Annotated in this window: 29 protein-coding genes and 2 pseudogenes; 18 read left to right on the top strand and 13 right to left on the bottom strand. The window is 71.3% G+C overall.

The genetic code is table 11. The annotated features are described in order from the left end of the window. The 4 genes and pseudogenes from GUY60_RS02720 to GUY60_RS02735 all read right to left on the bottom strand — a co-directional run. Nucleotides 1–1,630: eCIS core domain-containing protein (locus tag GUY60_RS02720; RefSeq protein ID WP_161693341.1), on the bottom strand; the 1,630-nt coding region annotated here is incomplete at its 3' end. Next, nucleotides 1,627–1,911: a hypothetical protein gene (locus tag GUY60_RS02725; RefSeq protein ID WP_161693343.1), complete on the bottom strand. Its 285-nt coding sequence runs from the start codon at nucleotides 1,909–1,911 to the stop codon at nucleotides 1,627–1,629. The genes GUY60_RS02720 and GUY60_RS02725, both read right to left, overlap by 4 nt. Then, nucleotides 1,902–2,127 (bottom strand): annotated as a pseudogene (locus GUY60_RS38720) (ATP-binding protein); the annotation flags it as partial. The gene GUY60_RS02725 and the pseudogene GUY60_RS38720, both read right to left, overlap by 10 nt. Nucleotides 2,128–2,192: 65 nt before the next feature. After that, nucleotides 2,193–2,832 (bottom strand): annotated as a pseudogene (locus tag GUY60_RS02735) (phage tail protein); the annotation flags it as partial. Nucleotides 2,833–3,633: 801 nt separating this feature from the next. Between GUY60_RS02735 and GUY60_RS02740 the strand changes: the two are divergent. Together GUY60_RS02740 and GUY60_RS02745 are read left to right on the top strand one after the other, a co-directional pair. Beyond that, nucleotides 3,634–4,341: a hypothetical protein gene (locus GUY60_RS02740; protein WP_161693345.1), complete on the top strand. Its 708-nt coding sequence runs from the start codon at nucleotides 3,634–3,636 to the stop codon at nucleotides 4,339–4,341. A 15-nt stretch (nucleotides 4,342–4,356) separates the two neighbouring features. Further along, nucleotides 4,357–5,781: an outer membrane protein assembly factor BamB family protein gene (locus GUY60_RS02745; protein ID WP_161693347.1), complete on the top strand. Its 1,425-nt coding sequence runs from the start codon at nucleotides 4,357–4,359 to the stop codon at nucleotides 5,779–5,781. A gap of 30 nt (nucleotides 5,782–5,811) precedes the next feature. On the opposite strand, the gene GUY60_RS02750 is transcribed toward GUY60_RS02745, so the two are convergent. Beyond that, complete coding sequence (locus GUY60_RS02750; RefSeq protein WP_161693349.1) at nucleotides 5,812–8,205, bottom strand: SpoIIE family protein phosphatase; 2,394 nt, start codon at nucleotides 8,203–8,205, stop codon at nucleotides 5,812–5,814. Between the two features lie 197 nt (nucleotides 8,206–8,402). Here GUY60_RS02750 and GUY60_RS02755 point away from each other — a divergent pair, with 197 nt between their 5' ends. Further along, complete coding sequence (locus GUY60_RS02755) at nucleotides 8,403–8,630, top strand: hypothetical protein (protein WP_161693351.1); 228 nt, start codon at nucleotides 8,403–8,405, stop codon at nucleotides 8,628–8,630. A gap of 187 nt (nucleotides 8,631–8,817) precedes the next feature. Here the strand turns inward: GUY60_RS02755 and GUY60_RS02760 are convergent, their stop codons facing one another. Further along, the gene (locus GUY60_RS02760) at nucleotides 8,818–9,006 is read right to left on the bottom strand and encodes a DUF6381 family protein (RefSeq protein WP_161693353.1); all 189 of its coding nucleotides are present in this window, start codon (nucleotides 9,004–9,006) and stop codon (nucleotides 8,818–8,820) included. A 657-nt stretch (nucleotides 9,007–9,663) separates the two neighbouring features. Further along, nucleotides 9,664–9,870 (bottom strand): EF-hand domain-containing protein, encoded by a 207-nt coding sequence (locus GUY60_RS02765; protein ID WP_161693379.1) that lies wholly within the window; start codon nucleotides 9,868–9,870, stop codon nucleotides 9,664–9,666. Between the two features lie 452 nt (nucleotides 9,871–10,322). Here GUY60_RS02765 and GUY60_RS38725 point away from each other — a divergent pair, with 452 nt between their 5' ends. Together GUY60_RS38725 and GUY60_RS02775 are read left to right on the top strand one after the other, a co-directional pair. Next, nucleotides 10,323–10,643, top strand: a complete 321-nt coding sequence (locus tag GUY60_RS38725; RefSeq protein ID WP_246234189.1) for a hypothetical protein — start codon at nucleotides 10,323–10,325, stop codon at nucleotides 10,641–10,643. Between the two features lie 250 nt (nucleotides 10,644–10,893). After that, complete coding sequence (locus GUY60_RS02775; protein ID WP_161693355.1) at nucleotides 10,894–11,520, top strand: hypothetical protein; 627 nt, start codon at nucleotides 10,894–10,896, stop codon at nucleotides 11,518–11,520. A 112-nt stretch (nucleotides 11,521–11,632) separates the two neighbouring features. On the opposite strand, the gene GUY60_RS02780 is transcribed toward GUY60_RS02775, so the two are convergent. Further along, entirely contained in the window at nucleotides 11,633–12,889 is a 1,257-nt protein-coding gene (locus GUY60_RS02780; protein WP_161693357.1) for a PucR family transcriptional regulator, read from the bottom strand. Nucleotides 12,890–13,044: 155 nt separating this feature from the next. Here GUY60_RS02780 and GUY60_RS02785 point away from each other — a divergent pair, with 155 nt between their 5' ends. The 3 genes from GUY60_RS02785 to GUY60_RS02795 are packed head-to-tail and all read left to right on the top strand — an operon-like array spanning nucleotide 13,045 to nucleotide 17,844. Next, on the top strand, nucleotides 13,045–14,565 hold the full coding sequence (locus GUY60_RS02785; RefSeq protein WP_161693359.1) for a class I adenylate-forming enzyme family protein: 1,521 nt from the start codon (nucleotides 13,045–13,047) through the stop codon (nucleotides 14,563–14,565). A 40-nt stretch (nucleotides 14,566–14,605) separates the two neighbouring features. After that, nucleotides 14,606–16,423, top strand: a complete 1,818-nt coding sequence (locus tag GUY60_RS02790) for a DUF3556 domain-containing protein (protein ID WP_161693361.1) — start codon at nucleotides 14,606–14,608, stop codon at nucleotides 16,421–16,423. Next, entirely contained in the window at nucleotides 16,420–17,844 is a 1,425-nt protein-coding gene (locus GUY60_RS02795; protein WP_161693363.1) for a phytoene desaturase family protein, read from the top strand. The genes GUY60_RS02790 and GUY60_RS02795 overlap by 4 nt, the downstream gene beginning before the upstream one ends. Nucleotides 17,845–17,927: 83 nt before the next feature. Here the strand turns inward: GUY60_RS02795 and GUY60_RS02800 are convergent, their stop codons facing one another. Beyond that, nucleotides 17,928–18,542 carry a TetR/AcrR family transcriptional regulator gene (locus tag GUY60_RS02800; RefSeq protein WP_161693366.1) on the bottom strand — a complete coding sequence of 205 codons (615 nt, stop codon included), beginning with the start codon at nucleotides 18,540–18,542 and terminating at the stop codon, nucleotides 17,928–17,930. A 124-nt stretch (nucleotides 18,543–18,666) separates the two neighbouring features. On the opposite strand from GUY60_RS02800, the gene GUY60_RS02805 reads away from it, so the two are divergent. Both GUY60_RS02805 and GUY60_RS02810 read left to right on the top strand, forming a co-directional pair. Further along, nucleotides 18,667–18,903, top strand: a complete 237-nt coding sequence (locus tag GUY60_RS02805; protein ID WP_161693367.1) for a hypothetical protein — start codon at nucleotides 18,667–18,669, stop codon at nucleotides 18,901–18,903. Continuing rightward, the gene (locus GUY60_RS02810) at nucleotides 18,900–21,257 is read left to right on the top strand and encodes a glycoside hydrolase family 3 C-terminal domain-containing protein (RefSeq protein WP_161693368.1); all 2,358 of its coding nucleotides are present in this window, start codon (nucleotides 18,900–18,902) and stop codon (nucleotides 21,255–21,257) included. The genes GUY60_RS02805 and GUY60_RS02810 overlap by 4 nt, the downstream gene beginning before the upstream one ends. 33 nt (nucleotides 21,258–21,290) lie before the next feature. Here GUY60_RS02810 and GUY60_RS02815 read toward each other — a convergent pair whose 3' ends face one another. After that, nucleotides 21,291–22,217: a formylglycine-generating enzyme family protein gene (locus tag GUY60_RS02815; protein ID WP_376771145.1), complete on the bottom strand. Its 927-nt coding sequence runs from the start codon at nucleotides 22,215–22,217 to the stop codon at nucleotides 21,291–21,293. 98 nt (nucleotides 22,218–22,315) lie between these two features. Here GUY60_RS02815 and GUY60_RS02820 point away from each other — a divergent pair, with 98 nt between their 5' ends. The 4 genes from GUY60_RS02820 (at nucleotide 22,316) to GUY60_RS02835 (ending at nucleotide 27,348) form a co-directional block, all read left to right on the top strand. Then, the gene (locus tag GUY60_RS02820) at nucleotides 22,316–22,885 is read left to right on the top strand and encodes a PadR family transcriptional regulator (RefSeq protein ID WP_161693369.1); all 570 of its coding nucleotides are present in this window, start codon (nucleotides 22,316–22,318) and stop codon (nucleotides 22,883–22,885) included. Between the two features lie 8 nt (nucleotides 22,886–22,893). Further along, nucleotides 22,894–24,645, top strand: coding sequence for a sulfatase (locus GUY60_RS02825; RefSeq protein ID WP_312866159.1), 1,752 nt, complete (start codon nucleotides 22,894–22,896; stop codon nucleotides 24,643–24,645). Nucleotides 24,646–24,758: 113 nt separating this feature from the next. Next, entirely contained in the window at nucleotides 24,759–26,102 is a 1,344-nt protein-coding gene (locus GUY60_RS02830) for an MFS transporter (protein ID WP_161693371.1), read from the top strand. A gap of 43 nt (nucleotides 26,103–26,145) precedes the next feature. Next, nucleotides 26,146–27,348: a glycoside hydrolase family 1 protein gene (locus GUY60_RS02835; protein ID WP_161693372.1), complete on the top strand. Its 1,203-nt coding sequence runs from the start codon at nucleotides 26,146–26,148 to the stop codon at nucleotides 27,346–27,348. Between the two features lie 91 nt (nucleotides 27,349–27,439). On the opposite strand, the gene GUY60_RS02840 is transcribed toward GUY60_RS02835, so the two are convergent. After that, nucleotides 27,440–27,994 carry a hypothetical protein gene (locus GUY60_RS02840; RefSeq protein WP_161693373.1) on the bottom strand — a complete coding sequence of 185 codons (555 nt, stop codon included), beginning with the start codon at nucleotides 27,992–27,994 and terminating at the stop codon, nucleotides 27,440–27,442. Nucleotides 27,995–28,081: 87 nt separating this feature from the next. On the opposite strand from GUY60_RS02840, the gene GUY60_RS02845 reads away from it, so the two are divergent. Next, on the top strand, nucleotides 28,082–28,627 hold the full coding sequence (locus tag GUY60_RS02845) for a PadR family transcriptional regulator (protein WP_161693374.1): 546 nt from the start codon (nucleotides 28,082–28,084) through the stop codon (nucleotides 28,625–28,627). Nucleotides 28,628–28,700: 73 nt separating this feature from the next. Here the strand turns inward: GUY60_RS02845 and GUY60_RS02850 are convergent, their stop codons facing one another. Next, the gene (locus GUY60_RS02850) at nucleotides 28,701–29,450 is read right to left on the bottom strand and encodes a 4'-phosphopantetheinyl transferase family protein (RefSeq protein WP_161693385.1); all 750 of its coding nucleotides are present in this window, start codon (nucleotides 29,448–29,450) and stop codon (nucleotides 28,701–28,703) included. 19 nt (nucleotides 29,451–29,469) lie between these two features. Continuing rightward, the gene (locus GUY60_RS02855; protein ID WP_312866160.1) at nucleotides 29,470–30,240 is read right to left on the bottom strand and encodes a thioesterase II family protein; all 771 of its coding nucleotides are present in this window, start codon (nucleotides 30,238–30,240) and stop codon (nucleotides 29,470–29,472) included. Nucleotides 30,241–30,565: 325 nt separating this feature from the next. Here GUY60_RS02855 and GUY60_RS02860 point away from each other — a divergent pair, with 325 nt between their 5' ends. The 3 genes from GUY60_RS02860 to GUY60_RS02870 form a co-directional block, all read left to right on the top strand. Then, the gene (locus GUY60_RS02860) at nucleotides 30,566–38,398 is read left to right on the top strand and encodes a type I polyketide synthase (RefSeq protein ID WP_161693376.1); all 7,833 of its coding nucleotides are present in this window, start codon (nucleotides 30,566–30,568) and stop codon (nucleotides 38,396–38,398) included. Between the two features lie 72 nt (nucleotides 38,399–38,470). Then, on the top strand, nucleotides 38,471–50,506 hold the full coding sequence (locus tag GUY60_RS02865) for a type I polyketide synthase (RefSeq protein WP_161693377.1): 12,036 nt from the start codon (nucleotides 38,471–38,473) through the stop codon (nucleotides 50,504–50,506). Between the two features lie 26 nt (nucleotides 50,507–50,532). Beyond that, nucleotides 50,533–50,792 (top strand): beta-ketoacyl synthase N-terminal-like domain-containing protein (locus tag GUY60_RS02870; RefSeq protein ID WP_223178647.1); only part of this gene is annotated, 260 nt, incomplete at its 3' end.

Here is a 50,792-nt window from a genome sequence, read left to right on the forward strand (position 1 = left end):
CCTCGGGGCGGAGCTTCTCGTCCCAGGCGCTTTTCTCGCCGCCGCCGACCTCGACCTCGGAGTCGCCGCCCTTGTCAGGGGTCTTCTCCGGCTCCTCCTCGCCGAGAAGGTCCTGGCTGCGGGCGCCGTCGAGGGAGCTGGAGCGGCCGGGGAACTCCTCGTCCCTCTTCGCCCCTTCGAGGGCGCCCTCCTTCTCGCCCTTGCCCTCCTGCTCCTTCTGCTGCTCCTTGGACTCGGCGGTCTCGGCGTTCTTCTCGCGCTGCTTCTCGGCGTCCTTCTGCTCGCCTTCGGCCTCCCGGCCCGCGGCCTCCTTCTGGGCGGCGTCCTCCCTGCCCTTCTCGTCGGCCTTCTTCCCCTCCGCGCGGTCGCCGCCGTCCTTCTTCTCCAGCTGATCCTTCTGCTGACGTTCCTTCTCGCCCTGCTCCTGCTGGGCCTGGCCGTCCTTGCCCTCCGCCGCACCCTTCTCGCCCTTGCCCCCGCCGTCCGCCTGCTGCTCGTCCTTCTTCTCCGACTGCGCGGCCGGGCCCTCGGGCTGCTCGCCGTCGCCCCTGGGGCGGGACGCGTCGCCGCCCGTCTGCGGTCCGGGCTCCTTGGACCCGTCCGGCCTGCCCGACTCTTTCCCGGATTTCTTCCCGGAGTTGCCGCCCTGCGGGCTGCCGGAGGTGTCGTTCTGCGGGGTGCTGCCCTCGGCGCTGCCCGACGAGGTCGAGGCCTGCTCCTTCTCCGGGCCGGCCGCCGTCGCGGGACGGGCCTTGTCCTGCTCCTCCTCGGTCGCCTTGCGCTGCTCGGTCTCCCGCTCCCGGTTCAGCTCCTCGGCCGCGTCCGGTGCGAGGTCGGGGGCGAGGAGGGGTGATCCCGGGCCGAGGTCGTCGTCGCGCTCGGCGGCGTCGAAGAGGTCGAGCAGCCGCTCGTGCTCCGAGCTGAGCAGCCGGTCTTCGAGGCGGTCAAGGACGGCGTCCTCGAGCTCCTCGGGGAGGCGCATGAGCTGGATGCGGGTGCGCTTCGACCGGTCCTCGGGGTCGGCGCGCAGCGTGCGGAGGATCGTGTTGGCGAGCCGGTCGATCAGGGAGGCCGGGTCCGCCCGCTCCAGTCGGGTGCGGTCGGCGTCGACGGTGGCGTAGCGCATCCAGGCCGGGGTCTGCGGCTCCGGGCCGACCTCCTCGACCTGCTCGCCGCGTGTGAGGGCCTGGGCCGCGGACTCGGCCTCCTGCTCCGCCGCCTCGTGGGGCAGGGAGACGGCGCCGAGTTCGCGCCCGGCCGCCAACGGGCCGTGCCCGTACGGGTTCTGAATGGTGTGCAGCAGCTCGTGAGCCAGCAGCGCCTGCCCCTCGGATGTTCCCGGCTGGTACGCGCCCTCGCGGAAGAAGATCTCCTGGCCGACGGCGACCGCGTCCGCGCCGAGCATGTCCGTCAGGGCGTTCGCGTCGCGGTCGGTGTGCAGGCGGATGTTGCCGAGGTCGTGCCCGAGCTGCTCCTCCAGGTCACGGCGGACGCTCAGGTCGAGGGGCTGGCCCGCGCCGCTGACGATGTTCTTCGGCTCGGGGACCTGTTCGCGGCGGGCTTTGCGCTGCTTGCGGCGTTTGGAGCGGTCGTCGTGTGCGGACTGCGCCTGGGCCGGCTCGATCGTCATAACCGCTCGCCCCCGTCCCCCGTCAGCCCCGCGTGCACCGCCCGCGCCAGGGACTCGCCCAGCCGGACCGGGTTGTTCGTACGGGGGAGGGGTGGCGGCCTGGACAGGGTGTCCGACGCGCACGCCTCCGAGGACAGCCCGCGCTCCTGGACGACGCGCGTCAACTCCGCCCGGAACGGCGCCATGACGCGGCCCGCGTCCAGGTGCGGCCCGAAGCCGTCCAGGACGAGTGCGCCGATGTCGACGCGGACATCGACCCGTGGCTGCTCGTTCAGACCCATCCGCGGACCTCCGAGGGCGTCAAGGAGCGTTCCAGCTGCTGGTACTCGGTGCGCGCAGCCGCGAGCATGTGCCGCAGCTGCACGCGGTCGCCCTCCTCGGCGGCGAGGAAGGCGCCCGACGGGGCGATGTTTGCGGATCGAGCCGCGCGCGACGGTCAGTTGGGCCGGCAGCCCGGCGTCCAGGTCCTTCGTGGGCGCCTGTGGCGGCAGCACGCGGTACGAGTCGACGGCGGACACGCTGACCGTCATCTCCGCGGCGCGGCGGCTGTGCCGGGAGCGGCGCCGGACTTGCGCTGCTCGCTGCCGATGAGGTCGCGCGGTCCGCCCGCCTCGCCGTCCTCGCCGCCCTGAAGCTGGTGGGCGGGCGGGTCGACGGACGCCTCGAGTCCCAGGTCGTTGGCGCACTCGCCGACGAACCTCACCAGATCCGCCGGATCGGTGGACCACCTGGAGGCGCCGGCCGAAGGCCACGACCTCGCTCCTGGCGAAGGCGTGGCTGCCGGGAGCGTCGGGCAGGGCGCGCAGCTTCCGCTCCAGCAGCAGCGCCGGCTCGGTGACGTCGCAGGGGACCTCGCCGTCCTGCTCGGGGGCGAACAGCGTGAAGTCCCGTTCGACGTCGCCGGTCTTGACGGTGAGGTCGACGGCCGGCTCCGGCAGCTCGGCCCCGAAGGGCTTGGAGACGGTGCCCGCCGGGTCGGGCCGGCCCGCACCCACCACCTCGGCACGGATCGGTGAGGAGCCCGCGTCGATCACGGTCGGGGCGTAGCGGCCGTGGGACAGGCCGGACCCGAGGCCGCTGAAGACCTCCTGGCGGGTGTGGCCAACGAACGCGGTCACCGACGCCGTCACGGCGGAGATGGTGCGCGTACTGCTGGGAAGCTCCTCGACGTAGACGCCTGGATACGTCGGGTTCGCCGGCATTCCCCCTCCAATCCCTCTCGACCCCGGTGTTCACCGGAGCCAGGGGCACCAAGAGGGCGAGGAGGTGCGGTGCCGGAAGAGAATCAGCGCGCCGTGACCCGCGCGTGTGTCCCCCGCGCGCACACCTCCGTGAGGGTGCGCAGACATGAACCCCCGTTCGCACCCGGCGCGGGTCGGCCCGCCGGGGCAAGCATCGAGCAGGTCGCCTGTGACTCCTGATGCCGTTCTGCTGTGCGAGTACCTTGCGCTCAACGCAGTCTGTTTTGAAGCGAGTTGAGCAGTCAAGCGCCTGGGCTGCGGCTGGCGTGGAGTTTTCGTGACCACCGGCTTCTGTCGCCGGGAACCGGCCAGATGGCCGAACGGCCGATCCCGAGGGGCGATTTCCCAGCGTCCAGGCGCTCGACCGCCCAGCGGACGTCGCTCAGCGAAACTTCTGGTGCGGCGAACTCGGGGGCGGGATCGGGCCAGTCCGTGGCCAGAGCTTGCCTGCACGCCAGGGGCCCCAGCACGCTTGGGGGCTCAACTTCCTTGTCAGGACTGCGTGTTCGCCGGGAGACCGCTGTGCCCCCTCCTCCGATTCCCCCCGATGCTGATGGAGACGACGAAGGAGACGCCGGGAACGAGCCGCCGGCGCCGGTCGATTCAGACGACACCGACGAACCCGCCGTAACGCCAACCGCCCCCGACCCGGCCGGCGCCCCCGAAGATCCCGAGCAGCCCGAGGACCAGCAGCAGCCCGAGGATCAGCAGCAGCCCGAGGAAGGTGCGGAAGAAGCACAGCGGCGCACCCTCCGCGATCTCATGCGCGGCAAAACCGCCAAGGCCGCGCTCGCGGGCGCCCTTGCCGCGATCATCGCGGCGCCCGCCGTGCCCCTCGCGGAGAAGCTGTTCGGCGGCCCTGACGTGGACGTGTCCGTGGTCAGGGCCCAGGCCGGCGAGGTCGATGTCGTACACACCGAGACCGACGCGAGCGGCACCCGGAAAGACACGAAGCTGCCCACCGCGGGCGTCGAAGTCACCCTCAAGAACGGCGGTGAGGACCCCGCGGTGATCGTCGAGGCACGCCTCTCCGTTCTCACCGTGGACCGGGTCCGCGCCTGCAAGCCCGTCGGCGGAGACATCCAGTCGACCGGTACCTACGGGGTCAGCCTGCCCGGGAGCGCCGCCTCCGGAGACTCCTACCAAGGGCAGGTGCAGTTCGAGGTCGCCCCGCATGACGCCGACGCTCTCACCGTCACAGTCGGTGCCAAGGAACCGCTCGTCCACGGTGCCCCGCTCTCGCTCTACCGCGTCCACCTGCAAGTCCGCGAGGCCGGCTCCTCGGACTTCATCGACGTACCAGGCGAGTACTCGCTCGGCGTCATGCCCAGTGCGGCCGACGGCCTGAAGTACGACACGTGCATGAAACGCAGAGCTCACAAGGCCGTACGTGCGTTCCTCGACGGACACGGCAGCGACACGATCACCCCCACCCTGCGAGGAATCCTCCATGCCGCCAACTCCTCGTGAAGGAACGAGCCCACGATGACCCCGAACCGCCCCACCCGGCGCACCGTGCTCATCGCCGGCGGTGCCACCGCAGCGGCAGCCGCTGCCGCAGCAGGCGCGGGGTTGCTCCAGGGCTGCAGCCCCTCACACCGATCGGACGACCGCCCGCCGGACGAATCCGCCTGGCCCATCACGATCCCGGGCACGAAGGCCCCCGGTCGGCCCGTCCGCGCGGGAGACGGGATCTACAGTGCGAGCACCGGCGCCGTCCTGCGCGCCTTCGACGTGACCACCGGCGCCCGCCGATGGTCCACCACACTTCGCCGCATCGACAGTCCCGGCCTCGGGGACCCCAACGCGCCGGACGGCAAGGACGTGCGCGTGACCGACCCCACCGTGGTGGGGAACCTCGTGGTCACCACTGTCACGTGGGCGGACACCGGCATCCTCGTGGCCGTCGACATCAAGACCGGCCGCGAGGTCTGGCGCTGGAAGCCCAGCGAGCCGCGGCACGCGCCCCAGCTTCAACCCCGATACGACAACGGGCTCCTCCTCACCACCTCAGGCCCCGTTCCGCCGGAGCCGGCGGACACCGGCCAGGACACCGGCCAGGACACCCTCCGGGCATTCGACCCCGCGACCGGCAAGGAGGTGTGGAACTACAGCCGGCCGCGCTACCGGGGCTTCTCCTGGGAAGCCCACCGGGACGCCTTCGTGGTCACCGACTCGGCCACGGACCTTGTTGTCGGTCTGCACGCGAGGACGGGGGACGTCCTGTGGACTCGACGGAGCACCGGCAGCCCTGTGGGCGTGTACGGCAAGGCGATGCTGATGGTGAACGCGGCCGAACCGGGCGGCGCCGCAGCCCCCAGCTCCGAAAAGACGCAGGTCACGTCCATCACAGCCGCGACGGGCGAGGTCATCTGGAGCAAGCGAGTCCCCGGCGCTACCCGAGTACGGGGCGGACGCCTCTTCGCCCAGACCGACGAAGCGCTCTCCGCCCTGGAGGCCGCCACCGGCAGAACACTCTGGTCACGAAAGATGCGCCGCCTGCCGGGAACCAGCGACGACGGTGACCTGATCACCAAGGACCTCTGGTGCCTGCGCGACTCAAGCTCCGACCGCGAGCAGGACCCGGACAGCTACACACCCGACTCCACGACCCGCGTCATCGCCCTCGACGTCAGAACCGGCCACCAGGCCTGGGCCGTGACAGTCCCTCGGGGAAGCGCCCACCCCCGTGCGATCACGAAGGAAACCGTGTATGTCGCCGCACCTCAACAGGAAGGCCACGGCACCGACGAGGCGCTCTACTCCGTGGACGTACGCGATGGTTCCATCCGGTGGAAGAGGCGAGTCCCCCAGGCATCCGCCCCGGAGCCCGAAGGGACGCGCGTCCTCATCACCGCGTACGCCCACGCAGACGTCCTCGACCGTGACACCGGTGTCCCCGTACGGTGACCCGCCCTTCGCCCGGTGACAGGCTTCCGTTCACGTCTCGGGAAGGGCCTGCTCGGTCCAGATGGTCTTGCCGGAGCGGGTGTAGCGCGTTCCCCACCTCTGGACGAGTTGCGCGACGATGAACAGGCCGCGCCCGCCTTCGTCCTCCTCGCCGCTGTGGCGCAGGTGCGGTGAGGTGTGACCCCTGTCCGCGACCTCGCACAGGAGGGTGCGGTCACGGATGAGGCGCACTTGGATCGGCCCTTCCGCGTACCTGACCGCGTTGGTCACCAGTTCGCTGACGACGAGTTCGGTCGCGAAGGACAGATCTTCGAGGCCCCAGCGGTGCAGCTGTCGAGTGGCCAGGTCCCGGGCGCGGCCCGCGGCGACTCGCTCTGCCGGCAGTTCCCATTCAGTGACCTGCGAAGGGTCGAGTTCGCGGGTACGGACGAGCAGCAGGGCGGTGTCGTCGGCCGCTGAGCCGCCCGGCAGCAGTTCCGCCACGGCCCGGTCGCACAGTGCTTCGAGCGACGCGTTCCGGTCGCTGAGAACCTGTCCCAGGATTTCGAGCCCTTGATCGATGTCGCGGTCGCGGGCCTCGACCAGGCCGTCGGTGAAGAGAGCGAGGAGGCTGCCCACCGGCAGCTCGATCTCCATCGACTCGAACGGCAGGCCTCCGATCCCCAGGGGCGGTCCCGCCGGCAGGAGCGGGAAGGACAGCCGGCCGTCCGGCTCGACGACCGCCGGCGGCAGGTGCCCGGCCCTGGCCATGACGCAGTGCCTCGAGACCGGGTCGTAGACCGCGTACAGACAGGTCGCGCCGGTGGTCACATCGGCGTAGGCGCCGTCGGACATGCCCGGCTCGCCCCACTGTTCCTCCACCGGCTGCGCCACCAGATCATCGAGCCGGGACAACAGCTCGACGGGCTCCAAGTCCATCTGGGCGAGCGCGCGTACCGTCGTACGCAGCCGTCCCATGGTGGCGGCCGCCTGCAGCCCGTGGCCGACCACGTCCCCGACCACGAGCCCGACCCGGGTTCCGGACAGCGGGATGACGTCGAACCAGTCGCCGCCGACGCCTGTCATGTCGTCCGACGGCAGGTAGCGGTAGGCCAGTTCGACCGCTGACTGCTCCGGCACGTGCTGCGGCAGCAACTGGCGCTGGAGGGCCAGGGATGCGGTGCGCTCGCGGGTGAAGCGGCGGGCGTTGTCGATGGACACAGCCGTACGGGCGGCCAGTTCGTCGGCCAGTGCCACTTCGCCGCTGTCGAAGGTGGCTGAACCGGTGCCGCGCATGAACGTGACGAGGCCGAGCGTGCTGTTCCCGGCCCGCAGCGGCACGACCAGAACCGTGTCGTCGAGCACGCGACCGCCGGAGGAGAGGCTGCGATATTGCGGCGAACCAGGCGGGTACTCCACGGGTGAGTCGTTCACCGGGGCAGGGGACGGAGGCTGCTGACCCGGCGTCTCCTGGTCGGCTTCCCCGGCCGACCGGCAGGCGACCCGCACCAGGGACATCGCCGCCGAGCTGCCGCCGGTCGGCACCTCGCCTTCCAGAACCGCTCTCGCGAGGTCGACCGTGACGGTTTCGGCGAACTCCGGCACCGCCACCTCGGTGATCTTCTCGGCGGTGACCCGCACATCGAGGGTGGTTCCGATTCCGCGTCCTGCCTCGACGAGCAGGGCAAGCCGCTGTTGCGCCTTGTAGCGATCGGAGATGTCGAAGGCGTCCTCGCACACTCCGATTACGTGTCCGTCGGCGTCCTGGAGGCGGTAGTAGGCGCAGGACCAGACGTGGTCCGTTTCCGGGTCGCTGGGCGGCCGCCCCTGGAAGTGCAGGTCCAGAAATGGTTCTCCGGTATCCAGTACGTGATGCATGACCGCGTCGAGAGTGGGCGGATGCCCGGTGGTCACGAATTTCCCAGCGGAGTACAGCTCATCGGCCCGACGGCCGCGGAACTCGGCGAACGGCTGCCCGATCTCGCGTTCGAACATCACGTTGCACCAGGTCAAGCGCAGTTCGCTGTCGTAGATGGCCAGGCCGACGGGTGACTGGGTGGCCAGTCCGTGCAAGAGCGCGAGACGGGATTCCCACTGCCGGAGATCCTGCAGCTCCGTCGCGACGAGGACGCGCGCGGCCGCGCCGGCGCCCGGCAGGGGGCATGTCGCGGTGGCGACGATCAGCTCACGCCCGTCCCGGTGCCGGGCGACGCGGATCGCGTTTCCCTGGAACGGGGGAGCGGGAACGGAGGGCGTCGGGCCGGGTGACAGGAGTGTGGCCAGGGGTCGTCCGACGATCTCCTGCGGCCGGTAGGCGAGGAGCCGCTCCGCCGCTGGGCTCCAGCCGATGACCGTGTCCTGGGCGTCGACGACCACCGTGGCGGCCTTGCCGACGTCGAGCGGACCACGAAAGTCAGCGCTTTGCTCCGCGTTCGATGCTGTCATGGCGCCACATCAGCCCCGTTCGTCCCCTACAGAATCAGCCGTCCCCGGAACAGGCACAACCGTGGTACGCCCACTCCGTGGAACGTCCCCGCCGGCGCTGCCTGGGCCGGACACGCCCTGCCGGCCGAGGCGGGCACCCCAACCACCCGCGCACAGAACGGGTCGAGGAGGGTCGCGGCATCGGGGAGTCCGGCGCGGTGGAGGAATTTGAGCAGGTCTGCGTCGTGGCAGGCAGTGGCTTCAGCAGAGGATGCCGAGTTGCGGAAGTCAGGGAGTGCTGCCCGCCGCCGACAGAGCACCTGGGTGAGGAATACGTTCGTGCGAAGGCGCTGTCGCTCAAGGCGTTCAAGGCGTTCAAGGCCGCGGACGAGGCGCTGGCCGCTGAGGCGCCGCGCAACGCGACTCGAGCCCGGTATCTGGAGTAGGTGAAGCACGTTCCGGTGGGCGATGTGCCCGACCTGGTGCGGTGGCGGAATCACGCTCTGCTTGCTGAGAGGAAGGGCGTCCTGGCCCCCGTTCTGGAGCGGGCGGCACTGTATCCGGCTGCGTATCCGGCGGCCTCGCGAGGGTCTCGCACGGCGCCCTGCAAGGGCTGTCGTAGGGCGAAGGCGCCTACTCCTCGGGGTAGATGTCTCCGGCTCGCATGGCGCTCTCTTGTTCGGACCGGGACTGCAGCTTGCGAGACTTCTCCTGGAGGCGCTGCCGTTCTTGTGGGTCGGAGGTGCGCTCCGCGGCTTCTTCAAGTTCGCGCGCCTTTTCGCGCATGTGCTGAAGCCGTTCCCGTGTCTCCTCGGATCCCATGATCGGTCCTCGCTTCGTGAAGGGGCACTACGTCCCAGCGAAACAAGGTTCGGTGGCCTCGGCACCTCGACGCACGCAGCCCGGTCCTTGAACCTCGCTCCGCTCGATGTCGCCCACGCTGTCCTGTCGCATCCGTCCTGAGCAGTCTCATCGGAGTTGAGTGATGGCTGCGTCGCAGGTCAGGCATGTGTGTCAGGCAGCGCCGAGAGCAAACGGTGGATGCGTGTCTGCGATCCATTCGCGACCTTTTGGCCCGGAGTAACTTCCCACCGCTACGGGCAGATCCACTGCGGTCGGCATCGGGCCGTCCATGAAGAGGCACCCAGAGATGACCGACAAGAACCCGCAGGGCGACGCACGAGAAGGGGAACGACTTCCCCTGGACCAGCCGGCGACACTCACCGCTACGACTACCGACGGCGTGATCGCCTTGGCCTGCGGTAGCGGGAACGTTCGTGCCGTACTGATGCAGAGAGGACTCCTCCCCGGCCGCGTTGAACGGGGCAAGAAGCGGCCCGCGGCGGAATCGGGCCGTCTCGACGTTCCACACCGGGGTCCCACCATCGGGAACGACGCCACCATGCCCGGGGCCCGCTAGGCATACGCGCCTGTGCCCCCGGAACGGCGGATCCGGGGGCACAGGCGGTGGCGCGGTGTTCAGAGCCCCATGGAAGCCCGGAACTCCTCGAACGAGACCTTCCGGTCACCGTCGGTGTCGATGGTGTCGATGAGGTCCTGCGCGGCCTCCGCGGTGACACCCGTGTCGCCGAGCTCCGCGACGACCTGCCGGTACTCTTCGGCAGTCAACTGCCCGTCCCCGTCGACGTCGTACCGGTCGAAGACCTTCCGCGCCGCGGCTGCCATGTCGACCACTCGATCCCCATTTCCTTGCTGTTTCAAGACCGCCCCACTCTAGGGCCTCCAAGTACCCGCTCCCGCAGCGCCCACCGCTCCCGCCCGCAAGGCGGATTCAGGGCAGGACTACGGAGACTTCGAGTTGGTCGTGGATGGCCTCTGAACTCGTTGATTTGGTTCAACTCGCTGATGCAGGCGAGCCCGTTGGGCGCACCGATCTCCCCGCTCCGCTTCCTGGCCGGCTCCCTCTCGCGCCGGGCATCACCCCCCCCGCCTTGACCGGATGAGGGGCCGTCCCATGACCGAGCAATCGCTTCTGCACGGCCGCCTACGTACTGTCCTTCGTGGACCGCCACACCCTGTCCCGGTGATCGAGCCCATCAAACGGGATTCCTGCGCGGTCGAGCCCGCATCGAGGTAGCGAGCCAGAAAGGCTGACTGTGTCCGACCTGACTCAACTCATGTCGCAGGTCTCCACGGGTGGGGTGAACGGCGGTGCCGTGGAGATCCCGGTCGAGGTCCGGCGCTTCATCGAGAGGCTGACTTTCGCAGATCCTGAGGACGTCTGGCAGTCGCTTCAGGAATCCCTGGCTGAAGACTGGATGGCACTCCCCGTCTGGGCACGGAACCTGGCTTTCCGTCTGCTCTGCCTGCAGCGGCCTGACGCTGCCGAAATCCTTGGGCAAGCCGGTTCGGACCTCCTCAGCTTCGGTCCGGATTGGGACGACTTCGCCGAGGAACTGCTGGCTCGATCTCAGGAACTCAAGAAGAAGGAGGTCTGAGAATTTCGAGGGCTACGGGGCCGGTTGTCGTTCCTCGGGTGATGAGGGCGTCGATTGCAGGTCGGAAGTGCGGCCGTACCAACCCGGCTGGTGCGGTGCGGTGCGTGGGGCCGCACCCCCTGACGGGCCAGCCCGCAGGGCACTCTCCGCGAACGAAGGAGATCCTGGCTCTATGAGGGAGTCAGGTGACGAAGTCCGGAGGCATCGACGCCTTTCCGCAGCGCACTTGTGGGCCGCGACCTTCACCGGTTTGGCAGCGCTGGTCCTGTCCGTGCTGAACTTGGTGATCCTTCAGAAGGACGCGCGTCTCGATGTCGCGCTGCCTGCCATTCTGCGGATCGGTGGCGACCCCGACTACACCCTCGTGTGGCTACAGCCCACCCTGTCGACGACGCAGAACTCTGACCGCGTGAAAATGGCCAGCACGCTGAAACTCACATTGCACAGACAATCGGCGGGCGGCGCGGAAGAGTCTCCGCAATTCATCTGGGATGAGTCCGGCAAATGGGAGTACGACCCCCCAACCGGTGGGCTCGCCTACGTTCCGGCCGCTGACCCGGCGCCCATGGTGGTGCACCGTGACACCCCCAAGAGCCCCGTGGCGCGTTTCATCGCGAAGAGGTGGAGCTTCAGCCCTGGGAGATACGAGGGGAGGCTTGAGGTTCATCGACCGGAAGGCGGAAAACCACTCATGGCCAACTTCTGCCTCTATTTGTCAGACGGTGACGTGCAGACGCTCCAGGACCCCGCCAACCGCACGCGCCTCTACATGTTCCGTAATGACGACCCCACCACCCGCAGTCAACACGGAGATTGCTATGTCGGCTTCTCCCACTCAGCCCCCGCCCGGGAAAAATCGGAAGGGGTTACGCCCTGAGGTGTGCGAGATGGAGCCGGTGGCCCGGAAGCGGATCCGGCCGTCCGTCGCCCGCTCGAACTGATCACCCGCCGCGCCGCCACGTGAGCTCCCAGACCTGCCTGCGCCTCGTCTAGTCCAGCACCGCACCGCCGAGCCAATGCGCCGCAAGCAGCGCGGCCCGGACGTCGAAGTCGTCGTCGAGACTGTGGGAGCCGTTCGGCAGCAGAGCCGTTGCCTGCTGTACCCGGTACTGGATCGAGTTGCGGTGAAGGTTCATCGCCTGTGCCGTGGCCGAGTGGCTGCGGTGATGGGTGAGGAAGGTCCGCAGCGTCTCGCGTAGGAGGCTGCCGCGTGCACTGGTTGCCGCCAGGTCGCCCAGGCCGGCCCGTACGAAATCGCGTACGGCGGCGACGTCCCTGGTCATGAGCGCGACGGGAGCCACCTGGGCGTAGTGCACCCACAGCGGGCGGCGTGCATCGGCGTCCCCTCGCTGCGCGCTGCCGAGATGCATGGCGAGGATCTCTCTGACCTGGGCGGCCTGGCGTGCCGAGGAGCGGAAGCCCGCGAGGCCGGCGCCCGGTTCTCCCATGGCGGCGTGCAGCAAGCACCCCGCAGGCGGGGCCAGTTGAGCCGGCCGGCCGCCTGTCGAGTCCGGCAGGGCGAGCCAGAGGCGGGCCTCGTGTTCGTCGGTCGGTACCACAAGGGAGGCTCGGGCCCGCAGGGCCGCGACGGCTCGGGTGCGGATGTCGTCCACGGCGGTGACCAGGTCGAAGGAGGTCATACGGTCGGCCGGCCACAGCGTGTACGCGACATGGAGCCCGTCCAGGGGGTAGCGCAGCGCCTGCTCGGCGGCGGCGCGGTCGACCGGGCCCTCGCCGAGGAGCGCGCTCACCCATTGCTGGCGGACCCCGCTCTGGCTGGCCACCCACTGCTCCCGCTCCCGTTCGTAGGTGCGTCCGACCTGCTCGCAGATCTGGTCGATGAACTGGCCCGAGAGACGCACCAGTTCGAGGATGAGCGGAGTCCGTTCGTCGGCCGGCAGGTCGTCGAGGAGGGGGAACGCGTGGTCGAGGAACCGGGCATGGCCGATGCGGTAGGCGCGGATGAGCGCGGACTGCGGTACGTCGCGCTGGGCGAGGAACCGGGCATAGGCCAGGGCGGCCGTCGGGGCCTCCAGGAGATCCGCGTCGATCCCCTGCCTGATGAAGTTGACCGCGGCCACCACGTTCTCGGTGATGCTCGCCTCGAGGAGCGAGCGGGAGGCGGCGTCGTGATCGAGGTCGGTGATGTGGGCGCGGGTCACCTGCACGAGGTCCGCGATGAAGCCTTCCCTGGACTGCCAGATCCGGTCGCCGACCGCGATGCCCAGTGCCTGTCGTGACTCCATGGCCGCACTCTACGGCGATGCCCGCGCCAGGGCTTTGTTCCAGGAGCACGAAAGCGGCTTGCGACCTTGTGCCCCGCATCCGTGGCCGTTCGGCCGTCGTGGGCTCTACGTTCACCTGGATTCGCCCGCCATCCGACTCCGAGGTGCAGACCCGCATGAACCTGAGCCGCCTGCCTGCTGTGCGCCGCGCACAAGACCCTCACGCTCCGGCCGTCACCGACGACGTACTCGGCACCTTGTCGAACGCCGAGTTCTCCGACCTGATAGACAGGTACGCCCGCCATTTCTTCCGCCGCGGCGTCCGCGACGGCGACATCGTGGCGGTCAAGCTGCCCAACCGCGTCGAACTGGTGGTGGCCCTGTTCGCCGCCTGGCGTCTGGGGGCAGCTGTCACCCCGGTCAACCCGGCGCTGACCGCGGAGGAGACCCGCTACCAGCTCACGGACTGCGGGGCGAAGGCCGTGGTCGTCGAGGCGGCGTCGGGCGAACTGCCCGTGTCCGTCGCCGTGTTGACGCCGGTCGAGCTGGCCGGACCGGCGCCGACGGCGGTTGCCTTGTTCGACCCACCCGCGGACCGGGAAGCGGGCGACGATCTCGCGCTGGTCGTCTACACCAGCGGAACCACCGGACGCCCCAAGGGAGTTGAGCTCCTGCACCGCAACATCGACGCCATGACCGCGGCGATGATCGAGTCGATGAAGCTGACCGAGAACGATCACAGTCTGCTGATCCTGCCGCTGTTCCACGTCAACGGCCTCGTCGTCAGCGTCCTCTCGCCGCTGCGCGCGGGTGGCCAGGCGACGATCGTCGGACGCTTCAGCGCCACGGGCTTCTTCGCCGCACTGGAGCGCGCCCGCCCCACCTACTTCTCCGGTGTCCCGGCCATGTACGCGATGCTGGCGAACCTGCCGCCCGACGTGCGGCCGGACACCTCCAGCCTCCGCTTCGCCGTCTGCGGCGCCGCTCCCATGCCTCCGCAACTCATCGAGGTGGTGGAGCAGCGGTTCGGCCTGCAACTGATCGAGGGCTACGGCCTGTCGGAGGGGACCTGCGCGTCGACGTCCAACCCGCTGGACGGCATCCGCAAGCCCGGCACGGTCGGACTTCCGCTGCCCCGCCAGAGCGTGGCGATCATGGACGAGGACGGCGTCTTCATCACCGACGGCGGCATCGGCGAGGTCGTCGTCAGCGGCCCCACGGTCATGCGCGGCTACCTGGGCCGCCCGGAGGAGACCGCCAAGGCCGTACGGAACGGCCGGCTGCACACCGGCGACATCGGGCGCCTGGACGAGGACGGCTACCTCGTCCTAGTCGACCGCGTGAAGGACATGATCATCCGGGGCGGCGAGAACATCTACCCCAAGGAGATCGAGACCGTCCTGCACGACCATCCCGCGGTCTTCGAAGCCGCCGTCGTGGGCCGCCCCGACGACGTACTCGGCGAGGTCCCGGTGGCCTTCGTGTCCCTGCGCGAAGGGTCGGACGCCGCCACCGACGCGGACGCCGCCACCGACGCGATCGCCGTCACCGGCGCGATATCCGCCTTCCTCGCCGACCGCCTCGCCCCGTACAAGCGCCCGGTCGCCGTGCATCTCGTCCCCGAGGTCGTCAAGAACCCCGTCGGCAAGATCGACAAGCCCGCGCTGCGCCGACAGGCGCTCACGCCCTCCTGCTGAGCCTCGACACCGTCCCTCCGAGCCACGAAGGTGTGACCCCATGGGCTTTGTGAAACCCCAACTGCCACCCGTCGACGCCGAGACCTTCCGTACCCTGCCGCGCGGTGAGCGCCTCAAGCTCCTCACGCGGCACTGGGTCGAGTACGGGTTCGGCACCCCCTACGCGGTGTACGTGTTCTACGTCGTCAAGTGCCTGGCCTACGTGGGCGGGGCGGCGTTCGTGATCTCGCTGACGCCCGGCCTCGGACCCGTCGGTCAGGTCGCCTCCTGGTGGTCGGAGCCGATCGTCTACCAGAAGCTGATCGTCTTCACTCTGCTGTGGGAGGTGCTTGGCCTCGGCTGCGGATCCGGCCCGCTGACCTCCCGGTTCAACCCCGTCATCGGATCGGTCCTGTACTGGCTGCGGCCCGGCACCATCCGGCTTCCCCCGTGGCCGGACCGGGTACCGCTGACCCGGGGCAGCCGCCGCACCGGCTTCGACGTGGCCCTGTACGCCGCCGTCCTGGCCTCGGCCGGCTGGCTGCTCACCCGCCCCGGTGATGGCAGCCACGTACCGGGCTCCGACGGCATCGGCCTGCTCGACGCGCGCGCGGCCGTCCCGCTCATCGTCAGCCTCGCCGTGCTCGGCCTGCGCGACAAGACGATCTTCCTGGCCGCCCGTGGGGAGCAGTACTGGCTGTCGCTGCTGCTGTTCTTCTTCCCGTACGCCGACATGTTCATCGGCTTCCAGCTGGTCATGCTGGCCCTGTGGTGGGGCGCGGCGACCTCGAAGCTCAACCACCACTTCCCCTTCGTGGTGGCGACGATGATGAGCAACTCCCCGCTGATTCCGAGCCGTTGGCTCAAGCGGCGTTTCTACCGGGACCACCCGCGCGACCTGCGCCCCTCACGGCTGCCGTTCTTCCTCGCACATGTCGGAACCACGACGGAGTACGCCGTCCCGCTGTACCTGGTCTTCCTCGGCGACGGAGGCTTCTGGACCTGGGCGGCCCTGCTCTACATGGCCGTGTTCCATCTCCACATCCTCTCGACCGTCCCGATGGGCGTGCCGCTGGAGTGGAACCTCTTCTTCATCTTCTCGCTGTTCCACCTCTTCGGCGCCCATGGAGGCGTCCACGTCTGGGAGTTGCAGTCCCCGTGGCTGCTCGCCGTGGTCCTGCCGAGCCTGCTCCTGCTGCCCCTCCTTGGCAACGTACGCCCCGACCTGGTGTCGTTCCTCCCCGCGATGCGCTACTACGCGGGCAACTGGGCCACCAGCGTCTGGCTGTTCACCGGCGACGCCCTGGCCCGCCTGGAGACGAACCTGACCACCGCGTGCCGGCTTCCGCACCGGCAGCTGGAGAGCCTCTACGACGAGAGCACGGCCCTGCTGATGTCCCACAAGGTGCAGAGCTGGAGGTCGATGCACTCCCACGGCCGAGCACACAACGGCCTCATCGACCGCGTCACCGCCGGCCAGGAAGACACCGTGGTGATGGACGGCGAACTGATCGCCGGCTTCGCCATCGGCTGGAACTTCGGCGAGGGACACCTCCACAACGACCAACTCCTGCACGCCGTTCAGGACCGCTGCGGCTTCGCCCCCGGCGAGGTGCGCGTGATCTGCCTGGAAGGCCAGCCCCTCCACCGCCTCACGCAGGCCTACGAAGTCCATGACGCCGCCCTCGGCCTCCTCGAGCGCGGGCACGTCAAGGTGCACGACATGCTGACCCGCCAACCCTGGCCGACCGACGGCACCGACTACCCGGTGTACGACGTGGAGAGCCTTCACCCACTCACGTCCGTACCCCACCAGGCCGGGCCGCCCGCCACGCAGGACGGCGCGACGACGACGCCGACCCAGGACGCCACGTCATGACCTCCGCCGTCATCGTCGGCGGCGGGCCCAACGGGCTCGCCGCCGCGGCCCTCCTCGCCAAGGCAGGGCTCGAAGTCACCCTCCTGGAGGCCGCCGACGAGATCGGCGGCGGCACCCGCAGCCACGAGGCGATCGTGCCCGGCCTGCTGCACGACCACTGCTCGGCCATCCACCCCATGGCCGTCACCTCACCGGCACTCCGCTCGCTCGACCTCCAACAGCACGGGCTGCGCTGGAAGTTGGCGGACGTCGACTGCGTACACCCCCTGGACGACGGGAGCGCCGGCGTACTCCTGCGCTCCGTCGAGGACACCGCCCGCATGCTCGGCGCCGACGGCAACCGCTACCGGCGCCTGCTCGAACCCTCGGTCAGCCGCTGGGACGCGCTGAGCGAGGACGTGATGGGCCCTCTGCTGCGCATCCCCTCCCACCCGTTGCTCCTCGCGCGCTTCGGTCTGCCCACCACGCTGCCCGCCGGCCTCCTCGCCCGCTTCTTCTCCACGCCCCAGGCGCAGGCCTTGTGGGCGGGCGTCGCGGCGCACTCCTTCCGGCCGCTGTCCCACCCGCTGTCCTCGGCCGTCGGCCTCGGCATCCTCACCGCCGGTCACGCCGCCGGCTGGGCCGTCGCCGAGGGCGGCTCGCAGGCCATCGCCCGCAGCCTGGAACATGTGCTCCGCGCACATGGAGGCCGGGTGCACACCGGTGTCCGCATCACCCACCACGCGCAGATCCCGCCCGCCGACGTCACGCTCCTCGACCTCGACCCGGCACAGATCGCCCACATCTACCAGGACCGGCTGCCCGGCCGCGTGCGTCGGGCCTACGGGCGCTTCCGCCGAGGTCCCGCCGCCTTCAAGGTGGACCTGGCGGTCGAGCAGGGCGTGCCCTGGACGAGCGAACCCGCCCGGCGGGCCGGCACCGTGCACCTCGGCGGCACTCTCGCCGAGGTCGCACAAGCGGAACGGGACGTGAACAACGGGCGCATGCCGGAACGCCCCTTCGTCCTCGTCGGCCAGCAGTACCTGGCCGACCCCACCCGGTCCGTCGGCGACGTCCACCCGGTCTGGGCCTACGCCCACGTCCCGCACGGATACGGCGGCGACGTGACCGCAGCCGTCATCGACCAGCTCGAACGCTTCGCCCCCGGCACCCGGGACCGAATCATCGGCACGCACACCACCACACCGGCCGAATTCGCCGCCACCAACCCCAACTTCGCCGGCGGCGACATCCTCACCGGAGCCAAGACCGTCCCCCAACTCGTCCTGGGCGCACGCCCCACGCTCGACCCCTACTCCACCGCGCTCCCCGGCGTCTTCTGCTGCTCCGCCGCCACCCCACCGGGCCCCGGCGCGCACGGAATGTGCGGCGCCGGAGCAGCGGCCTCAGCGCTACGCCACCTCCGCCTCGCATCACGCTGATGTGCTCACCGCCCTGCACGCCTACGCCTACGCCCGCGCGGTCACGGCCCACGACCTCGACCTTGCCGGCCATGCCTGAGGCGTTACGTGCGTGAAGCGTCGGCGTCCGATGGGCCGGGTGCCGCTCCGAGCATCCGCCAGACGCGGCGGACCTGGTCCGCCATGTCGATGCCGGGGTCGCTCAGCCACTGCAGTTGGATGCCGTCGGCCGCCGCGACGAGGGCTGAGGCGGTGAAGTGCGGGTCGAGCCCGGGGTTCACCCGGCCGGCCCGCTGCTCGGCCGCGAGGTGCTCGGCGATCGTGGCCCGCAGCAGGGCGAAGCGTTCCCTGAAGTACGTGTGGGCCGGGTGTGCGGGGTCGGTCGAGGCCGCGGCAAGGGTGACGTAGAGGCGTACGCGGGCGGAGTTGGCGGCGTTCACCGTCAGGGCGCGGGCCAGGAACTCGCCCGGATCGCGCACGGCCTCCGGGTCGTGGAAGCGTGCCGCGGCCGCGCGGTCGTTGGCGCGCAGGACCTCGGTCAGCAGATGGTCCTTGGACGCGAAGTAGTGCATCAGGCCGGTCAGGCTGATGTCGCTCTCCTTGGCGACCATCCGCAGCGTGGTGTTCCGCTCGCCCTCGCGGCCGAAGATCTCAAGGGTGACCTTGAGGATCTCCTCCCGCTTGGCGACCCCCTTGGGGTAGGAGCTTCTGGCTTTCACGCGGCCACCCTATTCGGCCCTCATTCCGCCTGCGCAAACCCTTGCCCGCAAAAACAGTACGCCGTACTGTTTCTCGCCAGTCGCAGGTGCGGCCCAGTGCGGCCCACCGGAAGAAGGTCTCCTCATGGCGTGCATCGGCCCCGCCAACCCCGGCATCGCCCTCGTACGGGGAGCCGTCCCCGGCACCTTCCTCGCCCTCTCTCAAGTGCTGCCGTCCGAGCGGTCGTTCGCCCGCGACCTCGGCGTCGTGAACGTCGCAGGGGCCGCCCTGCCGCAGGAAGGGAGTCCGGTGACCACGGCCGTCCACCGCATCCCTCGCACCGTGTATCAACCCGCACCACACTCCAAGGAGACGGCATGAACAACCCGAATCAGTCGACAGAGACGCCCGCCGAGACGGTGGCCCGGCTGAGCCTCGCCGAGAAGGCCGGCCTGACCACAGGAGCGGGCTGGTGGCACAGCACCTCGCTTCCCGACGCCGGGATCCCGGAGTTCCGCCTCTCGGACGGCCCCCACGGGCTGCGGCTGCAGAACGACACCCGGGTCGACCACCTGGGTATCAACGGCAGCGCGCCGGCCACCTGCTTCCCGCCGGCCGTCACCCTGGCCTGCACGTGGGACGCCGACCTTGCGGGGCGGGTCGGCGACGCGCTGGCCCGCGAGTGCCTCGCACACGGCGTGCACGTGCTGCTCGGCCCCGGCGTCAACATCAAGCGCAGCCCGCTGTGCGGGCGCAACTTCGAGTATTTCTCCGAAGACCCGCTGCTCAGTGGGGTGTTGGGAGCGGCCTGGGTCAACGGACTACAGGCGCGGGGCGTCGGGGCCTCGGTCAAGCACTTCGCCGCGAACAACCAGGAGACCGGCCGCATGTCGGTCAGCGCGGACATCGACGTACGGGCCCTGCGCGAGATCTATCTGCCGGCCTTCCGCCGCGTGGTGACAGAGGCCGCGCCCTGGACGGTCATGTGCTCCTACAACCGGGTCAACGGCGTGCACGCGTCGGAGAATCCGTGGCTTCTGACGGACCTCCTGCGAGGTGAGTGGGGGTACGACGGCGTGGTCGTCTCCGACTGGGGAGCCGTCGTCGACCGGGCGCGGGCCCTCGCCGCCGGGCTCGACCTGGAGATGCCGTCCTCGTCCGGCGTCGGCCCCGCGAGGGCCGTCGCGGCGGTGGAATCCGGTGAACTCCCCGAGGAAGCAGTGGACCGCAGCGCCGCTCGGGTCGTGGCGCTCGCGCGCAAGGCGGCCGCGCACGCGCGCCCCGACGCCGCCTTCGACCCGGCCGCCCACCACGACCTGGCCCGCGAGGTCGCCACGCGCGGGGCGGTCCTGCTCAAGAACGACGGCCTCAAGAACGACGGCGCGCTTCTCCCGCTGGATCCCGCCGCGCCCCAACGCATCGCGGTCATCGGTGAGTTCGCGCGCACGCCCCGCTACCAGGGCGAGGGCAGCTCACGCGTGACCCCGACCCGGCTCGACTCCGCACTGGACTCGGTCATCGAGGCCGCGCCCGCGGCAGACATCACCTTCGCTCCCGGCTTCCCCGTCGACGCTCCGGACGCCGACGCGGACGCGCTGCATGAGGAGGCCGTCCGTACGGCCGCGGGTGCGGACGTCGCCGTACTCTTCCTCGGTCTGCCGCCGAGCTTCGAGTCCGAGGGCTATGACCGCGAGCACATCGAACTCCCCGCCGAGCAGACCCGGTTGCTCGCCGCCGTCACCGCGGTGAACCCGAACACCGTCGTGGTCCTCGCCAACGGTGGCGTGGTCCGCCTTGCCGGGTGGATCGACGACGTACCGGCCGTCCTGGAGGGCTGGCTGCTCGGTCAGGCCGGCGGCTCGGCCACCGCCGACCTGTTGTTCGGCCGGGCGAACCCGTCGGGGCGCCTCGCGGAGACGATCCCGCTGCGGCTCGCCGACACCCCGGCGTACCTGGCCTGGCCCGGCGAGAACGGTCATGTCACGTACAGCGAGGGCCTGTTCGTCGGCTACCGCCACTACGACGCCCGCGACATGGCGGTCTCCTTCCCCTTCGGACACGGCCTCTCGTACACCACCTTCGACTACGCGGACCTGCGGGTGACCTCGGACGCGGGCGGGCTCGACGTGACCGTGGCGGTCACCAACACCGGCGAGCGCACCGGTCACGAGGTCGTGCAGGTGTACGTGGCCGCGCCGGGGAGGCGGGCCCGGCGTCCCGTACGGGAGTTGAAGGGTTTCGCCACCGTGTGCCTCGCGCCCGGCGAGACCCGGAGCGTCACCGTCCGCGTCGCCCGCGCCGACCTCGCCCACTTCGACACGGCAGCCGACACCTGGCTCGTCGAGGACGCCGACCACCGCATCGACGTCGGGGCCTCCAGCCGGGACATCCGGCTGAGCGCGACGGTCCCGGTCAAGGGCGATGCCTACGCCGAGCAGCCGGACGCCGACTCGACCGTCGAGGTGTGGCTCGCCCACCCTGTGGGCGGCCCGGCCATGGAAGCACTGCTGCGCCGAATCCAGCAGTCCATGGGCGACGCCTACCCCGAGGAGGGCAGCCCCCGTCAGCGCATGGTGGCCAACATGCGCCTCAGCCAGCTCGCCGGGCTCCCGATCGTTCCCCTCGGCTTCGACGACGTACACGAGCTGGTCGAGACGGTGCGGTCGGCCGAGGGCGCAGGGAGGCAGGAGGGCGCCGGGGGACAGGAGGACACCGGGGGTGAGGAGGGCGCCTGACCCACGGCGTCACCCCTCACATGGCGTCACCCCTCACACAGCGACCGTCCGGAACCCGCAGTTTCCGCTGCTGGAGGCGGGGGTGTTGGCCGAGCGGGCGGACACGCGGTAGCGGTGGCAGTAGGTGTGGTGGCACAGGTAGGAGCCGCCCCGCATGACACGTCGCTCGCCGCTCCGCGGCCCCTCGGGATCGGCTGCGGGGGAGTGGGCGTAGTAGTCGGGGGCGAACCAGTCCGCGCACCACTCCCACACGTTCCCGGCGACCTCGTACAGGCCGAGGCCGTTGGGCGGGTACGAGCGCACCGGGGCGGTCGCCAGCCAGCCGTCCGCGCCGGTGTTGGCGTACGGGAAGCGGCCCTGCCAGATGTTGCACAACCACCGTCCATCGGGGGTGAGTTCGTCGCCCCAGGCGAAGCGGCGGCCTGCGAGTCCGCCGCGGGCCGCGTACTCCCACTCCGCCTCGGTCGGCAGGCGGCGGCCCGCCCACGTGCAGTACGCCAGGGCGTCGTCCCACGCCACGTGCACCACCGGGTGGTCCAACTCGGCGGTGGACAGCGGGCCGTGGGGGCGGCGCCAGTCGGCGCCCCGGACGTCGAGCCACCAGGGGGCGGCCGGGTCGTTCCCGGTGATGTCGGCCCGCTCGGCGGCGACGGCCAGGTGGAACACGGCGGAGCTGCCCTCCCGTTCGGCGACGGTCACCCACGACGTGTCGTCGACGAAGGCCCGGAACATCGCCACGGTCACCGTCGTGGCGTCGATGGCGAACGGGGTGACGCGTACCGCGTGCACGGGCTGTTCGCCATCCGCCGGGTAGCCCTCGGCGAAGGCGTCGCCCATCAGGAACTCGCCCCCGGGGAGCGGGACTTGGTCGTGCGCGGGTGGCACGCGGGCCGGCGTGGGGAGCGGTCCTGTGGAGCAGATCCGGGTTTCCGGTACGCAACATCCCATTGACGTCTCCATGACGTGGCTATATGAATTCTCATCTAGGTGAAACTGCACATAGCAATGTCGCACACAGCAATGTGGCACACAGCTTCCGCACAAGGGAGTCCACGTCCGTGAAGTTCGAGTACGTCCTGCTCGGCCTGCTGGCCCGTCGCCCGTACAGCGGGTACGACCTGCGCAAGTGGCTTGAAGTCGAAGGGCAGTTCCTGTGGGCGCGAGCCCATCACAGCCAGATCTACCGGAAGCTCGGGCAGATGGAGGCCGACGGCTGGATCCGGCACGAGGTCGACGCGCGGGAGGGCCGTCCGGACGCCAAGGTGTACCGGCTCACGCCGCGCGGGCGCGAGGTCCTCCTGGAATGGGTGCGCTCGCCCTACGAGCCGCCCAGCCGCTTCCAGGAGATCGACTTCCTCGCGCGGTTCAGCGTCGCGGCGCCGCTCGACCGGGACGCCGCGATCCGGATCGTCGAGACCGAACTCGACCACCGCCGCGCGCAGATCGCCAGGAACCGCCACCGCGACCGCACCCTGCACTACGACGACCCGCTGCCCGAGCTCGACCAGGACCTGGACGCGCAGGTGCACCAAACCCTCCACCAACTCGGCGCGGCCGCCATGGACCGCTGGGTCGCCTGGCTTGAGCGGACCCTGCGCAACCTGACCGAAGGGAAAGCCGTCCAATGAGGGCGATCATGGTGATGTTCGACAGCCTCAACCGGCACCTGCTGCCGCCGTATGGAGGCGACTGGACCCATGCCCCGAACTTCGCCCGACTCGCGGAGAAGGCCGTCACCTTCGACAACGCGTACGCGGGCTCGATGCCCTGCATGCCGGCCCGCCGCGAACTCCACACCGGGCGCCACAACTTCCTGCACCGCAGCTGGGGACCGCTCGAACCGTTCGACGACTCCATGCCGGAACTCCTCAAGCAGAACGGCGTGTACACCCATCTCGTCAGCGACCACCCGCACTACTGGGAGGACGGCGGCGCCACCTACCACGGCCGCTACAACACCTGGGAGTTCTTCCGAGGCCAGGAGGGCGACCCGTGGAAGGGCCAGGTGGCCGACCCGGAGATACCCGAGGACCTGAAGCGGATGCGGTTCGGCTCCTACCGCCAGGACTGGGTGAACCGGCCCCACATGGCGACGGAGGACCGGCACCCGCAGACCCTCACCTTCGACGCGGGCCTCGACTTCGTACGGACGAACCAGGACGACGACCGGTGGTTCGTGCAGATCGAGACGTTCGACCCGCACGAGCCGTTCTTCAGCCACAAGACCTACAAGGACCTCTATCCGCACGACTACGAAGGCCCGCACTTCGACTGGCCCGACTACAAGCGCGTGGTCGAGACCGACGGCCAGGTGGAGCACGCGCGCTACGAGTATGCGGCGCTCCTGTCGATGTGTGACCACTCCCTGGGCCGCGTCCTCGACACCATGGACGAGCTGGACCTGTGGGACGACACGCTCCTGATCGTCAACACCGACCACGGGCTGCTGCTCGGCGAGAAGGGCTGGTGGGGCAAGAGCGTCCAGCCCTGGTTCAACGAACTCGTCCATCTGCCGCTGTTCGCCTGGGACCCGCGCAACCGCGCCGCGGGCGAACGGCGTTCGGCGCTGGTGCAGACCGTGGACGTGGCACCGACCCTGCTCGACTTCTTCGGCGTCGACCGTCCCGGCGACATGCAGGGCGCGCCCCTCCCGGTCGCCGAGGACACCCCGGTGCGCGAGGCGGGCCTGTTCGGCATCCACGGCGGACACGTCAACGTCACGGACGGCCGCTACGTCTACATGCGGGCGTCGGCCGCACCCGACAACGCGCCCCTGTACGAACACACCCTGATGCCGACCCACATGCGGGGCCGCTTCTCGCCCGCCGAACTCGTCGACCTGGAACTGGCCGAGCCCTTCGACTTCACCAAGAACATCCGCACCCTTCGGGTACCGGGCCGCACCCTCGTCAACCCGTACCACCACGGCACGCTCCTCTTCGACCTGGAGACCGACCCCGACCAGAGCACCCCGCTGCTCGACGACGCCGCCGAACTGCGCATGGCCACCCTGCTGGTGGAGCTGATGCGAGCCAACGACGCTCCGCCCAGCCAGTACGAACGCCTCGGCCTGCCCACCCGGGGGCCGGTCACGGAGAAGCACCTGCTGGTACGGGCTCAGCGCGACCAGGCCGAGCGGGCCGCCCAACCGCTGCCCCGCGCCGAGGACTTCCCCGAGGGCCGCCTCTCGCTGCGTACGCCCCTCAAGGCACTGCTCTCCGACCCGGTCGCCGTCGAGGTGGTGCGTAAACACCTGCCCGGTGTCGCCGACTCCGAGCTGCTCCAGATGATCGGCGCCACACCACTCATCGACGTCGCCGCCATGGCGGGTGCGCTGTTCCCGCCCCCGAGTCTCCGCCGGGTCGCCGAGGAACTCGCCCAACTCTGAGACCGCTGCGGTCAGTTGAGCCGGTGACGGGGTTGCCGCCCCGTCACCGGCGTACGCCCTCCCCTTCCCACAGACCTCCCGCGAAGAGAGTCACAGAGAAAAGAGACGGCCTGATGCCCGAGCTTAGCCAGAGCACCGTCATGCCCAAATCCGAGGTGCAGGTGAAAGGCCGCTGGCGGCAGTTGTCCCTGCTCGGCGGCACCATGCTGGTCGACAGCACCGAGGCGAGCCTGGTCAGCAGCCTCTTTCCCCTGATCCGGCAGTCCCTCGGGGTCTCGCTCGGCGCGCTCGGCATACTGACCGCCGCCGGCAAGATAGCCGGCGCCTTCACCGGGCCTCTGTGGGTGTGGGTGGCGGAGCGCTGGTCGCGCAAGAGCGTCCTCGTCGTGGCCACCGGGCTCTGGGGTGTGTGGGGCGTGGCGGCGGGCTTCGCACAGAGCTTCGCCCAACTCCTCGTCCTCTACACCGTGTTGGCGGCCGGCTACGCGGCCGCGCACCCCATCATCACCGAGCTCATCGGCGACCTCTTCGGGGGCTCGACCCGCGGCCGTGCGATCGGTGTGGTCTACGGCGCGGTCGCGATGGTGAGCGCGGTGATCGGCCCGCTGAAGGGCCAGCTCGCGGGAGTCGACGAGGGCTGGCGCTGGGGGCTGTGGGGTGTCGGCACCTTCAACATCCTGCTCGGTCTGGCGATGTGGCTCTGGTTCCGCGACCCGGGACGGGGTGCGGCCGAGGAGCAGCTCGCCGACCTCGACCGCGCCACGCGCGACGCCCACTCGAAGCTCACCTGGGCCAAGGCGTTCTCGCTCCTCAAGATCCGCAGCCTGGTCGTCCTCCTGGTCTCCCGCCTGCTTTCGGGCCATCTCCTCGTGGGCACCTTCGGCGTCGTGTACCTGGTGGACGTGTACGGCTTCAGCACGCAGAAGGCGTCGATCGTGCTGCTCCCCTTCGGCGTCGGCTACTTCCTGGGCACACTCCTCGGTGGCTTCGCGGCGGACTGGGCCGGCCGGCGCAGCCCCCGCCACGGCCTGGTCACGGTCCTTCAGGCGGCCCAGTTCGCTTTTGCGGGATTCGCTTTCTTCGGGACCCAGTTCGACTACGGGAGCATCGCTCTGTTCGGTGTCTTCTTCGCCCTCATGGGCGCGGCCCAGGGTGTCAATCCGAGCGTCAATCGCCCCATGGTCATGGCCATCACCCCACCCGAGCTGCGCGGCGCCGCCTTCGCGATCTACGTCTCCGTCTTCGAGGCGATCGCCTGGGCCTCCTTCAGCCTCGGCGCCGGCTTCCTCGGTGACGCGATCGGGCTCCGCACCGTCTTCCTGTGGGCGCTCGTCATCCTGATGCTGGTCAACGGCGCCTTTCTGACGCTCCTTCACCGCTCGTACGGCGAGGACGTGGCCCGTGTCCAGAGGGAACTGCACGAGCGCCGCGAACAGGCCCTCGACTCCGCGACCTGACCCTTGCCCGCTTACCTGGCCACACGGAAGAGAGAACAAGCTCATGACGCATGCACGACGCCTGCCCGAGGGGTTCCTCTGGGGCGCCTCCACCGCCGCCCACCAGATCGAGGGCGGCAACACCAACAGCGACTGGTGGGAGTTCGAGCACAGCGGAATTCCTTATGTGAAAGAACCCAGCGGTGACGCCTGCGACAGTTACCACCGCTGGCGCGAGGACATGGACCTGCTGGCCGAACTCGGCTTCACCGACTACCGGTTCAGCATCGAATGGGCCCGTATCGAACCGGCCCCGGGTGAGTTCTCCCGCGCCGCCATCGCCCACTACCGGCGCATGGTCGAGGGCGCCCGCGAACGGGGTCTGCGGCCCATGGTGACCCTGCACCACTTCACCAACCCCCGGTGGTTCGCCGAGCGCGGAGGCTGGGCGGCCGCCGGATCGGACGAGCTGTTCGCCCGCTACCTCACGGCAGCCGCACCCATCTTCGCCACGGACGTGGCGCACGCGTGCACCATCAACGAACCCAACATCGTCGCCGTCATGGCTGCCGCGCAGGCGGCGCTCGCCTCGGGCCAGGCCGTGAACCTCGCCGCGGACCCGCCGGCTCCGGACGAGGCCACCACCGACGCTCTGGTACGGGCGCACGCCCGAGCCGTCGAAACGGTCAAGTCCCTTGCCCCGCACGTGAGTACCGGCTGGTCCGTCGCCAACCTGGTGTGCGAGGCCCTGCCCGGATCCGAGGAGGTCGCCGCGGCATTCCGGCGCCCACGTGTCGACGTCTTCCTCGAAGCCGCCCGTGGCGACGACTGGCTCGGAGTGCAGGCGTACACCCGCACTCTCATCGGCCCGAGCGGCCGGCTGCCCGTGCCCGAGGACGCGGAACGCACCCTCACGGGATGGGAGTTCTACCCGCGGGCACTGGGCGATGCCGTACGGCACAGCGCTTCCGTCGCCGCCGGCACCCCGCTGATCGTCACCGAGAACGGCATCGCGACCGACGACGACTCCCGCCGCGTCCAGTACACCACCGGCGCTCTGGAGTCCCTCGCCGACGCCATGCGCGACGGCGTCGACGTCCGCGGCTACTTCCACTGGAGCGCACTGGACAACTACGAATGGGGCCGATACGAGCCCACCTTCGGCCTGATCGCCGTCGACCGCGAGACCTTCGCCCGCACCCCCAAGCCCTCGGCCGCCTGGCTCGGCGCCATCGGCCGCACCCGTGTGCTGCCTGGTGAGGCGTGAGGGCGACGTCTGCGCCGGGGGCTCAGCCGATCTTGGGTGGGTGCCGCCGGTCCCGGAGCCGGCCGGGCACGGTCGGCCTTGGATGGGCGGTTCAGGCGGCGTGGCGGGCGATCGCCCGGTCCGGGTACAGGGCGGTGAACAGCCCCGGGGCCGCGAAGCCGACGACCTTGATGGCGATGACGGCGGCTGTGGCCTGCGGCGCTTCGTGCAGCAGGACGGCGAGCACGGCTGCGGTGACGGTGAAGGCGCCTGCCCAGACGCCCGTGATGACGGCGTTGATCCGGTGGAACAGCGGGAGTTCCCAGACCTCGCGCGGCGCGCGACGCCGGGCGATCCCCAGGGTGAAAGGCCGCCGGATGGCCAGTGAACCCCATGCGGTGGCCGCCAGCCATCCCAGCGACATCGCCGGGCCGTAGTCCTTGACGGGCGCATCCGGCACGCTGAACGCGACGGCGCCCAGGATGGCGAAGAACACGACCCCGCTGGCCTCGATCACTACCTCGTCCCAGGCGCGGCCCGACCTGCGGTCCGCGGTCAGCAGGGCCGCCGCCAGTACGAACCCGGCCAGTGCGCCGTATCGCCAGTCGACGCGGGTGGCGACGACGACGAAGGCGATCCAGGGGATGAAGCCGCGGATCTGGGACATGCCGGAACCTCCAATATTCCACTTGTGACAGGTCGAACTTAGACCGTCTAAATTTGACATGTCAAAGTCGAAACGTAGGGTGAGTGCATGAGCCTTCGTCATGCCGTGCTCGGACTGCTGGCCGCGCAGCCTGCCAGCGGATACGACCTCCTGAAGACCTTTCAGTCCTCTCTGGCGAACGTGTGGCCCGCCACGCAGAGCCAGCTGTACGGCGAGCTCGCCCGCCTCGCCGACAGCGGCCTGGTCGAGGTGCGCACCGAGGGCCCGCGCGGGCGCAAGGAGTACGAGATCACCGACGCCGGCCGCCGGGAGCTGCGGCACTGGATCCTGGAGGTCGAACCGGAACGGGTCCGGCGCAGCGACACGTTGCTGCGCGCCTTCCTCCTCGGATCCGTGGAGCCGGAGCATGCGCTCGACTTCCTGCAAGGGCGGGCCACAGCCGCCGACGAGCGGCACGCGGAGCTGCGCGCCCTCGCCGCCTCCACCCCCTGGGGCCAGGGGGATCTCTCGGTGTACGGCCGGATCACGCTCGAATGGGGTCTGCGTTTCAGCGCCATGCAGCGCGAATGGGCGGACTGGGCGGCCGGCCAGATCGCTGCCGCATCACCGGCCGTGCAGCAGAAGCCGAGGTAGTCGCGGGCCGGATTCGTCCCCCGGGCCGCCGATCCGGATGACCGGCGAGGCAATCCGCAGCGTCAGATTCGGTTCAGCTTCCTCCGCTGACCAAGATGCCGCCTCGCTGCACCGGCCGAGGTGTCCCCGGTTCCCGTCGGTGATGACGATCGGGTTGCCGGGGGGCGGGCACCGCGATCGCGGTGAGGAGCAGTCCGTCGCGTACGCGGAACACGCCGTCGAATCCGTTCAGCCGCACTCCGTCCAGCACCGGGCCCGGCACCAGGAGCCGCGCCGAGAAGGTTCCGGCCACCGGATCCAAGGTGATCAGGGCGTCCTCGAAGTCCAGCCAGCGCCCGGTCAGCGGGAACCAGGCCTTGTAGACGCTCTCCTTCGCGCTGAACAACAGGCGCTCCCAGTGGACTTCGGGCCGCAGCGTGGCCAGCTGCGCGAGCTGCGCCCGCTCCTGCGGCAGCGTCACACGTTCCAGGATGCCGGGATGAGGCAGTGGCAGATCGGGTTCCGCGTCCAGGCCCACCGTCAGCACATCGGCCGAGCGGGCCACAGCCGCGCCGCGATAGCCCTCACAGTGCGTCATGCTGCCGACGAACCCGGCGGGCCACGTGGGCGCCCCGCGTACCCCGGGCAGGATCGGCACGGGCGCAACTCCCAGCTGGGCAAGGGCCCGACGCGCACAGCCGCGCACGGTGCCGAACTCCCGGCGACGCTTGTCGACCGAGCCCGCCACCAGGCGGGCCTCTTCAGGGAACAGCGGTGCCGCGCCGGGCGCGTCGCCGTACGTCTCCACGGCGACGACCGGCAGCGGCAGCAACTCCTCGGTCATGCGTGACCAACTCGGCAGCTCAGCCACGTGAAGGCTCCAGAGCTGCGCCTCGCAGCGCGGCCGTGACGAGCTGAGCCACCTGCGCGGTGTGGCTGTCGAGATAGAAGTGGCCGCCGGGGAATGTCCGCAGATCGGCTCCGGCGCCGGTGTGCTCCTGCCAGGCGGCCGCATCCTCGACGGAGACGATGGGGTCCGCGTCACCGACGAGCACGGTGAACGGGGTGGTCAGCGGGGGTCCGGGACGCCAGGTGTACGTCGCAAGCGCGCCGTAGTCGGCCCGGAGCGCGGGCAGGACCATCTCCAGGATCTCAGGCTCGTCGAGCACCCGGGCCCCGGTACCGCCGAGCCGGCGGATCGCGGAGATCAGCTCGCCGTCGCCGCGCAACTGGTCGTGCGGATCGGGGTGTTCCGCCGGGGCGCGGCGGCCGGAGAGGAAGAGGCGCAGCGGTCCGGGCGCCTCGCGCTCGGCGAGCAGCCGGGCGGTCTCGTAGGCGACCGCCGCCCCCATGCTGTGCCCGAACAGGGCGTAGGGACGCCCGGGTTGCTCTCGCTGCTCCGCGAGCAGCTCCTCCGCGACGAGTCGGGCGAGCCGGGCGAGGGACGCGACCGGAGGCTCGCGGCGCCGGTCCTGACGCCCCGGGTACTGCACGGCGAGCACGTCGAGCTCGCCGGACAGCGCGCGGGAGAGGGCCAGGTAGGAGCTTGCCGCACCTCCGGCATGCGGGAAGCAGTACAGCTTCGGTCCGCTTCCGGGATCTTGACCGAACCGTCGGAACCAGTCGTTGTCCACATCAACTCCTGCGGTGAGCATCTGCGTCGGGCCTCTCGGCCTGTTCAGCCTGCCGGCCTTCTTCAGTCTGCTCGGTCTCCCTGGTGCGCCGGATCTTCTGGATTGCTGGAGTGGCTTCTTCAGCGAATGCCGGAGTGTCGGTTGTGCGGCGATTTCGTGCAACGGAGCAAGAGGACTTCCCTAAGTGGCCGGGAGGGACTCCCCGAAGTAGCAGTTGTTGATTGACGTGGCCACTCGCTGATTTCTAAGTTCGCGCTGAACGCTTGAACGGTCCGTCAGCGACCGGCCGCGTTCGTTCTTTCGTCGGTGATTCAGAGGGAGTCGCATGGGCACGGACGGGAAGTCATCAGGAGAGCCGGTCGCCATTGTCGGCCTGGCGTGCCGATTTCCAGGTGCTGCCCACCACGACGCCTATTGGGGACTACTTCGCGAAGGCGCCGGAGCAGTGTCGGGACGACCTGTGTCGCGGGGGCCGGGTTCGCAGCCGGGCGGATTCCTGGAAGGGGTAGACGAATTCGACGCCGAATTCTTTGACATTTCTCCCCGAGAAGCGGCCGCGATGGACCCGCAGCAGCGCCTCGCCCTCGAGTTGGGCTGGGAGGCATTCGAGGACGCCGGCATGATTCCGGGAAACCTGCGAGGGGAGAAGGTCGGCGTCTTCGGCGGAGCCATGTGGGACGACTACGCGACGCTGCAGCACCAGCGGGACGTGGCCTCCAGCACCCGGCACAGCATGACCGGGCTGCACCGCGGCATGATCGCCAATCGCCTTTCGTACGCGTTCGACCTGCGCGGTCCGAGTCTGGTCGTCGACACCGGTCAGTCCTCGTCCCTGGTGGCGGTCCACCTGGCCGCCGAGAGCCTGCGCCGTGGTGAGACGACTCTGGCACTGGCGGGCGGCGTGAACCTCGGTCTCGCGGCCGAAAGCACCGCGTACTCCGCGAAGTTCGGCGGTCTGTCCCCGGACGGCCGGTGCTTCACCTTCGACGCACGTGCCAATGGCTACGTACGGGGTGAGGGCGCCGGATTCGTCGTCCTCAAGCCGCTGTCGCGGGCCCTGCGGGACGGTGACCGCGTCTACTGCGTGATCGAAGGCTCCGCGACGAACAACGACGGAGCGGGTGAAGGGCTCACCGTACCGAACCCGCGGGCTCAGGAAGAGGTGCTGCGCGCGGCGTACGACAACGCCGCCGTCGACCCGGCCGCGGTCCAGTACGTCGAACTTCACGGCACCGGAACGAAGGTCGGTGATCCGATCGAGGCGGCCGCGCTCGGAGCGGTGTTCGGTGGGACCAGGCCGACCGGCCACCCGCTGCTCGTGGGCTCGGTGAAGACGAATATCGGGCACCTGGAAGCCGCCGCGGGCATCGCCGGCCTGATCAAGGTGGCGTTGAGCATCGCGCGGCGCGAGATCCCCGCCAGCCTCAACTTCGAGACACCCCATCCGGACATCGGGCTCGATGCGGCGGGCCTGCGAGTCCAGACCGCCCTGAGCCCCTGGCCGCAGCGCACGGCACCACTTCTCGCGGGAGTCAGCTCCTTCGGCATGGGCGGCACCAACTGCCATGTCGTGCTCTCCGATTCCCACGTGCGCCGCGCCGCGGCACCGGACAGCGGTGCCGTACTGCCCGCGCCCCGCTCGGGCAGCGCGCCCGCGGCGCTGCCGTGGGTCGTCTCCGGACGGTCCGAAGCGGCTCTGCGCGCCCAGGGCCGACAGCTTCGGGCACGGGTCGCGACGGACCCGGAACTGAACCTGGCCGGACTCGCCCATACGCTTTCCGCGCACCGCACCGCTTTCGAGCACCGTGCGGCGGTCCTCGGCACGAGCCGCGACGACCTCCTGCGCGGTCTGGACGCCCTCGCGGACGGAACCCGGGCCCCGCACCTGATCCACGGAACGACCAGAGGCTCCGGGAAGAACGCCTTCCTCTTCGCCGGACAGGGCAGCCAGCGTCCGGGTATGGGGCGGGACCTGTACGCGTCGGTGCCGGTCTTCGCCGACGCGCTGGACGAGGTGTCCGCGCACTTCGACGCCCAACTGCCGTACGGCCTCAAGGAGATGATGTTCGCTCAGCCCGGTACGCCCGAAGCGGCCAGGCTGGACGAGACGAGGTATGCGCAGCCCGCGCTGTTCGCCCTTGAGGTCGCGCTGTTCCGGCTGATGCAGGAGTGCGGGCCGCGACCTGACTACCTCCTCGGCCACTCCGTGGGTGAGCTCAGCGCCGCCCATGCCGCGGGAGTGCTCTCTCTGCAGGACGCCTGCGTGCTCGTCGAGGCGCGAGGCAGGCTGATGCAGCAGGCCATGGCCGACGGCGCCATGGTGATGCTCCAGGCCACCGAGGACGAGCTCGGCGCGGAGCTGGGCCGGTACCCCGGGCGGATCTCCATCGGGGCGGTCAACGGGCCGATGAACAGCGTGCTTTCGGGATGCCGGGAGGCCGTGGCGGACATCGCCGCCGATTTCGAGGCCATGGGCCGCAAGGCCAAGTGGCTGAACGTCAGCCATGCCTTCCATTCCCCGCACATGGACGGCGTGCTCGATGAATTCCGGTCCGTGGCAGCGGAGTTGACCTACTCTCCGGCCCGTATCCCGGTCGTCTCCAACGTCACCGGGAGCCTCGCCGTCGCGGACGAGCTGGCGTCGCCGGACTACTGGACCCGGCACATCCGCGCGTCCGTGCGCTTCCACGACGGCATACGGCTGCTTGATTCCCAAGGAGTGACGTCCTACCTGGAGTTGGGGCCCGGCGCGCTGACGGCGATGACCCGGGAGAGCCTGGCGGGCGTCACCCCGTCCAGTGCCACCGTGGTGCCGCTGCTGCGGGCGGGACGGCCGGAGGGCCGTACCGTCGCCGCCGCGCTGGCCGAGGTGTTCGTCCACGGACAGGACGTGGACTGGCAGGCATTCGCCGCCGGGGACGCCCCCCGGGTCGAACTGCCGACCTATGCCTTCCAGCGCAGCTCCCACTGGCTCGACGCACCGGGCGGACAGGGCACCCGCGAACAGGCCACGGACGAAGCGGCAGCCGCACCGGCCGCGGACGGACCCGCCCGCGTCGCAGCACCGTCACAGGCGGGGCCGGACCGGCAGGAGCGGGCCGGTGACGCACCACGCGACACTGATCTCCTCGACCTGGTGCGGGTTTGCGCCGCGACGGTGCTCGGGCATCTCACGGCCGAGGCGATCGACGCGGAGAAGACCTTCAAGCAGCTCGGGTTCGACTCGGTCGGCGCCGCCGAGCTCAGCGCTGAACTGGCCAGGGAAACAGGCCTCGCACACCTGGCGCCGACGATGGTGTACAACCATCCGACCCCCGCCGCACTGGCCCGCTTCCTGCGGACCGAGCTTTCCGGCGAGCCGCTGCGGGCCGCAGCCGACGCGCCGGCCACGACCGGAGCCGCCCCCGGAGCGGTCACCGGCGAACCCATCGCCATCGTAGGAATGAGCTGCCGTTTCCCCGGAGCCGTACGGTCACCGGAGGAGCTGTGGAACCTGGTGGCCGAGGGCCGGGACGCGATCTCCGCCTTCCCCGTCGACCGTGGCTGGGAGCTCGCCGCCCTGCGGAACCCTGAGGACCCCGACATCGCCTACGCGCGTGAGGGCGGATTCCTCTACGACGCCGCCGAGTTCGACGCCGGGTTCTTCGGGATCAGCCCCCGTGAGGCGCGGGCGATGGACCCGCAGCAGCGCCAGGTGCTGGAGACGGCGTGGGAGGCACTGGAGCGGGCGGGCATCGACCCCACCTCCCTGAGGGGCAGCGAGGTGGGCGTGTTCGTCGGGGCGACGGCGCAGGACTACGGCCCTCGCCTCGGTGAGCCCGCCGACGGTGCCGAAGGACACCTCCTCACCGGCAACACCCCCAGTGTCATCTCGGGCCGCGTCGCCTACACCCTCGGTCTTGAGGGGCCGGCCATCACGGTCGACACCGCCTGCTCGTCGTCCTTGGCGGCGCTGCACCTGGCGAGCCGTTCACTGCGGCAGGGCGAGAGCACGATGGCGCTGGCCGGCGGAGTGACCGTGATGCCGACCCCGGGCATGTTCGTGGAATTCGCCCAGCAGCACGGCCTCGCCCCTGACGGCCGGTGCAAGCCCTTCGCCGAGTCGGCTGACGGTACCGGCTGGAGTGAGGGCGTGGGCATGGTGGTGCTCGAGCGGCTCTCCGACGCCCGGCGCCGCGGCCATCAGGTCCTGGCCGTGCTGCGTGGCTCCGCCATCAACCAGGACGGCGCCAGCAACGGCCTCGCCGCGCCGAACGGACCGGCGCAGGAGCGGGTGATCCGGCAGGCCCTGGCCGATGCCCGGCTCTCGGCGCAGGACATCGACCTGGTCGAGGCCCACGGGACGGGAACGAAGCTGGGCGACCCGATCGAGGCACAGGCCCTGGTCGCCACGTATGGCCAGGGGCGGTCCGGGCAAGCCCCGCTGTGGCTCGGCTCGGTGAAGTCGAACATCGGGCACACCCAGGCCGCCGCCGGGGTCGCCGGAGTCATCAAGTCGGTGATGGCACTGCGCCACGGCCGGCTGCCGGCGAGCCTGCACATCGATGAGCCGACGCCGTACGTGGACTGGACGGCCGGGTCCGTCGCCGTGCTGGCCGAGGCGCAGCAGTGGCCGGACACCGGGCGGCCGCGCCGGGCGGCCGTGTCCTCCTTCGGCGTCAGCGGAACCAACGTCCACGCCATCCTGGAACAGGCCCCGGCCGGTGACGATCCCGGGCCACAGGACCGCGTTCCGCACGACCCGGCCGCGGTGGTGCCCTGGCCACTGTCGGCGAAGTCCCCGCAAGCACTGCGCGGCCAGGCGGCCCGTCTGCGGGCCCATCTCGACGGCAGCCGGGACGCACCCGCCGACACGGGTTTCTCGCTCGCCACCACCCGGGCCGAGTTCGACCACCGCGCCGTGCTGATCGGCGCCGAGCCGGGTGAGCTGACGGCCGGTCTGGCCGCCCTCGCGCACGACACCCCCGCCGCCGCGGTGGTGCGCGGCACGGACGCGGGGCACACCCAGACCGTGTTCGTCTTCCCCGGCCAGGGCTCCCAGTGGGACGGCATGGCGGTCCAACTGCTCGATTCCGCACCGGTGTTCGCCGAGCGGATGCGGGAGTGCGACGAAGCCCTCGGTGCGGTCGTGGACTGGTCGCTCCTCGACGTCCTGCGGGGCGTGCCCGGAGCGCCGTCGCTCGACCGGGTCGACGTCGTCCAGCCGGCGCTGTTCGCGATGATGGTCTCGCTCGCCGCGCTGTGGGAGTCCTACGGCGTGCGCCCGACCGCCGTGGTCGGCCACAGCCAGGGCGAGATAGCCGCCGCCTGCGTCGCGGGCGGACTCACCCTCCAGGACGCCGCGAAGATCGTGGCCCTGCGCAGCCGGGCCCTGACGGCCCTCTCCGGCCGGGGCGGCATGGTGTCGGTCGCGCTCCCGGCCGAGCAGGTGCGTCAACTGCCGTGCTGGGACGCACGGCTCGATGTCGCCGTCGTCAACGGCCCCGCCTCCGTAGTGGTCGCGGGGGAGCCGCAGGCGCTGCGGGAACTGCTCGACGTGTGCGCGGCGCAGGGCGCCAGGGCCAAGCAGATCCCGGTGACCTACGCGGCGCACTCGGCTCAGGTCGAGGAGATCCGCGAGCAACTGCTCACCGAGCTCGACGGGATCCGGCCGCGCTCCGGCGCCGTCCCCTTCCATTCCACGGTGACCGGGGGTCTGCTCGACACCCGTGATCTCGACGCCGCGTACTGGTACCGGAACCTGCGCGAGCCGGTGGAGTTTGAACGGACCATGGACGCCGTCCTCAAGGCGGGCCCCGCGCTCCTGGTCGAGGCCAGCCCGCATCCGGTGCTGAGCCTCGGCGTGCAGGAGGTCATCGAGACAACCGGTGGCACGGGTGCGGTGGTCGGTTCGCTGCGGCGCGGGGACGGCGGCCGAAGGAGGTTCCTGACCTCGCTCGCCGAGGCCTACGTCCTGGGCGCTCCGGTGGACTGGCGGGCGGCCTTCGACGGCGTGCGGGCGGCCCGCACCGACCTGCCCACGTATGCCTTCCAGCACGAGCGGTACTGGATGACGCACTCCGTACCGCAAGCCGCGGCCGCCTTGGAGAACGACGCGGAACGGCGGCTCTGGGACGTCGTCGAACGCGGCGACCTGACCGCGCTGGCCGCCGAACTCGGCACCGGGGAACCCGAGTCGCTGCGCGCCGTCCTTCCGGCGCTGGCCTCGTGGCGCCGACGGCACAGCGAGGGCGGCGCGGTGGACTCGCTGAGGTACCGGGTCAGCTGGCAGCCCCTGGCCCAGGTGCCGTCCGGTGGACTGTCCGGCCGGTGGCTGGTCATCGGGTACGAGGGCGCCGCACACCGGCAGCCGGCCGAGTCCTGCCTCGCGGCTGTGGTGCGCGACGGCGCCGAGGTGCTGTCGCTGACGGTCCGGCAGGGCAGTACACGCGGTGAACTCGCGGACCTCCTGCGCTCCGTGGGTGACGAGGGCGTCCCGTTCGACGGTGTCCTGTCGCTGCCGTCCGGGGCGGCCGGTGAGCCGGTGGTGCCCTCGTCGTCGGGAGAGCTGTCCGGCACGCTGGCCCTGGTGCAGGCGCTCGGGGACGCGGGTATCTCCGCCCGGCTGTGGTGTCTGACCCAGGGCGCTGTGTCGGTCGGCGCCGGCGACCCGGTGACCTCGCCCGCGCAGGCGCAGGTCTGGGGCCTCGGCCGGGTGGCCGCCATGGAGCACCCGCAACGGTGGGGCGGCCTGATCGATCTGCCGGCCGGGGCGGACGGCCCGCTCATCGCGCAATTGCCCGCTGTGCTCGCCGGGCTGCACGAGCGGGGCGACGAGGACCAAGTGGCCCTGCGCCACGCCGGGTTGTTCGCTCGCAGGCTGGTCCACTCCCCACGGCAGCACGACGCCGCGGGGAGCCCGTGGCGCCCCCGGGGCACCGCCCTGGTCACCGGCGGCACCGGCGCCCTCGGCGCCCACGTCGCACGCTGGCTGGCGAAGGAGGGGGCCGAGCACATCGTCCTGGCCAGCCGCAGGGGCGGGGGCGCCGACGGCTGCGGCGCGCTGACGGCCGAACTGAGCGCGCTGGGCGCACGGGTGAGCACGGTCGCCTGCGACACCGGCGACCGGGCCGCGCTCGCCGCGCTGTTCTCGGCACTCGACGAGGAAGGCTGCCCGGTGCGGACCGTTGTGCACACGGCCGGAGTGATCGAGGAGACACCCCTCGACGCCCTGACGCCGCAGCGGTACACGGAGTTGGCGCGCTCCAAGGCCGATGGCGCCCTGTACCTGCACGAACTCACCAAGGACCGGGATCTCGACGCGTTCGTGCTGTTCTCCTCGGTGTCGGGGTTGTGGGGCGGCTCCGGCTACGCCGGATACGCGGCCGCGAACACCTATCTGGACGCCCTCGCGCAGTACCGCCGGGCGCAGAGCCTTCCGGCCACCTCCGTCGTCTGGGGCCCGTGGGCGGACGGCGGCATGATGTCCGGCAGGGGCATGGAGGAGTCGGTGGTCCGCAACGGCGTGCGCTACCTCGCGCCGGACCGGGCGATCAGCGCGTTGCGGCACAGCCTCGAGCACGACGAACCCTCCCCTGTGGTCATCGATGTGGACTGGGTGCCCTTCTTCGAGGCCTTCACCGCGACGCGCACCGGACCGCTGCTGACGGAACTCCCCGAAGTACGCCGCCTGTTGGACGCCGACCGGACCGGGAACGCCCCCGCTGCGACGGCCCCCGAGGGCGCACTCGGCCGGCGCCTCGCCGAACTGGGCCCTGCCCAGCGGCAGGAGCTCGCGTGCGGCATCGTGCGCGGACAGGTGGCGACGGCACTGGGCTACTCCGACCCGCACGCGATCGGGGACCGCTCGCCGTTCAAGGAGCTGGGCATCGACTCGATGCTCGCGGTGATGCTGCGCAACCGGCTCCAGGAGACGACCGGGCTGACCCTGGAACGCACCGTGATCTTCGACCATCCGACGCCGGAGCGGCTCGCGGCGTACCTGATCGCGACAGCTCTCGCGGACCTGCCCGATTCCACGGACGGCGATGGGCCGACGGCGCAGACGCCGGGCACGGCCCCCGGCAGCGAGCCGGACCGTGCGCGCCGACAGGCCGAAGCCGATCGGCTGATCGACGAAATGGACCCCGAGGCCCTGGTGAGCCTCGCCCTTTCCTGACGCCGGTCGCACCCCACCCACAAGCGAGTCCCACCCACAAGCGAGTCCAAGCCAACGCACAGATGAGGGGCTATGTCAGCGTCGCCGGATCAACTCGTCGATGCCCTGCGGGCGTCCATGAAAGAGACGGAGCGTCTGCGGCAGCAGACCGAGGACCTCGTCTCCGCCGCGCGCGAACCGATCGCCATTGTGGGGATGGGGTGCCATCTGCCGGGGGACATACGCAGCCCGGAGCAGTTCTGGCAGCTCCTCGCCGACGGAACCGACGCCACCTCGGAGTTCCCCGACGACCGTGGGTGGGACCTGGACGCGCTGTACCACCCGGACACGGCGGAGCCGGGCACCGTCTCCACGCGCCGCGGCGGATTCGTCGCCGACGCGGCCGACTTCGACGCGGAGTTCTTCGGGATCAGCCCGCGCGAGTCGGTGGCGATGGACCCGCAGCAGCGGCTTCTGCTGCAGACCACCTGGGAGGCGATCGAGCGCGCGGGCCTGGACCCGGCCGCGCTGTACGGCAGCCAGACCGGCGTCTACATGGGAACCGCCTTCCAGGACTACCCCACGCGCGTACGGGGAGCGGACCTCGGCGAGTACGAGGGCTACTACCTGACCGCCGGTGCGGCCAGCGTCCTGTCCGGACGCATCGCGTACACCCTCGGCCTCGAAGGCCCCGCGGTCACGGTCGACACCGCGTGCTCCGCGTCGCTGGTGGCGATCCACACGGCCTGCCAGGCGCTGCGGCGCTCCGAGTGCGGGCTCGCCCTCGCCGGTGGCGTCACCGTCATGACCACACCGGAGCAACTCCAAGGACTCGGACGACAGGGCGGGCTGTCCCCGGACGGCCGGTGCAGGTCGTTCGCCGCCGGCGCGGACGGCACGAGCCTGTCCGAGGGTGTGGGCGTCCTTGTGCTCGAGCGGCTCTCGGACGCCCGTCGGCTCGGCCACCGCGTCCTGGCGGTCGTCCGGGGCAGTGCCACCAATCAGGACGGCGCGAGCAACGGCCTGTCCGCACCGAACGGTCCTTCCCAACAACACGTCATCCGCAAGGCACTTGCCGATGCCGGCCTCTCCGCCGCCGACGTCGACGCCGTGGAGGCGCACGGCACCGCGACCACCCTGGGCGATCCGATCGAGGCGCAGGCCCTGCTCGCCACGTACGGCCGGCAGCGCACGGCCGGGCCGCTCCGGCTGGGCTCGGTGAAGTCGAACATCGGACACACGCAGGCCGCCGCCGGCGTCGTCGGCGTCATCAAAATGGTCCTCGCGATGGGGCACGGCGTACTGCCGCAGACCCTGCACGTCGACGAGCCGACCCCCCATGCGGACTGGTCGGCGGGACAGGTGGAGCTGCTCACCCGCCAGACCGCGTGGCCGGCCACCGGGCAGCCCCGCCGGGCCGGGGTCTCCGCCTTCGGCATCAGCGGAACCAACGCCCATGTGGTCCTCGAGCAGGCCCCTGGGGACGAGGCGGCTCCCACGGACGAGCAGGACCCCGCGCACGTACGACCGTCCAATGTCCCTGTCCCGCCCAGGACTTCGGTGGTCCCCTGGGTCCTGTCCGCGCGCACCGAGGACGCCCTGCGCGAGCAGGCGCGCAGGCTCCTCGACCGTGTCGAGGGCGCGTCCCCCGCGCGCCCTGAGGACGTCGGGTACTCGCTCGCCACCGCACGTACCGCGTTCCCGCACCGCGCCACGGTGCTCACGGGCGGGGACGACGACCCGGCCCGCGCCCTTGCGGCACTCGCCGACGACCGCGCGGACCCGCGGCTGCTGCGGGCGGCGCAGATACGCGGGGGGCTCGGATTCCTCTTCACCGGCCAGGGCAGTCAGTACGCCGGCATGGGGCGCGAACTGTACGCAGCCGAGCCCGTGTTCGCCGAGGCGTTCGACGCGGTCTGCGCCGAGTTGGACAAGCATCTGGACCAGCCCCTCAAGGACGTGGTGTTCGAGGCGTCCGACGGCACCCGCCTCGACCGGACCGAACACGCCCAACCGGCCCTGTTCGCCCTGGAAGTCGCGCTGTTCCGGCTGCTCGAACACTGGGGCGTCCGCGCCGACGCCCTGATGGGCCACTCCGTCGGCGAGGTGAGCGCCGCGCACGTCGCCGGAGTCCTGTCCCTGCCGGACGCGGCGACCATGGTGGCGGCGCGCGGCCGGCTGATGCAGGCGCTGCCGGAGGGCGGCGTCATGATCGCCGTGCAGGCCACGGAGGCCGAAGTGCTCCCGCCGGCAGCCCGGCACGCGGCCCGGCTCGGCCTCGCCGCGGTGAACGGCCCGTCGTCCGTGGTGCTCGCCGGCCGGGCCCAGGAGGCCGAGGAGGTCGCCGCGCACTTCCGGGCCATGGGCCGCAAGACCCGGCGGCTGACGGTCAGTCATGCCTTCCACTCGCCGCTCATCGAACCGATCCTCGACGAGTTCCGCCGAACGGTCGCCGCCCTGTCGTTCGCCGCTCCGGCCGTCCCTGTCGTGTCCACCCTGACCGGGCGCGTGGCCACCGCGACGGAACTGACGAGCGCCGAGTACTGGGTCCGGCACGCCCGGGAGACCGTGCGCTTCGCGGACGCGGTCGAAGCCATGGAGAGCACAGGCGTACGCACCTTCCTCGAGCTGGGCCCCGGAGGTGTCCTCTCGGCACTGGCCCAGGAGAACCTCACCGAGCAGGACGCCGCGCCGGTGGCCACGCTGCGCAAGGACCGGGGCGAGCAGTCCGCGCTCGTCACCGCCCTGGCCCAACTGCACAACCGCGGCGTCGACGTGGACTGGCACACGTTCTTCGCCCCCAGCGACCCGCGCCAGGTCGAGCTGCCCACCTACGCGTTCCAGCGGCGCCGCTACTGGCTGGACGTCCCGGCCTCCTCGGCGCGGGTGGGCACCGCCGGACTCGCCCCGGCCGGCCATCCGCTGCTCGGCGCCGTGGTCTCGCTGGCCGACGACGACGGGCTCGTACTCACCGGGCGGCTCGCGACCCGTACGCACCGCTGGGTCGCCGACCACGCGGTGTTCGGCCAGGCCGTCCTGCCCGGCACGGCTGTCCTGGAACTCGCCTTCACCGCCGCCGACCGCGTCGGCCTCGACCACGTCGAGGAACTGACCCTCCACACCCCCCTCGTCCTGCCGGACGCGGACGCCGTCACCCTGCAGCTGCGGGTGGCGACCGCCGACGACACCGGGCGCCGGGCGCTGACGCTGCACGCGCAGCCGCACGGCACCGAGGACGACGGTCCCTGGACCCTGCACGCCAGCGGTGTCCTGGCCCCGCACGGCGGTGCGCCGCACACCGAGGCGGACCTGTCCGAGTGGCCGCCGCGCGCGGCGGAGCCGGTCGACACCGACGACGTCTACTCCGTGCTGCGCGAGACGGGCCTGGACTACGGGCCGGCGTTCCGCGGTCTGCGGGCGGCCTGGCGGCGCGGCGACGAGCTGTTCGTCGAGGCCGAACTGTCCGACCACACCGAGGGCGACGCGTTCGGAGTGCACCCGGCGCTGCTCGACTCCGCCCTGCACGCGGTCGCGCTGGACGTCGTGCTGCCGCCCTGGGAGCAGGCCAGACTGCCGTTCTCCTGGCGCGGCGTCACCCGGCACGCCATCGGCGCCTCGACGCTGCGCGTGCGGCTCGCACCGGCCGGTGACACCGCCGTGTCCGTGACCGCCGCCGACGGCACGGGCGCGCCGGTGCTCACCGCCGAGGCACTGGTGCTGCGGGCCGCCGAGCGCGACCGGAGCGGCGCCATCGCCCGGGATCAGCTGCTCCGCGTCACCTGGGACACCCGGCCCGTGGACCCGTCGCCGTCCGCCCCGGTGACCTGGGCCTGCGTCGGAACCGAGGCGCAGGAGCTGGCCGACCACCTGAGCGCCGACACCGCCGGTGCACTCGTCGGCACGCCGGCCGCCGTCCAGCCGGACCTGGCGTCCCTCGCACGCGCGGTGGAGGCCGGACTGCCGGTGCCGGACGCGGTGTTCGTCTCCTGCCGCACGCCCGCCGGCACGGACCCGAGCGCTGCCGACGCGGTCCGTACGGCCACGCATGACGCCCTCGCGACCGTGCGGGCCCGGCAGGCCGAGGAGTGCCTCGCCGACAGCCGGCTCGTGCTGGTCACACGTCGAGCGGTGGCCGTCGGGCACGAAGACGTCGCCGACCTGGCGTACGGCGCCGCCTGGGGTCTGCTGCGCACCGCTCAGTCGGAGCATCCGGGGCGGTTCCTCCTGGTCGACCTCGACGGCCGACCGGACTGCCACCGCACCCTGGCGACCGTCCTGAACAGCGACGAGCCCCAACTCGCCGTACGGGACGGGGAGGTGAAGGTTCCGCGCCTGGCCCGGGTGCAGCAGGAGCTGCCCCTGACCGTGCCCCCGGACACGTCGGCGTGGCGGCTCGGGGCCGGCGCCGGCGGCACCCTGGACGGCCTCGCCCTGGTCGCGCACCCCGAGGCCGAGGAGCCGCTGGCCCCGGGTCAGGTCCGGGTCGCGGTACGGGCGGCGGGCCTCAACTTCCGTGACGCGCTGAACGCCCTGGGCATGTATCGCGGCGAGCCGGTGCCCCTGGGCGTCGAGGGCGCCGGCGTCGTCCTGGAGACGGGGCCGGCGGTCAGCGGACTCGAGCCGGGCGACCGTGTGTTCGGCATGATCTTCGGCGGGATCGGCTCCCTCGCGGTGACCGACCACCGGCTGCTCACCCGCGTACCCGACGGCTGGTCCTTCGCCGAGGCCGCCTCGGTGCCCGCCGCCTTCCTCACCGCGGCCTACGCACTCTCCGATCTGGCGGACCTGCGCCCCGGCGAGGCGGTTCTCGTGCATGCCGGCACCGGGGGAGTGGGCATGGCCGCCGTCCAGCTGGCCAAGGACCTGGGCGCCGAGGTCTACGCGACCGCGAGTCCCGAGAAGTGGCTCACTCTGCGGGAGATGGGGCTCGACGACGCCCACATCGCCTCCTCGCGGACGCTGGACTTCACGGAGAAGTTCCTGCACACCAGCCAGGGGCAGGGCGTCGACGTGGTCCTGAACTCGCTGGCGGGGGAATTCGTCGACGCGTCCCTGCGGCTGCTGCCACGCGGCGGCCGGTTCCTGGAGCTGGGCACGACCGATGTCCGCGACCCCGCAGCGGTCGCAGCGGACCATGTCGGCGTCACCTACCGGGCGTTCCAGCTCATGGACGCGGGACCGGAACGCATCGGGCGGATGCTCACCGAGCTGACCGCACGCTTCGGGCAGGGCCGGCTCCACCTGCTGCCGGTGACGGCCCGGGACGTACGGCACGCCCAGGACGCCTTCCGGATGCTCAGCCAGGCACGGCACATCGGCAAGGTCGTGCTCACCGTGGAGTCCGCACCGGACCCGCAGGGCACCACCCTGATCACCGGCGGAACCGGCGCACTCGGCGCGACCCTTGCCCGCCACCTGGTGGACCGGCACGGCGTACGCCACCTGCTCCTGGCCGGACGCCAGGGCGAACAGGCCCCGGGCGCACGTGACTTGGCGGCAGAGCTCCGCGAACGGGGCGCCACGGTGACGATCGCGGCGTGCGACGTCTCCGACCGGGCCGCGGTGCGGAAACTGCTCGCCTCGGTGCCGTCGGCGCACCCGCTGACCGCCGTGGTGCACGCGGCCGGAGTCCTTGACGACGGAGTCCTGGCCTCGCTCACCCACGAACGGCTCGACACCGTCCTGGGCCCCAAGGCCGACGCCGCCCTGCACCTCGACGAACTCACCCGGCCGGCCGACCTGGCGGCTTTCGTCCTCTTCTCGTCGACCGCCGGGGTCCTCGGCGGTGCCGGCCAGGCGAACTACGCCGCGGCCAACGCCCTGTTGGACTCCCTGGCGGCACACCGCAGGGTGGCAGGACGGCCCGCCCTGTCCCTGGCCTGGGGCCCGTGGGCGGACTCCGACAGCATGCTCGGCGGCCTCGGCCACGCGGATCTGGCCCGCCTCGGCCGCAGCGGCCTGGTGCCGTTCACCGAGGAGGAGGGCCTGGCCCTCTTCGACGCGGCGTTCGGCGGCACCGATGCCACCGTCGTACCGGCGAAGGTCGACCGTGCGGCGCTGCGTCACGCACGGGCCGAGGAGCTGTCGCCCCTGCTCAAGTCCCTGACCGGCAGGAAGAAACAGCGGCCCGTGGCCCGTACCGCGGGCGGTACCTCCACGGCCGCGACGCTGGCGGACCGGCTGCGCGCCGCGTCCCCGGCCGACCGGGAGCAGATCCTCACCGACCTGGTGCGGGAGCAGGCGGCCACCGTCCTCGGCCACCAGGACGGCTCGGCCGTCGCCGCCGAACTGGCCTTCAAGGACCTGGGATTCGACTCCTTGACCGCCGTGGAACTGCGCAACCGGCTGGCCGCCGCCACCGGAACCCAGCTGTCGGCGACGCTGATCTTCGACCACCCGACGCCGGCTCTCCTGGCGCGGCACCTGCGGGGCGAGATCCTCGGCAGCGAGTCCGCCGGCCCAGCCACCACCGGACCCGTCGCCGCGACGCCCCTCGACGACGATCCCATCGCGATCGTCGCGATGAGTTGCCGCTATCCCGGCGGGGTGGCGACGCCCGAGGACCTCTGGCGCCTCGTCGCCGAGGAGGCGCACTCGGTCTCGCCGTTCCCGACGGACCGCGGCTGGGACACCGAGGAGGTGTACGACGAGGACGGGCTCCGCCCCGGCACGACGTACGTACGTGTGGGCGGCTTCCTGGACGACGCCGCACGGTTCGACGCCACGCTGTTCGGCATCAGCCCGCGCGAGGCCCTCGCCATGGACCCCCAGCAGCGGCTGCTCCTGCAGACCTCCTGGGAAGCCTTCGAGCGGGCCGGCATCGACCCGGCGTCCGTCAAGGGCGAACAGGTCGGGGTGTTCGTGGGGGCCGCGGCCCAGGGCTATCCCTCGGACCCGCGGCAGGCTCCCGAGGAGCTGGGCGGGTATCTCCTGACGGGCAGCACGACCAGCGTCATGTCCGGGCGGATCGCCTACACCTTCGGTGTCGAGGGCCCGGCGCTGACCGTGGACACGGCCTGCTCCTCGTCGCTGGTGGCGCTGCACCTCGCCGCCGAGTCGCTGCGGCGCGCCGAGTGCACCCTCGCCCTGGCCGGCGGCGCCGCCATCATGGCGACCCCCGACCTCTTCATCGAGTTCAGCCGTCAGCGCGGCCTGGCCCCTGACGGCCTGTGCAAGCCGTTCGGCGCGGCGGCGGACGGGACCGGATGGGGCGAAGGAGTCGGCACGCTCCTCCTGGAGCGGCTCTCCGACGCCCGCCGCAACGGCCACCCCGTCCTGGCCGTGCTGCGCGGGTCCGCGATCAACTCCGACGGCGCCAGCAACGGCCTGACCGCGCCGAACGGGCCCTCCCAGCAGCGCGTGATCCGTCAGGCCCTTGCGCAGGCCCGGCTCTCCGCCGCCGACGTGGACGCCGTGGAGGCGCACGGCACCGGCACCCGCCTCGGCGACCCGATCGAGGCCCAGGCCCTGGCGGCCACCTACGGGCGCGAGCACGACCACGAACGACCTCTGTGGCTGGGCTCGGTGAAGTCGAACATCGGCCACACCCAGGCGGCCGCGGGAATGGCCGGCGTGATCAAGATGGTGGCGGCGATGCAGCACGGTCTGCTGCCCCGGACTCTGCATGTCGACCGTCCGACCGACGAGGTGGAGTGGTCCCGCAGCGGGCTCGCGCTGCTCACCGAGGCCACCGCCTGGCCCGATACGGGGGCGCCCCGACGGGCCGCCGTGTCCTCGTTCGGCATCAGCGGCACCAACGCCCACGTCATCATCGAACAGGCCGAACCCGACGGGACCTCCGGCGATGCGGCCCTCCCGGTGCCCGCGAACAGCGAGGCCAGGCCCGCCGACGGCGCGACGGCCCCCGGCGGGACCGTGGGAGACGGCACGGTCGTGCCCTGGGTGATCTCCGGGAAGTCCGCCACCGCGCTGGCGGCGCAGGCGGGCCGGCTCCTGACCCGTATCGACACGCAGGACGCACCCGGCGACGGCGCGGAGGTAGCGCCCGGCAACGGCGCGGAGGAAGTGCCCGAGCCCGGTGCGAGGTCCGACGCCGGGCCGACGAGCATCGGCCACGCCCTGGCCACGACCCGCGCCGCCCTCGAACACCGCGCGGTGGTCGTCGGCGGCACCCGCCGGGAACTCCTCGACGGTCTGGCCGCGCTGGCCGAAGGACGTGCGCACGACGCGGTCGTACAGGGCGAGGCACGCCGCCGGGGCAGGACGGCCTTCGTGTTCTCCGGACAGGGCTCGCAGTGGCCGGGCATGGCCGCGGAACTCCTGGACGAGTCCGAGGTGTTCGCGGCCCGGATCGCGGAATGCGAGGCGGCCCTCGCGCCCTTCGTGGACTGGTCGTTGACCGACGTCCTGCGCGGCGCCGCCGGGGCGCCGTCCCTGGAACGGGTGGACGTCGTCCAGCCCGCCCTGTTCTCCGTGATGGTCTCCCTGGCCCGGCTCTGGCAGGCCTGCGGAGTTCTGCCGGACGCCGTGATGGGGCACAGCCAGGGCGAGATCGCCGCGGCCTGTGTGGCCGGCGCACTCTCGCTGGAGGACGCCGCCCGCGCCGTGGCCCTGCGCAGCAAGGCCCTCGCGGCACTCTCCGGCCAGGGCGGCATGGTGTCCGTCGCACTCGGCGAGCACGACGCGATCGGCCTCGTCGCGCACTGGGGCGACCGGCTCTCCGTCGCCTCGGTGAACGGCGCGCGATCCACCGTGGTGTCCGGGGACAACGACGCCCTGGACGCCCTCGAGGCACGCTGCGCGGCGGACGGCGTCCGCACCAGGCGGCTGCCGGTCGACTACCCCTCGCACTCTCCGCACGTCGAGCAGGTCAAGGAGCAACTGCTCAGCGAGCTCGCGCCCGTCGCGCCGCGGCCGGGGAACATCCCGTTCTACTCGACCGTCACCGGTACGGAGCTGGACACCACCGCCCTGGACGCCGCGTACTGGTACCGCAACCTGCGGGAGACCGTGCAACTGGAACGCGTGACCCAGCTGGTCCTGGGCCAGGGGTACGACGTCTTCGTCGAGGCCGGCCCGCACCCCGTCCTCTCCCTGGCGATCCAGGAGACCATGGACTCCGCGGGCATGAGCCACGGCGTCACGGTGGGCTCGCTGCGGCGCAACGCCGGGGGACTTCGGCGCTTCCTCACCTCGGCCGCCGAACTGCACACGAGCGGCCGGGAAGTGGACTGGCGGGCGGTCTTCCCGGAGCAGCCGACCGACCGGGTCGAGCTGCCCACCTACCCCTTCGAGGGCGAGCGCTACTGGCTGGAACGCGGCGACGGTTCCGCGGATGTGACCTCGGCCGGCCTCGGACCGGCGGGACACCCCTTGCTCAGCGCCGTGGTCGACCTGCCCGGCTCCGCCGGCACCGCCCTCGCCGGATGTCTGTCCCTGTCGTCCCAACCGTGGCTCGCCGACCACGCGGTGTGGGACACGGTGCTCTTTCCCGGCACCGGCATGGTGGAACTGGCGCTGCGCGCAGGCGTGGAAGCGGGCCGCCCCGCGGTCGAGGAGCTGACCCTCCTCGAACCCCTGGTCGTCCCTCGCGACGGCGGCGTCCAACTGCGCGTCATGGCCGCGCCGCCGGACGACGCCGGCCGGTGCCCGCTGGAGATCCACTCACGTCCGGAGGGCGCGGCGCCCGACGAGCCGTGGCTGCGGCACGCCGTCGGCACCCTCGGCACCCTCGGCCCGCAGGGCCCCGACGCTCCGCTCGACCTGTCGCAGTGGCCGCCGGCCGGTGCCGAACCGATAGCCCTGGACGGTACCTACCCGGCCCTGGCCGAGGCCGGACTCGACTACGGCCCGCACTTCCAGGGACTGCGCGCGCTGTGGCGCCGCGACGACGAGGTCTTCGCCGAGGTCGGCCTTCCCCAACAAGGCGATCGCGGCGGCGAGTTCGGGGTGCATCCGGCGCTCCTCGACGCGGCACTGCACGCGATCGTTCCCGGCGGCCTGGCCGCCGAGGGCGACACGAGGCCACGGCTGCCCTACGCCTGGAAGGACGTACGTCCCTACGTCACCGGCGCCACGTCGCTGCGGGTCCGCCTCACTCCCGAGGGCCCCGACACCGTGTCCCTCACGGCCTTCGCCGCGGACGGCGAACCAGCCGTCACCGTAGGGTCGTTGATGCTCCGCCCGGTCTCACCCGAGCGTGTCGAGCAGGCCCGCGGCGGACACCGTCGATCGCTGTTCGAGGTCGTCCCGCACACGCCCGCGCTGCCGGGCCGCCCGACCCTCAAGCCCGGCGCCTGGGCCGTCCTGGGCACCGACGGCCACCACCTGACCCGGGCCGCTGAGGCCGCGGGTTCCGCCCCCGGCGTGTACGCGGACCTCGAGGCACTCACCGCGGCAGTGGCCGCCGGAGCTCCCGTGCCGGAGGTCGTCCTCGTCACCTGGCACGGGCACGGCGATGACACCGCGGACCTGGCCGCAGCCGCGCGGGAGACCACCCGCCGGGCCCTGACAGTGGCTCAGAACTGGCTGGCCGACGAGCAGTTCGGCGCCTCACGCCTGGTGTTCGTCACCCGCCACGCCATGCCCGCCGCATACGGCGACGAGCAGCAGGACCTCGCGCAGGCCCCGCTGTGGGGCCTCATCCGCGCCGCGCAGTCGGAACACCCCGGCCGGTTCGTGCTCGTGGACACCGACGGGGACGAGGCGTCGGCCCGTGTGCTGCCCGCGGCACTGGCCTGCGACGAACCGCAGCTGGTCGTGCGGCACGGACAGGTACGGGCACCACGCCTGACCCGCGTCACGGCCACCGCTGCACAACCGGTCGAGCAGCCCGCGCCGTTCACTGCCGGCACGGTCCTGGTCACCGGCGGCACCAGCGGACTCGGCGCCCTCATCGCCCACCATCTGGTCGCTCACCACGGCGTCACCCGGCTCCTGCTCACCAGCCGCAGCGGCCGGGACGCGGAGGGCTGCGCCGCCCTGGAGGCCGAACTGACCGCGCTCGGCGCCCAGGTCACGGTGGCCGCCTGCGACGTGGCCGACCGGGAGGCACTGGCGGCACTCCTCGCCGCCGTCCCCTCGGACCACCCGCTGACGGCGGTGATCCACGCCGCCGGTGTCCTGGACGACGGCGTCCTCACCGCCCTGACACCCGACCGGCTCGACAAGGTCCTCAGGCCGAAGGTCGACGGGGCCGTCAACCTGCACGAACTCACCCGGGACACCGAACTGTCGGCGTTCGTGCTGTTCTCCTCGGCGGCCGGCGCCCTGGGCACCGCGGGGCAGAGCAACTACGCGGCGGCGAACGCCTTCCTGGACGCCCTCGCCGGCACCCGAAGGGCCGCGGGCCTGGCCGGTTCCTCGGTGGCATGGGGCCTGTGGGAGGAGCGCAGCGGCCTCACCGGCAGGCTCTCCGAGGCCGATGTGCGGCGGATGGCACGCAGCGGTGTGGGCCAACTGCCCACCGACGAGGGCCTGGCACTCTTCGACGCCGCACTGGGGGCACCGCAGGCCGTGCTCGTCGCCATGAAACTGCAGACGACGGGCCCGCAGCCCGCCGGGGCACCCGCACTCGTACCGCCGATGCTGCGCGACCTCACCGCCGCAGGCCGCGGACGGGGCGGTCCGGGCTCGCAGCCACCACCGGGACGGTCGATCGCCGACCGGCTGGCCGCACTGCCCGACGGCGAACGGGACCAGGTTCTCTCACAGTTCGTACGCGAACACGTGGCGGCGGTGCTGGGGCTTGCCGGACCCGAGGCCGTCGCGGAGACCCGGGGCTTCCTGGAGATGGGCTTCGACTCGCTGACGGCGGTCGAACTGCGCACCCGCCTCGGCGCGGCCACCGGGCTCACCCTGCCGGCGACCCTCGTCTTCGACCGCCCCACCCCTGCCGACACCGCCCGTCACCTGAAGGAGCGCCTCTTCCCCGACAGCCGCCCGCCCACCGCCGACGAGCTCGCCGAACAGCAGTTGCGCGCAGCCCTCGCCACCATCCCCCTGGCGCGATTCCGCCAGTCCGGCCTGCTCACCGACCTGCTGCGGCTTGCCGAGGGCGACGAGGCGACGGACCGGACCGGGGACCCGACAGGGGAGAGCGACGAGAGCGGCTTCGACGCCATGGACGTCGACGACCTCGTACGCGTGGCATTCGGCGACCAGCGCTGACCTTGGATTCGATCGTGGGAAGAGACATGACTGCAACCGCATCATCATCCGCATCTCCCTCCGCGTCGGTGGTCGAGGCGCTGCGTGCTTCGCTGAAGGAGAACGAGCGGCTCCGCAACGCCGTCCAGGCGGCGGCCGAACCCATCGCCGTCGTCGGCATGGGCTGCCGGTACCCGGGCGGAGTCAACTCCCCCGAGCAGCTTTGGAAGTTGGTCCACGACGGTGGCGACGCCGTGGCCGGATTCCCCACCGACCGGGGCTGGGACCTGACCGCACTGTTCTCGGA

This window comes from Streptomyces boluensis, from assembly GCF_009908195.1.
Lineage (GTDB): Bacteria > Actinomycetota > Actinomycetes > Streptomycetales > Streptomycetaceae > Streptomyces > Streptomyces boluensis.

What these genes read in the sequence shown, in the direction of transcription:
- GUY60_RS02795 (WP_161693363.1), top strand. Translation starts at nt 16,420, where the DNA reads ATGACCTCCGCCGTCATCGTCGGCGGCGGGCCCAACGGGCTCGCCGCC.
- GUY60_RS02765 (WP_161693379.1), bottom strand. Translation starts at nt 9,870, where the DNA reads ATGGCAGCCGCGGCGCGGAAGGTCTTCGACCGGTACGACGTCGACGGG.
- GUY60_RS02745 (WP_161693347.1), top strand. Translation starts at nt 4,357, where the DNA reads ATGACCCCGAACCGCCCCACCCGGCGCACCGTGCTCATCGCCGGCGGT.
- GUY60_RS02740 (WP_161693345.1), top strand. Translation starts at nt 3,634, where the DNA reads ATGCGCGGCAAAACCGCCAAGGCCGCGCTCGCGGGCGCCCTTGCCGCG.
- GUY60_RS02780 (WP_161693357.1), bottom strand. Translation starts at nt 12,889, where the DNA reads ATGGAGTCACGACAGGCACTGGGCATCGCGGTCGGCGACCGGATCTGG.
- GUY60_RS02845 (WP_161693374.1), top strand. Translation starts at nt 28,082, where the DNA reads ATGAGCCTTCGTCATGCCGTGCTCGGACTGCTGGCCGCGCAGCCTGCC.
- GUY60_RS02760 (WP_161693353.1), bottom strand. Translation starts at nt 9,006, where the DNA reads ATGGGATCCGAGGAGACACGGGAACGGCTTCAGCACATGCGCGAAAAG.
- GUY60_RS02750 (WP_161693349.1), bottom strand. Translation starts at nt 8,205, where the DNA reads ATGACAGCATCGAACGCGGAGCAAAGCGCTGACTTTCGTGGTCCGCTC.
- GUY60_RS02790 (WP_161693361.1), top strand. Translation starts at nt 14,606, where the DNA reads ATGGGCTTTGTGAAACCCCAACTGCCACCCGTCGACGCCGAGACCTTC.
- GUY60_RS02860 (WP_161693376.1), top strand. Translation starts at nt 30,566, where the DNA reads ATGGGCACGGACGGGAAGTCATCAGGAGAGCCGGTCGCCATTGTCGGC.
- GUY60_RS02865 (WP_161693377.1), top strand. Translation starts at nt 38,471, where the DNA reads ATGTCAGCGTCGCCGGATCAACTCGTCGATGCCCTGCGGGCGTCCATG.
- GUY60_RS38725 (WP_246234189.1), top strand. Translation starts at nt 10,323, where the DNA reads ATGTCGCAGGTCTCCACGGGTGGGGTGAACGGCGGTGCCGTGGAGATC.
- GUY60_RS02805 (WP_161693367.1), top strand. Translation starts at nt 18,667, where the DNA reads ATGGCGTGCATCGGCCCCGCCAACCCCGGCATCGCCCTCGTACGGGGA.
- GUY60_RS02725 (WP_161693343.1), bottom strand. Translation starts at nt 1,911, where the DNA reads ATGGGTCTGAACGAGCAGCCACGGGTCGATGTCCGCGTCGACATCGGC.
- GUY60_RS02850 (WP_161693385.1), bottom strand. Translation starts at nt 29,450, where the DNA reads ATGACCGAGGAGTTGCTGCCGCTGCCGGTCGTCGCCGTGGAGACGTAC.
- GUY60_RS02785 (WP_161693359.1), top strand. Translation starts at nt 13,045, where the DNA reads ATGAACCTGAGCCGCCTGCCTGCTGTGCGCCGCGCACAAGACCCTCAC.
- GUY60_RS02815 (WP_376771145.1), bottom strand. Translation starts at nt 22,217, where the DNA reads ATGGAGACGTCAATGGGATGTTGCGTACCGGAAACCCGGATCTGCTCC.
- GUY60_RS02840 (WP_161693373.1), bottom strand. Translation starts at nt 27,994, where the DNA reads ATGTCCCAGATCCGCGGCTTCATCCCCTGGATCGCCTTCGTCGTCGTC.
- GUY60_RS02835 (WP_161693372.1), top strand. Translation starts at nt 26,146, where the DNA reads ATGACGCATGCACGACGCCTGCCCGAGGGGTTCCTCTGGGGCGCCTCC.
- GUY60_RS02830 (WP_161693371.1), top strand. Translation starts at nt 24,759, where the DNA reads ATGCCCGAGCTTAGCCAGAGCACCGTCATGCCCAAATCCGAGGTGCAG.
- GUY60_RS02825 (WP_312866159.1), top strand. Translation starts at nt 22,894, where the DNA reads ATGGTGATGTTCGACAGCCTCAACCGGCACCTGCTGCCGCCGTATGGA.
- GUY60_RS02810 (WP_161693368.1), top strand. Translation starts at nt 18,900, where the DNA reads ATGAACAACCCGAATCAGTCGACAGAGACGCCCGCCGAGACGGTGGCC.